The following is a 55681-nucleotide window of genomic DNA, read 5'->3' on the forward strand; positions in this document are numbered from 1 at the left end:
TCTGGCAGCAATGCTAACCCGCGTCTGATTCCTCACGGCAGGCCAGCCTTTGCCTCACGGGAGTCATAGTGTCTAGGGCTAGCGCGAGGCAACTGGCCGAAAACAGACCGCCGCTGCCGCGGGCGCTGCCGGCCTGACAGCAGCGGTATTCGCCACGACGGCGACAGCTTTAGTTTTCCGGTACCGTCACCATCCAGCCGAGACCGAAGCGGTCCACCACCATGCCGAAGCCCTTGCTCCAGAAGGTGGCTTGCCACGGCATCATCACCTGTCCGCCGTCGGCTAGCGCATTGAAATATTTTTCGGCCGATGCCGCATCGTCGGCTGTCAGCGACAGGTTGAAGCCGTTCATCGGGCCGGCATTGGGGTCGCAGTGGCCGTCGGACGCCATCCAGACCGTCGAACCGAGCTTAACGCTCGCGTGCATGATCTTGTCCTCCATGCCGGGGCGCAACTGTCCCTGTGCGTCGGGCGGTGCTTCCTTGTAGCGCATCAGGAACACCACCTCCGCGCCGAGTTTCTCGCCGTAGTACTTGAGCGCTTCTTCGCAACGGCCGTTGAAAAAAACGTAAGGCTGGACATACATGATCGTCTCCCGGAGTTTTGGGTCAGCGGAACGCGGCGCTGCGAACCTCCAGACGTGCACAGGTTGAGGTGCGGGCGGGCGTGCAGACGATTGTAGTCGTCCGTTGCAGCAGCAATTGTGACTTTGTGCCGGAAGAGCGGCGGGTTCGACGTGGCCCCGATAAAACGCGGCCAGAGGCGAGTCAGAGGCGAGTCAGAGGCGAGTCAGAGGCGAGTCAGAGGCGAGTCAGAGGCGAGTCAGAGGCGAGTCAGAGGCGACCCGGAAGCGACCCGGAAACGACCCAGAAACGACCCAGAAACGGCGCGCGGCCCTGAACCGGAAGGCTCAGGGCCGCGCGCTTGAACAGAGGAGACGGGTTTAACGCAGCGCTTCGATCAGCTTTTCCAGCTTGACGGCGTCCGCGGCGAACGCGCGAATGCCTTCGGCGAGTTTTTCCGTCGCCATCGCTTCGTCGTTGACGAGGAAACGGAACGACGATTCGTCGACCGGCACGCGTTCGATGTCCGCGCCCGTGGCGATCTCCGGCGACAGCTTGCGCTCCACTTTCTCGGTGCTCTCCTGCAGCTTTTGCAGCAGATCCGGACTGATGGTCAGCAGATCGCAGCCGGCCAGTTCGAGAATCTGACTCGTCGTGCGAAAGCTCGCGCCCATCACCTCGGTTTTGTAACCGAACTTCTTGTAGTACGCGTAGATGCCGCGCACCGATTTGACGCCCGGATCGTTGGCGCCGCCGTCTTTCGCTTCGTCCCAGGCGCTGCCGGCGTTCTTCTTGTACCAGTCGTAAATGCGGCCGACGAACGGCGAAATCAGCTGCGCGCCCGCTTCGGCACAGGCGGCCGCCTGCGCGAGCGAGAACAGCAGCGTCATGTTGCAGCGGATGCCTTCTTTCTGCAGCACTTCGGCCGCGCGGATGCCTTCCCACGTGGAGGCCAGCTTGATCAGCACGCGCTCGCGCTCGATGCCGTGGTCTTTGTACAGCGCGATTAGTTCACGGCCCTTGGCGATCGAGCCTTCGACGTCGAACGACAGGCGCGCGTCCACTTCGGTCGACACGCGGCCCGGGATGATCTGGAGGATCTCGGTGCCGAATGCGATCAGCAACTGGTCGATGATCACGCCGACCGGCTTCGACGCGTGCGCTTTCACGGTTTTTTCGAGCAGCGGACGGTAATCGTCCTTCTGCACGGCCTTGAGAATCAGCGACGGATTGGTGGTCGCGTCCTGCGGCTTGTACTGGGCGAGTTGCTGGAAGTCGCCGGTATCGGCAACGACGGTGGTGTATTGCTTGAGCTGGTCGAGTGCGGTTGTCATGTTCGAGCCTTCAGGGCGTACGTGCGCCGTGGTTCAGGAGAAATGAGGTCGCCGCCGGACAAAAAGTACAACCAGTCCGGCGGCCGGGGGTCACGCTGCAGCATTTACCCGCCATGTTGCCGGGAAACGCTGCCGGATACTTCTATTCTATGGCGGATCGCCTGATGCGGCATTGACACTTGCCCCGGCGATCCGTTCACGCGGATTTCAGGCCCCGTTTTTCCGGCGCCGCATTGTCACGGACGCCGTCAGACGCGGCGCGCGTTCAGCACCAGTTGCGTCAGCACGCCCGCAACCAGTCCCCAGAATGCCGAGCCGATCGACAGCAGGGTGAGGCCCGAGGCTGTCACCATGAACGTCACCAGCGCCGCTTCGCGCTGTTTGAGGTCTTGCATCGCGTTGGCAAGGCCGCTCATGATCGAGCCGAACAGCGCCAGCGCGGCGACGGAGACGACCAGCGCCTTCGGCAAGGCCGCGAACAGCGCGGCGATGGTCGCACCGAAAATCCCGGCGATCAGATAGAAAATGCCGCACCAGACCGCGGCGGTGTAACGCTTGCCGCGGTTTTCGTGCGCTTCGGGGCCGGTGCAGATCGCCGCCGTGATCGCCGCAAGATTGATGCCGTGCGAGCCGAACGGAGCGAGCAACAGCGAGATGATGCCGGTCGTCGAAATCAGCGGTGCGGACGGCGTCGTGTAGCCGTCGCCGCGCAGCACCGCGATGCCCGGCACGTTCTGCGACGCCATCGCGACGACAAACAGCGGAATGCCGATGCTGATGCTCGCGGCCACCGAGAACGCCGGCATGGTGAACACCGGGTGCGCGAGCGCGACATGAAAGCGGCTGAAGTCGAGCAGGCCGAGCCCGCCGGCGGCGATCGTGCCGACGCTCAGCGTCGTGACGATCGCGTAGCGCGGCACGAGGCGTTTGACGATCAGATAGGTGAAGAACATCGTCAGCACGAGCGCGGTCTGGAACTGCGCGGCGCGGAAAATCTCGATGCCGATTTCGAACAGAATGCCCGCCAGCAACGCCGAGGCGATGCCTGCCGGGATTTTTTTCATCAGCGTATCGAACCAGCCGGTCAGGCCGACCACGGTCAGCAGCAACGCGCAGACGATAAACGCGCCGATCGCCTCCGCGTAAGCCACATGCGGCAGCGACGACACCAGCAGCGCCGCGCCCGGCGTCGACCATGCGATTACGATCGGCGCGCGAAAACGCAGCGAGAGGCCGATCGTGCCGACGGCCATGCCGATCGACAACGCCCAGATCCACGACGAAATCTGCGCATCGGTCAGATGCGCGGCCTGGCCCGCCTGGAACATCAGCACCAGCGAACTGGTGTAGCCGGTCATCATCGCGACGAAGCCGGCGACGACGGCTGACAGCGAGGTGTCGGCGAACGGTCTGAGACGTCCGGGCGATGCGGTGGCAGCGGAAAATTCGGGCGATGAAGACGGACTCATGCAGATACTTTCTTGTAGTTGGCGTTAGAACGTGAACGGATTATTTGCTCAGCATGCGCATTGCCGTTTCGAGGCCGGCAAGCGTGAGCGGATACATGCGGTGGCCGAGCACTTCGCGGATTGCGCTGACCGACTGCCGGTACGGCCACAGGGCCTCCGGCTCCGGGTTCAGCCACGCATAATGCGGAAAATGATCCGCCAGCCGCCGCAGCCACACGGCGCCGGCTTCGGGATTGTTGTATTCGACCGAGCCGCCCGGCTGCAGCACTTCGTATGGACTCATCGTCGCATCGCCGACGAAGATCAGCTTGTAATCCGGCGTGAACTTGTGCAGCACGTCCCACGTGGGCATGCGCTCGGCGTGGCGGCGGCGATTGTTCTTCCACAGGAAGTCGTACACGCAGTTGTGGAAGTAATAGAACTCGAGGTGCTTGAACTCGGCCTTGGCCGCCGAAAACAGCTCTTCGGTGCGTTTGATGTGATCGTCCATCGAGCCGCCCACGTCGAGCAGCATCAATACCTTCACCTTGTTGTGCCGCTCAGGCACCATCTTCAGATCGAGCCAGCCGGCGTTTGCAGCGGTGCTGCGGATCGTGTCGGGCAGATCGAGTTCTTCGGCGGCGCCTTCGCGCGCAAAACGGCGCAAGCGGCGTAGCGCGATCTTGATGTTGCGTGTGCCGATTTCGACCTGATCGTCATAATCGCGGTAGGCGCGCGCTTCCCACACCTTGACCGCCGTGCGATTGCCCGCCGCATCGCCGCCGATGCGCACGCCCTCCGGGTTGTAGCCGCCGTTGCCGAACGGCGACGTGCCGCCCGTGCCGATCCATTTATTGCCGCCTTCGTGGCGCTCTTTCTGTTCGTCGAACAGTTCCTTGAGGCGCTCCATCAGCTTGTCGAGACCGCCCATCGCTTCGATCTGCGCTTTTTCTTCGGGCGACAGATCGCGTTGCAGCTTCTTCTTCAGCCAGTCGAGCGGGACGTCGAAGGCAAGCTCCGAGGTTTGCGCGACGCCGTTGAAATACGCGCCGAACGCCTGGTCGAATTTGTCGAAGTATTGCTCGTCCTTGACCAGCGTGATGCGCGCGAGATAGTAGAAGTCGTCGAGCGACGGCGCGATCACGTTGGCTTTCAGCGCTTCGAGCAGCGTCAGATATTCCTTCACCGACACCGGCAGTTTGGCCGCGCGCAGCGAATAAAAGAAGTCGATCAGCATGCTGTTTCCTCTGCGGCGGCTGGGGGGCGGCGGTACTGCGTGCTCAGCCACGTCGTGACGACGGCAATAGCGGTATTAACGGTATTAACGGTGTTAGCGGTTGTTGCGGTTCATGAAGATCAGCCGCTCGAACAGGCTTACGTCCTGTTCGTTTTTCAGAAGCGCGCCATGCAGCGGCGGAATGATCTGTTTCTGATCGGTGGAGCGCAGCGCCTCGGACGGAATGTCTTCGGCGAGCAGCAGTTTCAGCCAGTCGAGCAGTTCCGACGTGGACGGTTTCTTCTTCAGTCCCGACACGTTGCGCAATTCGAAGAAGCTCTGCATGGCCGCGGCGAGCAGTTCCTTTTTGATGCCGGGATAATGCACTTCGACGATCTGCTGCATCGTTGCCGGATCGGGGAACTTGATGTAATGGAAGAAGCAGCGGCGCAGGAACGCGTCGGGCAGCTCCTTCTCGTTGTTCGACGTGATGATGACGAGCGGGCGCTGTTTGGCGCGAATCAGCTCGTGCGTCTCGTACACGTAGAACTCCATGCGGTCGAGTTCGCGCAGCAGGTCGTTCGGGAATTCGATGTCGGCCTTGTCGATCTCGTCGATCAGCAGCACCGTTTGCTGGTCCGACTCGAACGCCTGCCACAGCACGCCCTTGACGATGTAGTTGCTGATGTCCTTCACGCGCTCGTCGCCGAGCTGCGAATCGCGCAGACGCGACACCGCGTCGTATTCGTACAGACCCTGCTGCGCCTTGGTGGTGGACTTGATGTGCCACTGCAGGAGCGGCATGTCGAGCGCGGCGGCGACCTCTTCGGCCAGCATGGTTTTGCCGGTGCCGGGTTCGCCCTTGATCAGCAACGGGCGTTTCAGCGTCATCGCGGCGTTGACCGCGAGCTTGAGGTCGTCGGTGGCGACGTATTGCGATGAGCCTTCGAAACGCATGGCGAGATGCTCTTTTTGGGAAAAAAACCCAGTATAAGTCAGAAGGCCTGTTGGGCTGAACGGCGCCCGCGTAGGGTGTCACCCGCGGTGTCATCCACGGTGCCGGACGCCGGCGGGCGGTGGCCGGGCGGCTCTCGGGCGGCCGGCGGGTGGCCGGCGGGTGGTGGCGGCATGGCCCGCGGCGCGCCTTTCGCGCGCTGACGCGGCTGCAGCCGGTCCGCCGCGGGCGGCAGGTTTGGCGCCCGCGCAGCAAAGCGGCCCCGGGCGCGGGTTCGTGGCAGCCGGATGCGCCGCCGCCCCGCGCGGTGGACGTTCGGCGCGGCGTCGCGGTACAATTAGCCCGATTTTTTTGGCCTGCGTGGCTACCCTATAAGAATGACGGCGCGGGCCGTTGCCTTTTTTGGCGCCCGTTTCCCCTCAAGCCAGGTTACATGCTATGAATAAATTCGTCGGCAAACACGTCGTGATCGCAGCGCTGTCGGTGCTCGCGGGCTATGCGGCCAGTGCGCAGGCAGCGGATGTCGTCGGCAACGCGAAGGCGGGCCAAGGCAAGGTCGCGATGTGTATTGGCTGCCACGGCATCCCTGAATACCGCACGGCTTACCCTGAGGTCTACCGCGTGCCGATGCTCGGCGGCCAGAATCAGGCGTATCTCGAGAACGCGCTGCACGGCTACAAGAAGGGCGACCGCCATTTCGAAACGATGCACGCGATCACCGTGTCGCTGTCGGATCAGGACATCGCCGATATCTCTGCCTACTACGCAGCGCAAAATTCCTCTTCGAAGAACAATCCCGACAAGTGATCGGCGTCGGTCACTCGGTTATTTATATTCGCGGGATAGGAGAATTCATGAATAAGCCCCAACAGGCACTCCACACGGTGTTCAAGGCTGCATGCGCGTCGGCGGCAGTGATCGGTCTGGTTGCAGCGAACGTCGCGCACGCCGCCGACGCCGGCAACGGCAAGGTGCTGGCCGACAGCCACAATTGCGCGGCTTGCCACGGCGTCAACCTGAACAAGCCGGTGAGCCCGGAATATCCGAAGCTCGCCGGTCAGCACGCCGACTATATCTACTGGGCGCTGCGCCAGTATCAGATGGGCAACGGCAATCCGCACCTCGGTCGCAACAACGCGATCATGCAGGCGCAGGTGCAAAGCCTGTCGCCAGGCGACATGAAGGACATCGCGGCTTATGTCGAATCGCTGGACGGCGATCTGGTGCAGAAGAAGTAAGCGCGCTGCGCTCTTGCCGAGCTCGCTTTTTTTCGCACCATTCCTGATTGAACGACACCCTGCTTCGGCGGGGTGTCGTGCTTTTGGCGCCGCGATTTGCGTTATTGCGTGACGCGCCGACCGCCGTGGTCCGGCCGCGCCGTGGCCGCTCAGTCCCGCGTGGCGCGCCGTTCGATACGCTGCAAATACGCGTCCGTATCCGGCGGGGTGCCGGTGCGCTGCGCTTCCCAGATGGTTTCGCCGAGGCAGTCCATGATCGCGTGTTGCGCCTCATGGGTCGAGCCGAGGCGCGCGGCGAGGCGCTCGTGCGCGGCACGAATGCCGGGCGGCTGGTCGATCGAGAGTTGCTCGGTGATCGCCAGATGCATCGACAGATGCAGGAACGGGTTGGTCTGTCCGCGTTCGGGCGAGTAGTCCTGGGTTGCCGCGCCTTCGCTATCGGCCAGATCGGCGTGGTACTCGGGATGCTCGACGATCCAGTCGGCGGCGATCGCTTCGAGCGGCGTCAGAATCTCGCCTTGACGCTGCTTGCGCCAGGTGTCGGTGAAAAAGAGGCGAACTTCGTCGCGGCTGGGATTGAACATCGTGGGGCCGGTGCGTTGAGGTCGATGCGGGGGTGCAGGGCGTCATTTTACGCCGGGGCTGGAGCGCTTGCTGACCGTGCTGCAGGCACCCCAAGCAACCCAAGCACCCCTGGACGGCAATGCTGCCGGAGGGGGCGCGACCGAGGCGCGTGTTCGCTTCGTCGCTGCGCCGCGTTCAAAGATCCGGCGGCGGCGTCTTCGGGCGGAACTCGCACAGCGGCTCGATCACGCAATGCCAGCATTCCGGCCGGCGCGCCTTGCATACGTAGCGTCCGTGCAGGATCAGCCAGTGATGCGCATCCTGCTTGAATTCGGCCGGCGTGAATTTCTCCAGCGCCACCTCGACTGCGCGCACATCTTTTCCCGGCGCCAGCCCGGTTCGATTGGCAACCCGAAAGATATGGGTATCGACGGCGATGGTCGAATGGCCGAACGCGGTGTTCAGGATCACGCTCGCCGTTTTTCGGCCGACGCCGGGCAGACTCTCGAGCGCTTCGCGATCTTCCGGCACTTCGCCGCCGTACTGGTCGAGCAGGATGCGGCAAGTCGCGATAACGTTCCTGGCCTTGGTCCGATAGAGGCCGATGGTCTTGATGTAGTCCGCGACACCTGCTTCGCCGAGGTTGAAAACCTGCTGCGGCGTGTTCGCGACGGGGAACATCTTGCGCATCGCTTTGTTCACCGACACGTCGGTGGCCTGCGCCGACAGCAGCACGGCAATCAGCAGTTCGAACGGTGTGGTGTACTCGAGTTCGGTGGTGGGGTGCGGATTGAGACTCTGAAGCGTCTCGTAGATGGCGCGGCGTTTGTTCGCGTTCATGCGGAGCGTGAGGGTGAGGTGCGGTTAGCGCTTCGTGGAGTGAGTGTCGGTGTCGTCGTCCGCCGCGAGTCCGAGACGGAGGCGGCGCGCCTCGGCAGCGTCGATCTGCGCCTGCACGTCGGCACTGACATGCTCGGTGTTCAGCGGACCTTGTCCTTTGGCTGCCAGCTCTTCTTTCTTCTTGCGCGCACGCTCGAGCGCGGCCTGGATGATCGCGCGTTTTTTCGCTTCAGCGTCGTCCGCGGCCGGCGCGGCGGGCGCGGTGGGTGACGCTCCAGCCGAGGCTTCAGCGCCTTGCACAGGCGCGCCACTCGCGGCTCGCCGCGCTGCAGCACGCGCTTCGGCGGCTTCGCGTTCGCGCGCAAGACGCGTTTCGCGCCGGTCGTGGCGTTCACGCGCGGCGTCGGCCTGGGCCTGGCTCCACGCGTTCCAGCCGGTTGCTTCGCCGGTGACGGGCGGCATCGCGATGCAGTCGACCGGACAGGGCGGCACGCACAGGTCGCAACCGGTGCAGAGCTCCGCGATCACCGTATGCATCTGTTTCGGTGCGCCAACAATTGCATCGACTGGACAAGCCTGCATGCACAACGTGCAGCCGATGCAAAGTTGCTCGTCGATAACCGCCAAAGGACGCGGCCGTTCAACGCCATTGGCGGAATTGAGCGGAATCACCGGCTTGCCGAGCAGCGCGGCGAGGCGCGCGACGCCTTCGGCGCCGCCTGGCGGGCATTGGTTGTAATTGGCCTCGCCGCTGGCGACGGCTTCGGCATACGGACGGCACGCCGGATAGCCGCACTTCGTGCATTGCGTCTGGGGCAGCAGATCTTCGATGCGATCTGCGAGTGTTATGGAATCGGTCACGGTCACGACATTGGGGCTTGCTTCGCGGCCGCGCGGCGCCGAGGGCGGCCTCGGGGAAAGCACGCGGCAGGCTGGGCAACACAAAAGCGCGGCGAAAGCGCGCAAAAACCTGCCGATGCAGGCGAATACGCGCAAGCGCTCGCTCACGCTGGGCTTGAACTAAATAGCACATTATCGCCGATTTCCCCAATTGCGATCCGCAATCCATGTGCCATAATCGAAGCGCTTTTTCGAAAGACCGCAGAAGGGTGTCCCCCAACCATGGCGCGCCCGTTCAACGCTGTCGGTGCAAGGCCCGAGGAGAGGCCGGCGGCGCGATCCGGATAACGCGGCTCACGAAGACGATGCCACCATGAATCAGCCGAAAATCAAAAGAGATCCTGAAGGCACGCGGCGCCGCATTCTGCTTGCGGCGGCCGAAGAGTTTGCAAATGGAGGGTTGTTCGGCGCGCGCGTCGATCAAATCGCCCGCCGCGCGGAAACGAATGAACGCATGCTCTACTACTACTTCGGTAGCAAGGAGCAGCTTTTCACTGCCGTACTCGAGCACGCATTCAGCGCGCTCAATGAAGCGGAGCGCACGCTCGAACTGAACGGCGTCGCGCCGGTCGAGGCCATCACACGCCTCGCGCATTTTGTTTGGGATTACTACCGCGATCATCCCGAGTTGCTGCGTCTCGTCAATAACGAGAATCTGCATGAGGCACGCTACATGCAGAAGTCGACCCGCATCCGCGAAATGATCTCGCCGATTGTCGCGACGCTCGGCGGCATTCTCGAGCGCGGCCAGCGCGCGGGGTTGTTTCGCACTAACGTCGACCCGCTGCGCTTTTATGTGACGCTGTCCGGCATGGGCTACTACATCGTGTCGAACCGCTTCACGCTCGAAGCGACGCTCGGCCGCGATTTCAGCACCGCAAGCGAACGCAGCGAACTCGTGCAGATGAATATGGAGTTGCTGCTCGCGTATCTGTTGCGGCGTTAGGGCGCATCGCACGCGCCAAGAAACCTCAGAAACTTCAGAGGCGCGAGAAGCGTAAGACGTTCCAGAAACGGCAACGGCCTCCGAAGAGGCCGTTGTTCTATCTGTCTGCGTGACTGTGTGACGCTCAGGCTTCGACTTTTTCCTTCGTCACCTTCGGCGCCTTGTTGTGCTCGAGGATGAAGTCGCGCAGCTGCGGATAGATGATGGTGCGCCAGCGGCGGCCCGAGAAAATGCCGTAGTGGCCGCATTTCTCCGCTGTGAGGTGACGCTTGTCCTGCTCCGGAATTCCGCTGCACAACCCGTGCGCGGCGAAAGTCTGACCGTCGCCGGAGATATCGTCCAGCTCGCCTTCAATGGTGAGAAGCGCGGTCTTCCTGATGTCCTGTGGACGCACACGCTCGCCGGCGACGTCCCACGTGCCTTCGGCAAGACGGAACTCCTGGAACACCATGCGGATCGTGTCCAGGTAATAGTCCGCGGCCATATCGAGCACCGCGTTGTACTCGTCGTAGAAGCGGCGATGCGCTTCGGCGTCGTCTTCGTCGCCACGCAACAGGCTTTGGTAGAAGTCCCAGTGCGACGCCGCGTGCCGCTCCGGATTCATCGCGACAAAGCCGGTGTGTTGCAGGAAGCCCGGATAAACCTTGCGGCCCACGCCCGGATAGTTCGGCGGCACCGTGAAGATCACGTTGTTCTCGAACCATTCGTACGAGTGCTGCGTAGCCAGCGAGTTGACCGAAGTCGGGCTCTTGCGCGCGTCGATCGGGCCGCCCATCATCGTCATGGTGCGCGGCGTGTCTTCGCCGCGGCTCGCCATCAATGAGATGGCGGCGAGCACCGGCACGGTCGGCTGGCACACCGAGATCACGTGCAGATTCCTCGCTCCGATGTGACGGATGAATTCCTGGATGTAGGCGATGTAGTCGTCGAGGTGAAACTCGCCTTCTTCGAGCGGCACCATGCGCGCATCGATCCAGTCGGTCAGGTAGACCTTGTGGTCTTGCAGCAACGTTCGCACGGTATCGCGCAGCAGCGTGGCGTGGTGTCCGGACAACGGTGCGCACACCAGCACGATCGGCTCGTCTTTCAATTGGATAACGGCGTCGCTGTCGTCCGCGAAACGCTTGAAGCGCATCAGGCGGCAAAACGGCTTTTCGATGATCGTTTGTTCGATGATCGGGATGTTATGGCCGTCTTTGACGATTTGATGAAGGTTGAACTCGGGCTTCTCGTAGTCTTTGCCGAGCCGGTAGAGCAGTTCGTAACCGGCCGACAGGCGCGTGGCGCCCGGCACGTAGGCGAGAGGGCTGGCCGGATTCGCGAACGACTTCGACGCAGCCTGAGCCCAGGCGGTAAGGGGGCTTAACATCGCCCGCTGGAATTCGTGAAATTGGTAGAGCATGGGTGCTCCGTACTTAAGCGGTTCGCATGGGGCTTCGCAAACACGCTGTGGCGTTGCGGCAGGCCGTATTGGTTGTTTGTTGGCGCATTGATTTTCGGCCGACGGTCGGGGTGATCATATCGAACAAAGCGTATTTGTGCAATGCAGCAATTTGCGCGCGACGGACGCTCAAACTGTCATTAGATCATGCTACTGGCGATGCTGCCGCGCCGCTATCAGGGCTTGCCGCAGCCTTAAGTTGTGCCTCTCCGATGCCGTTATGAGGTGGCTGGCCGGTGGCCTCGGCCATTTTCTGCTCGTGCTTCATCAGGTTCAAACCGGTGTGCACCAGCGCCACATGCGAAAACGCCTGCGGGAAATTGCCGACGAGGCGCTTCGCGGTGGGATCGTATTCTTCAGACAGCAAACCGACGTCGTTGCACAGCGCGAGCAGCCGTTCGTACATCGTATGGGCCTCATCGATGCGGCCTTGCAGCGCGAGGTTGTCCACCATCCAGAACGAGCACGCGAGGAAGGTGCCTTCTCCGGGCGGCAGGCCGTCGTCGTATTCCGTGGTGCGGTAGCGCATCACGAAGCCGTCACGCATCAGATCTTTTTCGATCGCCGCCACCGTGCCTTTGATGCGCGGATCGTCCGGCGGCAGGAAGCCGACCAGCGGCATCAGCAACACGCTCGCATCGAGCTGGTCGCTGCCGTAGAACTGCGAAAACGCGTTGAGCGCCGGATTCCAGCTGTTCGCGCACACCTCTGCGTGGATTTTCGCGCGGGTCGCGCGCCAATCGTCGAGCGGGCCGTCCAGCTTGAACTTTTCCGCCGACTGGATCGCGCGGTCGAAGGCGACCCACGCCATCACCTTCGAGAAGGTGAAATGCTGTGGTCCGCCGCGCGTTTCCCAGATGCCTTCGTCCGGTTCGAGCCAGATCGTGTCGAGGTGGCGGAGCAGCGCGCGTTGCACGTTCCACGCGGTGTCGTCCGCCTGCAGGCCGCCCACGCGCGCCAGATGCAGCGCGTTCATCACCTCGCCGTAAACGTCCAGTTGCCGCTGGCCGACCGCGTTGTTGCCGATCCGCACCGGTCTCGCGTCCTGATAGCCCGGCAGCCAGTCGATTTCGAACTCGGGCAGACGCCGTTCGCCGGCGATGCCGTACATGATCTGCAACTGATCCGGCGCGCCGGCCATCACGCGGCCGAGCCAGGTGCGCCACGCGCGCGCTTCGTCGTAATAGCCGCCGCGCATCATCGCCAGCAGTGTGATGGTGGCGTCGCGCAGCCAGCAGTAGCGGTAGTCCCAGTTGCGCGCGCCGCCGAGCTGTTCCGGCAGCGAGGTGGTGGGCGCGGCGACGATGCCGCCGGTCGGTTCGTAGGCGAGCGCCTTCAGCGTGATCAGCGAGCGGCGGATCGGCTCGGCCCACTTGCCCCCGACGGTGCAGCGCGACGACCATTCGAGCCAGTGATTCTCGGTGCGCGCGAGCGCCGTGTGCGGATCGCGCCCGGGCGGAATGCGCAGATGCGAGGCGGCGTAAGCCAGCGAAAACGGCACCCGCTCGCCTGCGGTGACGGTGAATTCGGCGACGGTCTTCATGTTCTCGCCGCGCAGTTCGACCGGCGTGCGCAGTACCGCGGTGTCCGGGCCGGCGATCGCCTTGATGCCGCTGTCGTGCTTCAGGCGGTCGACCCACGGAATCGAAAAGCCGTAATCGAAGCGCAGCACGAGTTCCATCCGCATGCGCACGGCGCCGCGTTTGCCCACCACGATCCGAACCATCTCCGACCAGCCGTTGCCCGGCGGCATGAAATCGATCAGCGTGACCGCGCCCTCGGGCGTATCGAAATCGGTTTCGAGGATCAGGGTTTCGCCGCGATAACGGCGCGTGATCGTCGGCGGCGTGTCGCAGACCGGCGCAATCAGCCAGCGGCCGTTGTCGGGCGTGCCGAGCAGGGCGGCGAAGCAGGCGCCGGAGTCAAAGCGCGGCCAGCAGAGCCAGTCGACGGAACCTTCGCGGGAGACGAGCGCAGCCGTGTGGCCGTCGCCGATGAGTGCATAGTCTTCGATGAGTGCGGGCATGGGGAGCGTGTCTCTAGTGCGCGCGGCCATGGCCGCTGCGCTTGGTGCCGTTGTTACTACCGGACTCGCGCGATGCGCTTTGGGTCAGCGCGCAATGAGGCAAAACGCGAGTTGGTAAATTGTCAAATCACTGCCTACAATCGGACTTCAACCTGCTGCGCCACGCCTTCCGCCTGGCGCATCGGTCTTGCCCCTAGCGCGTGCAGACGCCGTCTCGGAGGACAAAAGCCATGCTGAACCCGTCGAAATCCGATTGCATCACGATTCTCTCGGCCGCCAGCGAACTTGCCGACGATTCGATGTTGCCGCTCGACCCTAGCCGCCTCGGCCTGTCCCGCAACGGGATGCTGGCCGCCGCGGCCTTCCTGAGCGAACGGGCCTGCTTCCGCCATTACCGCGAACGTGACGGCCATTATGCCGTCGGCGCGCTGTCGCTGCAGGGGCGCCTGCGGCTCGAGCAGCTGTCGAACGGCTGACTATCCCGGAGGCGCGGGCTTCGGCCTCGCGCAGTTCGTCCGCGCAGTTTGCCCGCAGTTTGCCGCCAGGCGTTACAGCCAGGCTCCTCGTCACGGCAACCGTCACCGCGCGTGCCGTTCGTTTCGCTTCCTTCGCTTCTTTCCTATACCCGGCCGCGCTCATGCGGACCGGTCGCCGGGCTCGCACGCTCCCGGCCGTTCATCCCTCGCTGCCGTCTGCCGCCGCTCAGAAGTGCGACGACCCCACGCCGAAGAGTCCAATGATGCCGATGATGATCAGATAGAGCGCGACGATGTAGTTCAACAGGCGCGGCATGACGAGAATCAGAATGCCGGCGATCAACGAAACGAGCGGGCCCAGGCTGAGTGTGACGTTCATGAAGACTCCGTGGTGTGAGACTCGATTGAGAAAACGACCTGTGAGGCGGGAACGATTGCTGCTCGTGCACACCGATAACCGGTAGCCGGATTGGCTGCATGATCCGGTGCAACGCTTTTATACTTGCGTCGACAACTACAGTGCTCGACCGACGGCGCGGCAGACCAGAGACACATTACAACCGATTCAACCCAATAACCGATGTCCAGGAGGTCGTATGCTTCGTGGTGCCCCGGCCGCGGTGCGCGCCGTTTCAAGCTCTGCTTCGCCGTTACCGTCAACGGCAGGATTCGCCGGGCGGCCGGCTCCTTTGCGCTCCGCCCGCTCGATAATAAAAGGTTTCGTGCTCATGGTCTCGATTGTTGCGTCGCATGCGTTTGCGCAGGATGCCGGTCCGGCTCCCGCCGACGGCGTCTATGACCTGCTGGTCGGCACTTATACGGGCAGCAAGAGCGAAGGACTCTACGTCTATCGCTTCGACACGAAGACCGGCGAGGCGACCCGCGTATCGGTCGCGCAGACGGTCAACCCGTCGTATCTGGTGGTCAGCCGTGACCGCCGCTTCGTGTACGCGGTCAACGAATTGCCCGGCGACAACGGCCCGGCGACGCAGCGCGGCGGCATCAGCGCATTCCGCTTCGACGCCGCGAGCGGCCAGCTGAGCTTCCTCAACAAGGTCTCGTCGGACGGCAATGATCCGTGCTATCTGAGCCTGTCGCCGGACGGCAAGTATCTGCTGAGCGCGAACTACTCGGTGGCCGCCGACCCTGGCGGCAGCTTCGCGGTGTTCCCGTTGCAGGCGGACGGCCAGGTCGGAGCCTCGGTGCTCACGGTGCATCACGAAGGCGGCGGTCCGGTGAAGGGCCGCCAGGACAACTCGCACGTGCATTCGACGGTGTTCTCGCCGGACGGCCGTTACCTGTTCGCGCAGGATCTCGGCGCCGACAAGCTGTACTCGTACCGCTACACACCCGACGGCAGCCGCGGCCTGTTCGGCCCGACCGACTCGCGCTACACCCAGGAGAAGGCCGGCACCGGCCCGCGCCATCTGGTGTTCGGCGTCGACGGCAAGCATGCGTACCTGGCGAGCGAGCTTAACGCTACGGTCAGCGCTTTCGAGTACAACGACGGCAAGCTTGCGCAAGTGCAGACGTTGCCGCTGACGGAGCCGGGCTTCAAGGGCGCGGTGGGTGCCGCGGCGATCCATCTGTCGCCGGATGGGCGTTTTCTGTATGCCTCCAATCGCGGCGATGCGAACGAGATCGTGATCTTCTCGGTCGACCCGGGCAACGGCCGCCTGAAGAAGATCGGGCATCAGTCGAGCCTCGGCAAGTCGCCGCGTGAATTCGCGATCGACCCGACCGGCAACTGGCTGATCGTCGGCAATCAGAACAGCGACACCGTGTACGTGTTCAGGCGCGATCAGCAGACCGGTTTGCTCGAGGCGAATCCGAAGCGCTTCGACATCGGCTCGCCGGTGGATTTCAAGCTGGTTTCGCCGTCGTGAGGATTGGGTGACGCGTGTGATGTGAAGACACGCGTTGAATAAAAAACGGGCCGCTCGTAGCGGCCCGTTTTTTATGGCTGGCTTTGCTGCGGCTATTCAGCCGGTCCCGGTGCGAGCACTTCGCGGCTGCCGTTGATGCCCATTGCCGACACCAGGCCCGCTGTCTCCATCTGCTCGACGAGGCGCGCCGCGCGGTTGTAGCCGATGCGCAATTGCCGCTGCACCGACGAGATCGACGCGCGCCGCGTGCGCACCACGAAGGCGACGGCTTCGTCGTAGAGCGGATCGGCTTCGGCGTCCGGCGTTTCGCCGAACAGGTCCTGCGCCGCGCCGCCTTCGGTGGCCGGGCCGTCGAGAATGCCTTCCTCGTATTGCGGCTCGCCGAACTGCTTCAGATACTCGACGATCCGATGCACTTCCTCGTCGGCGACGAACGCGCCGTGCACACGCTGCGGGTAACCCGTGCCCGGCGGCAGGAACAGCATGTCGCCCTGGCCGAGCAGCGATTCCGCGCCCATCTGATCGAGAATCGTGCGCGAGTCGATCTTCGACGACACCTGGAACGCAACCCGCGTCGGAATGTTTGCCTTGATGAGGCCGGTGATCACGTCCACTGACGGCCGCTGCGTCGCGAGAATCAGGTGGATGCCGGCGGCGCGGGCCTTTTGCGCGAGCCGCGCGATCAGCTCCTCGATCTTCTTGCCCGCAACCATCATCAGGTCGGCCAGCTCGTCGATCACCACCACGATGAGCGGCAGGGGCGCGAGCGGCTCGGGCGCTTCGGGCGTGAGCGAGAACGGATTGCCGAGCTTCTTGCCCGTGGCTTCGGTGTCGCGGATTTTCTGGTTGAAACCGGCCAGATTGCGCACGCCGACCGCCGACATCAGGCGGTAGCGTTTTTCCATTTCGCCGACACACCAGTTCAACGCGTTGGCCGCCAGCTTCATATCGGTGACGACCGGCGCGAGCAGGTGCGGAATGCCTTCGTAGACCGACAGCTCCAGCATCTTCGGATCGATCATGATCAGGCGCACTTCGTCGGGCGTCGCCTTGAAGAGCAGCGAGCAGATCATCGCGTTGATCGCGACCGACTTGCCCGAACCGGTCGTGCCCGCGACCAGCATGTGCGGCGCCTTCGCCAGATCGGCGACTACCGGATGGCCGGTGATGTCCTTGCCCATCGCCAGCGTCAGCTGCGAATGCGAGTTCTGGTAGACGTTCGCTTCGAGAATTTCGGACAACCGGATCGTCTGGCGCTTCGCGTTCGGCAACTCGAGGCCCATGCAGGTCTTGCCCGGAATCGTCTCGACTACGCGGATCGACGTGAGGCCGAGGCCGCGCGACAGGTCCTTCATCAAGCCGACGATCTGGCTGCCGCGCACGCCGAGCGCCGGCTCGATTTCGAAGCGGGTAATGACCGGGCCGGCCGAGTGGCCGACCACCGTCACGGGCACTTTGAATTCCTGCAGGCGCTGCTCGATCAGGAGCCCGGTCTCGATGAGCTTTTCTTCGGAGACCGGTTCGACATCGGTGTCGGCACACGCGAGCAAATCGAGCGTGGGCAATTCGACCATCGACGCGGCGGGCGCGCGGAACTCGAAACCGTTGGTCGGGCTGTGGCCGCGCAGCGGCGCACGCGGGACTGCGGATTCGGCGGACTCGGCGGGCTCGGCAGATTCGGCGGATTCGGCGGATTCGGCGGATTCGGCGGGCTCGGCTGTCGGTTCGGCCGCCGGTTCGGCGATGAACGGCGCTGACGATGGCGCGGTTGACGCGATTGGCGCGGTCGTCGAATCGCCGGTCCGCTCCTCGGCGAAATCGTCAGTTGCTGCCGGTTCGGCTTGCGCCGCGAAGCCAGGGAAGCGGACGACGTTCGACGCGCGCGGTGCGCTTTGCGGCGATGCGGCAGCAGCCGCGTCCGATGTTTCCGGCATATCCGACAGGGCGGGGGAGTCCATCGGGTCGGCTTCGATTTGCGCTGCCGCTTCGCTCGCGTTCACGACGTGCAGCGATGGCATGGTGTGATGCGTGGCTGCGGTATCGCTCGACGCGGTGGCGCTGCTCACGCGTTGCGCACCCGCGGACCAAGCCGCGCCCAGCGGCGCGACGGCATCGATCCTGGTTTCCCAGGGCACCAGGGTTTTATCGATGACGACATCGGCGATCGGCGCCGCCGCGATGGCAGGTGCTTGCGTCTGGATCGGCTCGTTCCGCTCGATATGCGCTGCCGGGGTGCTTGCGCTGCCCGGAGCTCCGATCTGCGGCGAAGCGGCAGACGTAGGCTGTCCTGCGTGTGCTGCGTTTGCAGCATCCTCGGCTGCGGCGGTAGCAACATTCGACGTTGTCACTGGCGAAGGCGCAGCCGACTGATGTAACGTTCGCGCGGGTTCAGCATGCGCGTTTGCGTTGCTTTCGGTTTGCACCGCGCTCGGCGCCGAGTTGTTTTCTACGGGGGGCGGTGCTTCTGTCTGCGCGTCGGACGCATAGGGTTCAGCCGCAAAGGCCTGAGCCGGCGCGACGGCGGTGACCGGTGCCGCAGTGAAGGCTTCGACAGGAGCAAACGCGGGAGCCGGCGAAACCGTCGTCACCGTCGCCGTTTCCACACCGGTGCTGCGCGCGAGACTTACACCGGCGAGATCGGTCCAGCGCGCGGCGTTTTCCTCGATGCTGCGAAGGGTTTCCTGCACGCTGGCGGGCGGCGTGACCGGCTGCGTCGTCGCCATCGGCCGCGTGTAACTGGGCGCCGGCGAGCTGAGCGGAGCCGGACGGCGCACAACCGGTGTCGCGGCGAGGTTCGCCCGCGGGGTGGCCGCGAACGTTTGCCCGGCGGACGTGGGCCGGCTGCCTGAAGACACGGCGCTTGCAGCGCCTGGCAGCGCGGACGGACGGTTCACCCCGGAAGTGGAACTTGCAGCCGCATTCGCTGCGGTCCCTGAAACTGTTCGCGCGGCATTCATCGCTTGCGACGCGTGTTCCGCAACGGCCGGCGCGACTGCTGCGCCGGCCAGGCCTGCCGCACCTGCGCCCATGCCGATGGAACCCGCCGGCCGTTGCTCCCCGGCCGGGCGCCGGCCCATCTGCGAGCCGCCATCGCGAGCTGGGGCCGCGCGCGATCCCGCTCCCGATGCCGTCGAGGATGCCGGGCCGCGGGGCGCCGCTGCCGGATCGCGCAACCATCCGGCCGGCGCAACCGGCTCGGCGGGCATCCACGCCGCGGTCCTGTCCTGGTTCAGCGCTTGTCTCGTTACCGGCGCCTGGTGCGGCGGCGTTCCGGACGACGTCCGCGCTGCCGGCTCGGCTTGCTGTGTCTGGCTGCGCGGCTTCACACCGCCGGCGCGCCAGGTCGCCCCGGCGCCGTGCGCCGTTGCGTCCTTGCCTGCCGAAGCCACACCCGTCACGCCCGTCACACCCGCTGCCCCCGTCGCAGCCGTGCCGCGCCCGCTCGCCGGCGGCCGCCAGACGGTCGGGCGTGCATAACGTCCGGTGCGTCCGTTATTTTTGGGCGCCATCGTATTGGCGGACGGCGAAACGTGCGACGGCAAACCGTCATCGACGCTGCGATGGCGGCGCGCTTCCTCGTCGCGTTTGGCGAGGCCGCGCGACAGGCCGAGGCCGAACGCGCCGTCGGCCCATACCGCGACGTCGCGCCAGCGGAAGTCGAGCAGCCAGGGCAAGCTGATCGCCAGCAGCGCGAGCGCCGCGAGCGGCGTGCCGATATGGCCGAGCAGATGACCGAAGCCAGCCGCCAGCGCACGTCCGGCACCATTGACGCCCACCGCGCCGATCAGCGACGCCTCCAGCGTGCAGCTCGCCACCATCACGCAGACAAAGCCGAGCCAAAGGCGGATCGTGCCGGGGCCGCGCAAACCCGCGCCGCCCGGCAGCGCCGACTTCACGAGGCGCCACAAAAGAGGAATGAACCAGATGGCCGACCCGCCGAACCAGCCGAAAACTACCGTGTGCATGCTAGACATCAACGAATGACGGACGCGTAAAAACGCAATCCGTCGAGTTTAAACCGGCGAAGCCCGATGCTTCGAAGGCAGACGCAAGTTTGCTTGCGTCCAGTGGGAAAGCAGGCCGGCGCGCGGCCTGCCGTCGATGAAAAACAACGGCTGCCGCGACAACCGGTGCGCGTCACGCGGACAGCAGCGGCGGCAAGCAGGCCGCCGTACCGTCCGGACCGCATGGCCCAGACCGCATGGTCCAGACCGCATGGCCCAGACCGAATGGTCCAGTCATTTTGCGCTGCGGTCGAACGTCAGCGTGTCGCCGTTATCGAGCACCAGCTGCATCTGCTGCGGCTCGCGCATTTGCACGCCGGTACGGTCGATGTGCGCGAGCGCGTTGAGATACGCGCCTTCGATCTGTCCGCCCGGCGTCATGCACGCCATGCGCGTGCCGCCCAGCGTGCCGAAGCTCAGCTTGCCGTCTTTCAGCGTGTACGAGCCCATGTAGCGGTTGCAGCCGGAAAAGCCGCTGGCGTGGCGCTGGCCTTTGTCAGTGGACAGCACGAGCGTGATCGGTGCGCCCTGAGCCGCAGGCGGAACCGCGCGCGCCGTGCCGTCGGCCTGCTTCCAGCCCGAGAGCACCCAGCCGGTGTCGTCGAGCAGTTGCGTCGCGGCCGGGTTGAACGGGTCGGGCGGCGCGGCTTCCGAGTCGGGATGTTTCGGCATCGCGCAGGCGCTGCACAGCGCAGCCACGCTCAACGCGGCGACGGCGGTGCGCGCATGAGCACGCAGGCAAGTACGCAGCCAGATACGCAGATAAGCACGCAGATAAGCACGCAGCGGCGGACCGGCCGGCGTGACAGCACGGCGGCTGGTCGCTGCATGGGCCGCGCGCGGCGCAGGCGGCGCGACTTGCGACGTGGCCCGGGACGCTGCGGACAACGTGGACGACGGCGTTGCAGGCTGCGCTGCCGTCGACGGCGCACAACACGTTGCGATGAAGCGCGCAACACGTCGCGCGGAGGAGCTTTGGAGCATGGCGTCGTTCCTCTTCAAACTGGCGAAGGCGTAAGGGTAACGCACTAAGCTCGCCGCACGCGAGCGCAACGGCGTGCCGAGGGCGCCGCAGCGCTGTCGCGCGCCTTGCGCGCAGACTGCGCTGCGGCCGGCGAGCGAGGCGCGGCGAGGGATGATGTCGGGGTGTTTATCGGGGTGTGCATCGGGGTGCGCATGTTAACATCGTGTTCCACTCAATCCCACCCTCATCCGACTTTTATCTGGAGACCCCATGCAGATCGGCCAACGGATCGGCACACCGCTTTCTGAATCCGCCACGCGCGTTATGCTGCTCGGCGCCGGCGAGCTCGGCAAGGAAGTGATCATCGCGCTGCAACGGCTGGGCGTCGAAGTGATCGCAGTCGACCGTTACCCGAACGCGCCGGGCCACCAGGTCGCGCACCGCTCGCACGTGATCGACATGACCGACCGCGCCGCGTTGCGCGCGCTGGTCGAACAGGAACGCCCGCATCTGATCGTCCCCGAGATCGAAGCGATCGCCACCGACGCGCTCGCCGCGATCGAAACCGACGGTCTCGCCGAAGTGATCCCGACCGCGCGCGCCACGCAACTGACGATGAACCGCGAAGGCATCCGGCGTCTCGCCGCCGAAGACCTCGGCCTGCCGACCTCGCCGTACGCGTTCGCCGATTCGCTCGACGAACTGCGCGCGGGCATCGCCAAGGTCGGCTACCCGTGTGTGGTGAAGCCGGTGATGTCGTCGTCGGGCAAGGGGCAGTCGGTGCTGAAGAGCGACGCCGACGTCGAACCCGCCTGGCAATACGCGATGGCCGGCGGCCGTGTGAATCATGGCCGCGTGATCGTCGAAGGTTTTATCGACTTCGAATACGAAATTACCCAGCTGACCGTGCGCGCGATCGATCCGGCGAGCGGCGAAGTCGACACCTATTTCTGCGATCCGATCGGCCACGTGCAAGTGGCGGGCGACTACGTCGAGTCGTGGCAGCCGCAGCCGATGAGCCCGCTCGCGCTCGAACGCTCGCGCGAAGTGGCGCACAAAGTGACTGCGGCATTGGGCGGCAGGGGCCTGTTCGGCGTGGAACTTTTTGTACGCGGCGATGACGTATGGTTCTCGGAAGTCAGCCCGCGTCCGCACGATACGGGTCTCGTCACGCTGTGCTCGCAGCGCTTTTCGGAGTTCGAGTTGCATGCGCGCGCGATCCTCGGTTTGCCGGTGGATATTTCGCTGCGCGCGCCGGGGGCGTCGGCGGTGATTTACGGCGGTCTGGACGAAGCAGGCATTGCTTTCGAAGGTGTCGCGGCGGCGTTGGCGGTGCCGAATGCGGATCTGCGCCTCTTCGGCAAGCCGGAGAGTTTCGTCAAGCGTCGCATGGGCGTGGCGCTCGCCACCGGCGAGAACATCGACGAAGCGCGCTCGCGGGCGAAGCAGGCTGCGGCGGCGGTGCATCCGGTTTCCGCGAAGTAACGCGTGCCGAAGCGCGCCGGACCGTATCGACATGCAATGAAGTAGCCCGCGCGCTTTGCAAACCCGCAGCGCGCGAATCCTGAATTGTTGAAGTAGAGGTAGGTATGGTCCTGGAATCCCGCAAGAATACGCGGCGTGGGACGTTTGGCCGGCTTGGCGCACTCGGCGTACTGCTCGCGCTGTGTGCCGGGATGACCGGGTGCGGCCTCGCTGCCGCGCCGTGCCGGGTCGCCTCGGCGGGTTTGAAGATCGTGCCGCTGGTCGGTCACGTCGCCGCTGCGCCGACCGATGCGTGCGCCGACGTGATCGATCCATAAGGCGAGTCCCATCGGCGATTCATCAGCGATTCAGCAGCGGGCCGTGGGCGGCCCGGAAGCGCTCCGCCAGCGTGCCGCCCATGCATGATGCGCAACAACAATCGAGGCGTCCGATGAAGAAATGGCTTGTTGCAGTAACCGCGGCGGTGAGTTTCGCGGCGCTGTACGGCAACGCATGGGCCGCGCCATTGCGGCTCGCCGAGATTCAGACCCAAAACCGGCAAACGCAGAAATACACCTGCGCGACCGGCAAGATCCTGCAAGTGACGTACTGGAACGCGGCGAACGGCCAGAGCTTCGCACTCGTGCCGGTGAAGGGCCAGCAACTGCTCTTCGTCAACACCATGTCGGCCTCCGGCGCGAAGTATCAGGCCGGCAGCTACACGTGGTGGACCAAAGGCCCGCGCGCCGACCTGTACGACGCAGTGGACGGCGAAAACGCGCCGCCTGTGCTGTCCGACTGCATCACTCTCAATCGCTGAGCATGACGTGGCGGCTTCTTTACCGTGCCGCCGCTTGCCTCTCGTCTGACCTTCTGCATCGCGGTATCGCCCGCCTGCGCACATCTTTTCCGTTCGAGTAGTAAGCTGTCCGGCATGGCATTCGCTATATCCGACCGTGCCCCGCTGTGCTCCGCTGTGCCCTGCAGACCATGCCGCACTTTGCCGGCGCGGCGGCCGTCTTCGATCGTCCGTTCCCGGACCTCAACGCGCGGGCTGATGGCCCGCGTCGTTTCGTCAAGCGAGACCCTCCATGAAAGCATCGGACCTGTTCGTCAAATCGCTGGAAGCCGAAGGTGTCGAGTATGTGTTCGGTATCCCCGGTGAAGAAAATCTCGATCTGCTCGAATCGCTGCGCCGCTCGAAAATCCGTCTGATCCTCACGCGTCACGAGCAGGCGGCCGGTTTCATGGCCGCCACTTATGGGCGCCTCACCGGACGCACCGGTGTGTGTCTCGCCACCCTCGGGCCCGGCGCGACCAATTTCGTGACCGCCGCCGCGTACGCGCAACTGGGCGGCATGCCGATGCTGATGGTGACCGGGCAAAAGCCGATCAAGTCGAGCAAGCAGGGGCATTTCCAGATCGTCGACGTGGTGCGGATGATGGAGCCGCTCACCAAATACACGCGGCAGATCGTGTCGATCGCCAACATTCCGGCGGCGGTGCGCGAGGCGGTCCGCCAGGCCGAGGAAGAGCGGCCCGGCGCCACGCATCTGGAGTTGCCCGAAGACGTCGCGCACGAAGAGGGCGACGGCAAGCCGATTCCGAAGAGCTACAGCCGCCGTCCGGTCGCCGAGGAAAAAGCGGTCGCGCGCGCGGTCGAGGCGATCACCAACGCGAAGCACCCGTTGCTGATGATCGGCGCGGGCGGCAATCGCAAGACCACCACGCGGATGCTGCGCGAATTCGTCGACCAGATTGGCATTCCGTTCTTCACGACGCAGATGGGCAAGGGCGTGATCGACGAATCGCATCCGATGTGGCTCGGCAACGCCACGCTCTCGGACGGCGACTTCGTGCATCGCGCGATCGACCACGCGGACTGCATCATCAACGTCGGCCACGACGTGATCGAGAAGCCGCCGTTCTTCATGCGCAGCGGCGAAGCGGGTGAGAAGACCGTGATTCATGTGAACTTCCTGGGTGCGGAAGTCGATACGGTGTATTTCCCGCAAATCGAAGTGGTCGGCGATATCGCCAACGCGGTGTGGCAGCTGAAGGAAAGTCTCAAGGAGCGTAAGGAGCATTGGGATTTCACGCGCTTCAAGGAGATCAAGCAGCACTTCGAAGAACACCTGGTGAAGGGCCAGCACGACGACCGCTTTCCGATGTATCCGGTGCGGATCGTCAACGACGTCTACGAGACCACGCCGGTGGACGGCATCGTGTGTCTGGACAATGGCATGTACAAGATCTGGTTCGCGCGCTACTACCGCGCGCACGAACCGAATTCGCTGCTGCTCGACAATGCGCTGGCTTCGATGGGCGCCGGTTTGCCTTCGGCGATCGCGACCAGGATCGTGCATCCGGATCGCAAGGTGATGGCCGTCTGCGGCGACGGCGGCTTCATGATGAATTCGCAGGAGCTCGAGACGGCGGTGCGCCTCAAGCTCGATCTGGTGATCCTGATTCTGCGCGACGACGCGTTCGGCATGATCCGCTGGAAGCAGGAGAACATGAATTTCCCCGACTACGGCATGACGCTGCGCAACCCCGATTTCGTCGCGTATGCGCAGAGTTATGGGGCGATCGGGCATCGGGTCGAGTCGGCGGCGGACTTCGCGCCGTTGCTGCGCGAATGTTTCGCGACACCCGGTGTGCACGTCATCGACGTGCCGATCGATTACTCGGACAACGAGCGCGTGCTCAATCGCGAGATCAAGCGGCTGAGCGCGCAACTGTAAGTGGCACGCACGCGGCAGACGGGCAGCGCGGGTCAGCGCTGTAAGCGTAGCAGGCGTAGTACGCGGACCCGAGGTGGCAGGGCATGGCCCTTGCTGGCTGCATCGCTGCTGACCATGCATCGGATCAAGGAGAACGCGTCATGTTGCAGAAGACTTACCCGTACTACCTCGCCAACGAAGCGGTGGCCGCCAACACCGATCTCGAAGTCACCGACAAATTCAGCGGCGAAGTGGCGACTCGCGTCGCGATGGCCGACGCGGCCGCCATCGACAAGGCGATCGGTTATGCCGTCGACGCGTTGCCCGGCTTGCGCGCGTTTCCACCCTTCAAGCGCCAGGCCGTGCTGGAACACTGTGTGAAGCGCTTTCGCGAGCGTTACGACGAACTGGCGCTCGCGCTCTGTATCGAAGCCGGCAAGCCGATCAACGACTCGAAAGGCGAAGTCACGCGGCTAATCGATACGTTCAAGGTGGCGGCCGAAGAGTCGGTGCGCATTGACGGCGAGATCGTCAATCTGGAGATTTCACCGCGCGCGAAGGGCTATCACGGCTATGTGAAGCGCGTGCCGATCGGTCCGTGCTCGTTCATATCGCCGTTCAATTTCCCGTTGAATCTGACCGCGCATAAGGTTGCGCCGGCGATCGCCGCGGGCGTGCCGTTCGTGCTGAAACCCGCGAGCCGCACGCCGGTCGGCGCGCTGATCATGGGCGAGATTCTGGCGGAAACGGACTTGCCGAAAGGCGCATTCTCGATCCTTCCCGCGCATCGGGATGGCGCGGATCTGTTCACAACCGACGAGCGTTTCAAGCTGCTGTCGTTCACCGGTTCGCCGGCGGTCGGCTGGGAGCTGAAGAAGAAGGCCGGCAAGAAGAAGGTGATTCTGGAGCTGGGCGGCAACGCGGCGGCGATCGTCGACGGCGATCAGGGCGGCAAGCTTGATTACGTGGTCGACCGGCTTGCGTTCGGCGCGTTCTACCAGTCGGGGCAGAGTTGCATCGGCGTGCAGCGGATACTGGTGCATGCAAAGGTTTACGACGCGCTGCGCGAAAAACTGATCGCGAAGACGAAGTCGCTGGTGATGGGCGATCCGAAAGACGAAAAGACCTTTGTCGGGCCGATGATCTCCGAGTCGGAATCCAGGCGCCTTGCCGGCTGGATGGAAAGCGCGGTGCAGGCGGGCGCGAAAATCGTCGCGGGCGGCAAGGTCGAGGGCGCGATGTTCGAGGCGACGCTGCTCGAGGGCGTGAAGCGCGACACCGATCTGTATCGCAAGGAAGCCTTTGGGCCAGTGGCGATGCTGGAGCGTTTCGACGATTTCGACGCGGCGCTGGCTACTGTCAACGACAGCGACTTCGGCCTGCAAGCCGGCGTGTTCACCGACTCGCTCGCGCATGCGCATCGCGCGTGGGACGTGCTCGAAGTGGGCGGCGTGGTGATCAACGACGTGCCGTCGTTCCGGGTCGACAACATGCCGTATGGCGGCGTGAAGGATTCGGGGCTGGGGCGCGAGGGCGTGCGCTACGCGATCGAGGATATGACCGAGATACGGTTGATGGTGATGCGCGAGACGTGGTGACGGGTGAGGCGGTGCGCGGCGGCGATGTCTTTAGCGCGCGGGGCCTGCGGACGCGGTTTGTGCGCCGGAATCCACCCCCGAGCCGGTTGCTGGCGTCGGGCGGCAGGGCGGGCGCGGCATAGCTGCTGTCACGCAGCTGTCGTCTGCACGAACTACGCTGCCAGCGAGGCGCCCCCGTGCCGGGTTGCGATCCGCCAAAGCCTGCCCGGACGGCCGGTTGATCGGGGCGCCCCGGCGGCTTTCGCCGGCGTAGGCAGAAAGCCGGCACATGCGCCATGAGTGTTTTTGCTGAAGTGCTACAATACCGGCCTTTCCGGCGGGTGTTTCCGCCGGCCGGAGCCGGCCGCATTTTTTCCCGCAATACCGACGGGTCCCGTGCGGAACGCCGTGGCTCCGCCTTCATCCTGATGCCCTCTGCGGTTCCGACCGCTGCCGCGCGCACGCGCCAAGCGCATTTTTAGCGAAAGCCACCATGTCCGACACAGCCGTCACGCCCAGCACTGAGACTTTTGATCAATTCGGTCTCGCGCCCGACATCCTGAAAGCCGTCAAAGAATCGGGCTACACCACGCCTACGCCGATCCAGGCGCAGGCGATTCCCGTCGTGCTGGCCGGGCGTGACGTCATGGGCGCCGCGCAAACCGGCACCGGCAAGACGGCCAGCTTCTCGCTGCCGATCATCCAGCGCTTGCTGCCGCAGGCCAGCACGAGCGCGTCGCCCGCCCGCCATCCGGTGCGCGCGCTGATCCTCACGCCGACCCGCGAACTGGCTGACCAGGTCGCCGCGAACGTGCAGGCGTATGCCAGGCACACGGCGCTGCGCAGCGCCGTGGTGTTCGGCGGCGTCGATATGAATCCGCAATCCGAGCAACTTCGCCGCGGCGTCGAAATCCTGATCGCCACGCCAGGCCGTTTGCTCGATCACGTGCAACAGAAAACCGCCAACCTCGGCCAGGTGCAGATCCTCGTGCTCGACGAAGCTGACCGGATGCTCGACATGGGCTTCCTGCCCGATCTGCAGCGCATCCTGAACCTGCTGCCGAAGGAGCGTCAGACGCTGCTGTTTTCGGCCACGTTCTCGGGCGAAATCAAGAAGCTCGCGGCCACTTATCTGCGCAATCCGCAGACGATCGAAGTCGCGCGCAGCAATTCGACTGCGACCAATGTGACGCAGATCGTTTATGAAGTCGCCGAAGGCGACAAGACCGGCGCGGTGGTGCAACTGATTCGTGAACGCGGCCTCAAGCAGGTGATCGTGTTCTGTAACAGCAAGATTGGCGCAAGCCGTCTGGCGCGTAGTCTGGAGCGCGATGGCGTGGTCGCTACTGCGATTCACGGCGACCGCACGCAGAATGAGCGCATGCAGGCTTTGGACGCTTTCAAGCGTGGCGAGATCGAGGCGCTGGTCGCTACTGACGTGGCGGCGCGTGGGTTGGATATTGTCGAGCTGCCTGCTGTTATCAATTTCGATCTGCCGTTCAATGCGGAAGATTATGTGCACCGGATCGGGCGCACCGGGCGTGCTGGCGCTTCCGGCGATGCTTTGTCGTTGTGCAGCCCGAATGAGCGTAAGCAGCTCGCCGATATCGAGAAGCTGATCAAGCGGCCGCTGGATGTGCAACGCTTGACTGTCGATACGCCGGTGCGGCATCACCATGAAGAGCGGGCGCCGCGGCGTGAGCGCGAAGGGCGCGATGAGCGGCCGGGGCGCCGCCGTTCCGGGGCCGCTTCTTCGGCTTCGTTCGATCGGCCGCATCATCATCGCGCTCAGCCTGTGGATGATTTCTTCCTCAAGCCGTATGAGCCGTCGCCTTCTTCCGTTCGGAAAGTCGAAGAGGCTGCCGCGTCTGCGGCTCCGCAGAAGTCGTCGTCCAAGCAGCCGTTGGCTGCACTGTTGGGTGGGTTTGGGATGCCGAGAAAGTCTTCTTCCTGATTTTTTATCTGCTTTTTGGCCTAAGCGGGATCCTCGCGCCGGCACGGTAGTGGCACATCTGGAATCCGTGTTCTATTTTCCCGTTTTGCGCACACCCATTCGCTGTGCCCATGCCGACGTTGCGGCAGCATAAAAGCCTTCTAGCGTCGCGTGCCCGGCGCTCCCTGACCCTAGTCCCAGATGCCGTGCGGCTGCGCTGAGCGCTTCAAGCGGTTTTTCAGCATCTAGCGCGGTTGCGCCGTTTTGCTTGCTGAGCTTTTCACCCTGGTCGTTCGTGACGACCGGCACATGCAGGTACTCGGGCGTCGGCACGCCGAGGCAGCGCTGCAAGTAAATCTGCCGCGCCGTCGAATCCATCAGGTCCGCGCCTCGTACGATGTGCGTCATGCCCGCGTCGGCGTCGTCCACCACCACCGCCAGTTGATACGCCCACTGGCCGTCCGCTCGCTTCAACACGAAATCACCGACCTCGGTGGCCAGATTCTGTGTCTGCGTGCCCTGCCAACGGTCTTCGAATGCAATCACCGCAGCGTCGCCGTCCGGCACGCGCAAACGCCATGCGCGCGCAGGTTTGCCATGCAGGCCGTTGCGGCACGTGCCGGGGTACGCGAGTGTGGTGTTGCGCGCGTGCGCATGCAATAACGAATCGGCAATCTCCTTGCGCGTGCAGCCGCATGGGTAGATCAAGCCGGTAGCCTTCAGCTGCTCCAATGTTTCCTGATACCGTGCGATGCGCCGGCTTTGCCAGACCGGCGGCTCGTCGGAGTGCATGCCGAAACGCTCGAGCGTGGCGAGTATGTCTTCGGCGGCGCCTGGAACAGTGCGCGGAGCGTCGATGTCTTCGATGCGCACGAGCCATGCGCCGCCATGCGCACGCGCGTCCAGCCAGCTTGCGAGCGCGCTTGCCAGCGAGCCGAAATGCAACGGCCCCGTGGGAGATGGCGCAAAGCGTCCGCGATAAGCCATGGGTTTGACGGGTGGATTATTGCGCGCAAGGGCGTGCGTTGATCACGCGGCGCGCGCAGCCTTACTGTCCGGATGGCATTCCGGACATGTCTTGCCCGCCACATACAACGGCGATTGCTGCGCTTCCGGTGTCACCACCGCGCGGCAGCCGAAGCATTGCACGGTCGCGGTCGGTTCCAGTTGCGGATTGAGCGCGGTGCGATAGTCGAACACGAAGCAGTCGCCGTGGTAATGCGCGCCGCCCACTTCCTCGAAATACTTCAGGATGCCGCCTTCGAGCTGATACACGTTCCCGATGCCGACTTCCTTCATATGGATCGCGGCCTTCTCGCAACGAATCCCGCCAGTGCAGAAGGACACGACCGTCTTGCCCTCGAGGTCGGCACGGTTTTGCTCGATGACCTCGGGAAACTCGCTGAATTTCGTAATGCGGTAGTCGAGCGCGTCGTCGAAGGTGCCGACGTCCACTTCGAACGCGTTGCGCGTGTCGAGCATCACGACCGGCCGGCCTTCGTCGTCGTGGCCGCGGTCGAGCCAGGTTTTCAGCGTGGGTGCGTCGACGAACGGCGCGCGGCCGAGCTCCGGCCGGATCGCCGGCTTTTTCATCGTGATGATCTCGCGCTTGAGCTTGACCAGCATGCGGCGAAACGGCTGCTTTTCCGACAGGCTTTCCTTGAATTGCAGATTCGCGAACTTGCCCTCGAACAGCGGATCGTGGCGGATGTAGTCGATAAACGCGTCCGCGGCGCCGCGCATGCCGGCGACGAACAGATTAATGCCTTCCGGCGCCAGCAGCACGGTGCCGCGCAAGCCGAGCGCGTTGCAGCGCTCGGTGACGAAAGGCCGCCATGCGGCTGTGTTTTCGATAGTCGCGAAGTGATACGCGGCGAGATTGACGATGCTCATGTTTGTCCAGCGGTAAAAAGCGGCCAGCGGCGTGAGAACGGCGCGTATTGAGCCGCCGTGTGGCACGGCCACGTCGAAAGGGCGAAACCCGTATTATCCCTCAAGCCGGCGCTTCGACCGACTCGGCCGAACGGCCAGGCTGTTGCGGCAGCGCAAATCGCGCACGATTTTGGGCCGAGTTGGCGCCCGACGTACGCCTTCGAGCGATCGAGGCGCACAGATTGCGCGCGTCGTTCAAACCCGTTGTTCAAACCGTTCCCCGCCGCCGGGCGCCGGCGCGCGGTGCTCACGCATTTAGCCCCTGGGCCGAACGGCTAACGCGCGGGTTTGGCCTGAAAACTCCAGTAGGGTGGAGTTACAATGTCGCCCATGTCAGATCCTCGCTTCGTTCATCTCCGCGTTCACTCCGAATTCTCGATTGCCGATGGCATCGTGCGCCTCGACGACATCGTCAAGGCCGCCGCCAAAGACGGTCAGGGCGCGCTCGCCCTCACCGATCTCGGCAACGCGTTCGGCCTCGTCCGTTTCTACAAGGAAGCCCGTGGCAAAGGGGTCAAACCCATTGCCGGCTGTGACGTCTGGATCACCAATCCGGACGACCGCGAAAAGCCCTCGCGCCTGCTGCTGCTGGTCAAAGACCGCCGTGGCTATCTGAATCTGTGCGAGCTGCTCAGCAAGGCTTCGCTCACGAACCAGTATCGCGGCCGCGCGGAAGTCGAAGCTGGCTGGCTCGAAACCGGTCTGGGTGAAGGCCTGCTCGCGTTGTCCGGCGCACAGCAGGGCGACGTCGGTCTGGCGTTGGCCGCCGGTAACGAAGAAGCGGCAAAGCGCAACGCGCTGCACTGGGCGAAGGTGTTTCCGAACGGCTTCTATATCGAGTTGCAACGCTGCGGCCAGCCGGGCGGCGAGCAGTACGTGCAGCAGGCGGTGGCGCTCGCGGCGTCGCTGAAACTGCCGGTGGCCGCCACGCACCCGATGCAGTTCATGACGCCGGACGATTTCACCGCGCACGAAGCGCGCGTGTGTATTTCCGAAGGCGACATTCTGGCGAATCCGCGCCGCTCGAAACGCTTTACAGCCGAGCAGCATTTCCGCACGCAGGAAGAGATGACCGCGCTGTTCGCGGACATTCCGTCGGCGCTCGCCAATACCGTCGAAATCGCCAGGCGCTGCAACCTGACGCTCGAACTCGGCAAGCCGAAGCTGCCGCTGTTCCCGACGCCCGACGGCATGTCGCTAGACGACTACCTCGTGCATCTGTCGAAGGAAGGCCTGGAGAAGCGGCTCGAGCAGCTGTACCCGGATCAGGCGGAACGCGACGCGCAGCGCGAAACGTACTACAAACGCCTCGAATTCGAGTGCGGCACGATCGTCAAGATGGGCTTTCCGGGCTACTTCCTGATCGTTGCGGACTTCATCAACTGGGCGAAGAACAATGGTGTGCCGGTCGGTCCGGGCCGGGGTTCGGGCGCGGGTTCGCTGGTCGCGTATGCGCTCGGCGTGACCGACCTCGATCCGCTGCGCTACAACCTGCTGTTCGAACGGTTCCTGAATCCGGAGCGGGTCTCGATGCCCGACTTCGACATCGACTTCTGCCAGCACGGCCGCGATCGCGTGATTCAGTACGTGAAGGACAAGTACGGTGCGGACGCCGTGTCGCAGATCGCCACGTTCGGCACGATGGCGGCGAAGGCTGCGGTGCGCGACATCGGCCGCGTGCTCGATCTGGGCTATATGTTCACAGACGGCATCGCCAAGCTGATTCCGTTCAAGCCGGGCAAGCACGTCACTATCGCCGACGCGATGAAGGAAGAGCCGCTCTTGCAGGAGCGCTTCGACAACGAAGACGAAGTGCACCAGTTGCTCGAACTCGCGCAGCGCGTGGAAGGCTTGACGCGTAACGTCGGCATGCACGCGGGCGGTGTGCTGATCGCGCCAGGCAAGCTGACCGATTTCTGCCCGCTTTACACCCAGGGCGACGAGAGCGGCGTCGTGAGCCAGTACGACAAGGACGACGTCGAAGCCGTCGGCCTGGTGAAGTTCGACTTTCTGGGCCTGACCACGCTAACGATTCTCGACTGGGCCGAGCGCTATATCCGCCGCCTCGATCCGTCGAAGAAAGACTGGTCGCTCGCGCAAGTGCCGCTCGACGATCCGGCGTCGTTCTCGATCCTGAAGAAAGCGAATACGGTCGCCGTGTTCCAGCTGGAAAGCCGCGGCATGCAGGGCATGCTGAAAGACGCCCAGCCTGACCGCTTCGAGGACATCATCGCGCTGGTGGCGTTGTATCGTCCGGGTCCGATGGACCTGATTCCGAGCTTCTGCGCGCGTAAGCACGGCCGCGAAATGGTCGAGTATCCCGATCCGCGCGTCGAGCCCATCCTGAAAGAGACCTACGGCATCATGGTCTATCAGGAGCAGGTGATGCAGATGGCGCAGATCATCGGCTGCTACTCGCTCGGCGGCGCAGACTTGCTGCGTCGCGCGATGGGTAAGAAGAAGGCCGAGGAAATGGCCGAGCACCGCGCGTTGTTCCGCGAAGGTGCCGCGAAAAACGGCCTGAGTGCCGAGAAGGCCGACGAAATCTTCGACTTGATGGAGAAGTTCGCGGGCTACGGCTTCAACAAGTCGCACGCGGCTGCCTATGCGCTGCTCGCGTACCACACCGCATGGCTGAAGGCGCACCATCCGGCCGAATTCATGGCAGCCAATATGTCGCTCGCCATGGACGACACGGACAAGGTCAAGATTCTGTTCGAAGACTGCCTCACGAACGGGATGAAGGTGTTGCCGCCAGACGTCAACCAGTCGGCGTACCGTTTCGAACCGGTCGCGGAAGCGGACGGCAAGCGCTCGAAAACGATCCGTTACGGTCTCGGCGCGATCAAGGGCAGCGGCCAGAACGCGATCGAAGAAATCCTGCGCGCGCGCGAAGAAGGTCCGTTCATCGACATCTTCGATTTCTGCAATCGGATCGACCGCCGGATCGTCAATCGCCGGACGGTGGAAGCATTGATCCGCGCCGGCGCCTTCGACACGTTGCATGCGAATCGCGCGCAGCTGATCGCATCGGTGTCGCTGGCGATGGAAGCCGCCGAGCAGGCGAGCGCCAACGCCATGCAGGCGGGTCTATTCGACATGGGCGACGCGCCGTCGCAAGGTCATGAACTGGTCGACGAACCGGAATGGCCGGAAAAGAAGAAGTTGCAGGAAGAGAAGGCCGCGCTCGGCTTCTACCTGTCGGGCCATCTGTTCGATGCGTACAAGGACGAAGTGCGCCGTTTCGTGCGTCAGAAAATCGGCGATCTGAAGGAAGGGCGCGACAAGCTGGTGGCGGGCGTGATCGCGTCGCTGCGCACGCAGATGACCCAGCGCGGCAAGATGCTGATCGCGCTGCTCGACGACGGCACCGGTCAATGCGAAGTGACCGTCTTCAACGAGACCTTTGAAGCGCACAAGCCGCTGTTCAAGGAGGACGAACTGCTGGTCGTGCAGGGCCAGGCGCGTAATGACGCGTTCACGGGCGGCATCCGCTTCACCGTCGACACGGTGATGGACCTCGGCCGCGCGCGTTGCCGTTACGCGGAAGCCGTCAAGGTGCAGATGAACGGCAATGCGGACGCATCGGCGTTGCGGCGTGTGCTCGAAGCGCATAGCGCGGGCAAGGACGAGCCGCAAGCAGCCGCGGCGCCCGCTGCGTCAGCGCGGGGCGGCGGTGGAGGCGGTGGCCGGAACGGCGGCGGCTATGGCGGCGGTGATGGCCGCCAACGCCAGGCTGTCCAGATCCCGAACGGGCTTGCTGTGCAAGTGGTCTATCGCAGTGAGAATGCGCAAGGGGAAATGCGTCTGGGCGACGCATGGCGCGTGAAACCTACCGACGAACTGCTGGCTGCATTGCGCGGCGAGTTCGCGGGAAGTTCGATCGAAATCGTCTATTGATGCCGGGCGGGCGGAGTCGCCCGCGCCTTGTCCCCCAGTCGCGCCAGCTTCAAAAACCGGTAGTACACCGTTTCCGCATTGAACACCGCGATCATGAATCCGGCGCGGCCGTCGAGAAACCCGCGCCGCAAGATGTAAGTCCGCACGAACGCCCACAGGCCGCGACCCACGGCCTTGCCGAAACTGCCGCGCTTGCCTGCTGCGTGACGCTGCTGCGCGCCTGCCGTCGAATACGTGTCGAGCTTGCGTAATACGCCCTCGAAGTCTTCGTACGAGTAGTGCATCAGCTTGCCGGCCAGGCGCTGCGCCGGCGTGTCGAACACCAGGCGCTCGTGCACGAGGTCGTCGGAAAAACGCGCCGCGCCGAGCTTGAACAGACGCGGAATCCAGTCCGGATACCAGCCGCTGTGACGAATCCAGTGGCCGCAGAAGCTCGACAGGCGATCCACCGCGTAGACCTCGGCGGTGGGCGCGGCAAGTGCCGCGCGGATTGCCGCGGCAAGTTCCGGCGAGACGATTTCGTCGGCGTCGATCGAGAGTACCCAGGTGGTGGTCAACTGATCGAGCGCGCGGTTTTTTTGCGGACCGAAGCCGGGCCAGTCGGTTTGTTCGAGGACGCGGGCGCCGTGCGCGCGGGCGATCTCGGCCGTGCCATCGGTGCTGCCGCCGTCGATCACGACAATCTGATCGGCGAAGGCCACGGCTTGCAGGCATTCGGCCAGCCGAGCCGCCGCGTTTTTGGTGATGATGGCGACGCCGAGGGTGGTTTCTTGCATACCTGAATTGCGTGGTGGGTGCAGGGTGATGGAATAGGTCGCGCAAGTATACACAGCACGGTGTACGGCGCGGCGCGTGCGGCCGGACACGTCCGCACGCCGACAGCGGCCCTGTACCATCCGGCCGGTTCATCACCGCCGGCCGCGCGATCCCTAACCGTTTACAATGCCGTATTTGATTTTTCGCGTGGCGGACATTCCGTCCGGCGCGCGGATGCCGTTCCGCATTCCCAGAGGACTCCTTGAGCGCGAAGCCAACGTTAAGCAAACCCATCGGTTCAGGTGAGGCGTCGTCGCCCGTCGTCGTCATGCGGCGCTTGTGGCCGTATATCAAGCCGCTGCTGTGGGTGATGATCGGCGCGATCGTCGCGATGGCCGTGAGCGCCGGCACCGACGCGGCGATTCCCGCGCTGCTCAAGCCGCTTCTGGACAAAGGCTTCGGCGCGCATGCCAGCGACAGCGCCAAATGGTTTGTGCCGGCCGCCGTGATCGGCCTTGCGCTGATTCGCGGGGTGTCGCAATACGCGTCCGGCTATCTGCTTGCCTACGTGTCGAACAAGATCCTGCTCGAACTGCGGCTGAAGATGTTCGACCGGATGATCCACTCGAGCGTGGCGTTTTTCCAGCGCGAAACCGCGAGCACGGTGATCAATGCGATCGTCTTCGAAGTGAACCAGATTCTCAACGTGCTGCTGAGCGTGCTGGTCACGCTGGTGCGCGATTCGCTGACCGTGTTGTTCCTGCTCGGCTATCTGTTCTACCTGAACTGGCGTCTGACGCTGATCGTCGCGGTGCTGCTGCCGGGGATCGGCTGGCTGGTCGGCAAGATCAACCGCCGTCTGCGGCGGCTGAACCGCGAACATCAACTGCTGACCAACGAGCTGTCGTACATCGTCGAAGAGACGGTGGGCGGCTACAAGGTCGTCAAGGTGCACAACGGCGAGCAGTATGAGACCGACCGCTTCACGTCGATGAGCCGGCGTTTGCGCGGCTACTCGATGCGCATGACGGTCTCCGGCGGCCTCGCGCAGCCGTTGACGCAATTCCTCGCGTCGATTGCGCTCGCGGTGGTGATTACGATCGCGGTGGTGCAGTCGTCGTCGGATCAGACCACCGTCGGCGGCTTTGTCGCATTCGTCACGTCGATGCTGCTGATCATCTCGCCGCTGAAGCATCTGATGGACGTGAACCAGCCGCTGCAACGCGGCATGACGGCGGCCGAGCTGATCTTCGGCCTGATCGACGAGCCGTCCGAGCCGGCCGGCGGCGGCAAGCCGCTCGATCGCGCATCGGGCGAAGTCGAATTCCGCGACGTGTCGTTCATGTACGGCAGCAACGCCACGCACAAGCGCCACACGCTCGACCACGTGTCATTCAAGGTGGCGCCGGGCGAAATGGTCGCGCTGGCCGGTCCGTCAGGCAGCGGCAAGACCACGCTGGTGAATCTGCTGCCGCGCTTTTTCGATCCGACCGGCGGCGAGATTCTGATCGACGGCGTCGCGCTGCCGGAATATGGTCTGCACGCGCTGCGCAGCCAGATCGCGATGGTGAGCCAGGACGTGGTGCTGTTCAACGACACGGTGGCGAACAATGTCGCCTATGGCCAGAAGGCCGATCCGGACAAGGTCAAGGCGGCGCTGCGCGCGGCCAACCTGTGGGATACCGTCGAGGCCATGCCGAACGGCATCGAAACGCTGATCGGCGACAACGGCATGATGCTGTCGGGCGGTCAGCGGCAACGTCTGGCGATCGCCCGCGCTATCTACAAAGACGCGCCGATCCTGATCCTTGACGAAGCGACGTCCGCGCTCGACTCCGAATCCGAGCGCCACGTGCAGGCCGCGCTGGAAACGCTGATGAAGGGCCGCACGACGCTCGTGATCGCGCACCGTCTATCGACGATCGAGCGCGCGAACCGGATTCTGGTGATGGAAGCAGGGCATATCGTGGAGCGCGGCAGTCATCGCGAGCTGCTGGCGCAAAACGGGCTGTACGCGCATTTGCACCGCATCCAGTTCCAGCAGGACGCGGCATAAGAGCCGCAAGACGTGCGGCGCGTTTTCTCTCGTGTCTGCACGATGCTGTGCGCCGTTCGGACCGGCAACACATATGACCCGGATGCGCCTGTCCGCCGCCTCCCTTTGTTTGACCGGGCGCTCACGCGCGGTCGCCTGAATGATGAAAATCGGACTCTCAAGTAATGCGCTGAAACACAGCGGCGGTCTCGAGCGCTATGCCATGGACCTCGTGCGCGGCTTTTCCGTGAAGGGCATCCAGCCGGCGTTTTTCGCCCGCCGCTTCGATATGTCGGTGCCCGAAAGCCGCATGGTCGAGCCGCATCGTATCAATGTGTCGCTCCTGCCGGGCAAGCTGCGTGACCGCTGGTTTTCGTGGCGCTTGCGTCGGGCGCGCCGGGCAGCGCACGTCGACGTGATGATTGGGTGCAACCGGGTCGATTCGTCGGAAATCGCGATCTGCGGCGGCACGCATCTCGGGTTTTTGCGCACTACCGGGCGAGATCAACGGCGTTCCGACCGTTGGCAGATCGCGCTCGAGCGCCGTCAGTACGAGCGGGCAAGTGTGATCGTCGCGCACTCAAAGCTGATGCATGATGAACTGCGTGAGTTGTATGGCATCGACGATGCAAAGATTCTCATGCTCTATCCGCCGGTCGACAGCGCGCGCTTCACCCAGGTCGACAGCGCGCGGCGCGCTACCCTGCGGCGCAAGTTCGGCTTCGCGGATCACGAGATCGTACTGCTGTTTCCGTCGAGCAGTCACGAGCGCAAGGGTTTGCCGCTGATCGAAGCTGCCTTGAGCGATACGGACTTACCGGTGGTGCTCGCCGTCGCGGGACGTCCGCCGACTCGTACTTCCGGGCGGATCCGCTATATCGGCTATATAAAAGAAATCGAGGATGCCTATCGGGCCGCCGATTTCACGATTCTTGCCTCGAAATATGAGCCGTTCGGGCTGGTGGGTGTCGAATCAGTGATGTGCGGCACGCCGGTGATTTTCCCGTCGAGCATCGGTTGTTGTGATGCGATCGCGGAGCACGCGAAGTTTGTTTTCGCCCCGGACGATGTCGCCGATCTGCGCGCGACGCTCGAACGCGCGGTGCGGCAGCGGCTTGCCGACCCGGCGCCGCGCGAGTCCACGCGCAACGCGGTGCTCTATGACGCGCGGGTCGCCGGTCACGTGGACGCACTGTTGGAGCTGGCAACGCGCATTTACGATCGTAAGTGAGACCGGCTCGCGCGCTGCCTGAGGGTGGCCGGGGCGTTGCTTGCAACCCCGGCTGTTGTGGCCGGCAGATTCCTGCCGGTTTCGAATGGCGTTAGCCCTTCACATAAGCCGTTGCCGCTTTTTCACCTCCAGCACGCGCCGGTAGACGGCTTCCGTGCCCTCGATGAAATGCTGGTCGCTGAATTGGGCTTCCGCCCGCAGTCGCGCCAGCCTGCCCATTTCCGCGACCTCCGAGCGCCGCGCGACGATGTCCGCGAGCCGCGCGGACAATGGCGCAGGCGCTTGAGGTTCGACGATCCACCCGTCGACACCGTCGGTGATGTTCTCCGGCAATCCCGCATACCTTGAGACGATCACGGGCTTTGCCGTGGCCATCATTTCCCGGCACGCGAAGGAGACGGTTTCGATGGCGTACGAAAGGACAAATCCGAGATCGAATGCGGCGATATGGGTGCGTACGTCATGCAGGAGACCAGCCACTGTGATCGCGTTACGCATATTGAGCGCATCGATGATGGCCCATTGTTCGGGGGTGGGTTCCGGACCGACCACTATGAGGTGAACCTGTTCGCGCAGCGGCAACGGCAGGGCCGCGGCCGCGGCGACCATGTCCATAGTCCCCTTGTACCATTCGAAGCCCGTGACGGTTCCAATGATCAGTTTGCCGGCGTTTTCGTCCCCCACGATTTCGCGGCGTCGCTTCTGCATCGTTTCTGCATCGGGAGGAGAAAAGCGAGACGTGTCGATGCCATTCTTAACGACGGTGACGCCGCGCTCGCGATAGGGCGTCTCGCGCATCATGGAAGCAGTGAAATCGGAAACGGCAATCACGTGGTGCGTAGCCAGACGGGCGCGGATGATGTTAGCCAGCCCTTTGCCGACGGCGATCGAATTGTGTTTCGTGAAGATGATCCGCGGCTTTCTTCGCCCGAGGCCGGCGGTCGCGATCATCACCAGCCGATGGTCCGCGGATCCGTTGACATGGACGACGTCGATCCGTTCGCGCGTGATCAGTACCCGCAGGCGCCGTGCCGACCTCCACATGTTCCCGAGCTGATTGATTTTGCTGGGGAAGTCCATGGGAATCAGATTCACATCCGCCAACGGCCGAGCCTGCGCAAATAGGGTGCTGGTGGATGGCGTTGCCATATAGATGGAATGGCGCTGAGCCAAGGCCTTTGCTATCGCGACCAGATAAGTCACGTGACCGCCGCCCCGTCCGGAATGGAAGTTTGTTAGTAATATTTTCATTGTTTCGAAAGCGCTGGCTTACACGCTGTTGGCCGAGTTTGCCGTTAGGCCAGCGGCGATGTCTGTCTTTTCGGGGTGCCTGGAACCTTCGAGAACGCTATCGATAGCCTCTCTTACTTCGTCGATCGAAGCTGGCCGTCCCCCATCACCCACCGAGGTTGATAAGCCCTGCACGCTAATGCCGAAATGGCGCCGCGATGTCGCCGTGAAAATCATGACGGTGGGCTTTTGCAGGGCACTGGCGAGATGAACGAACCCGGTGTCCGTGCCAACGACGAGAGCCGACATGTCGATGTGCTGCGCGACCTGTTCCACGGTTAGACGGGGCAACACAATGGCGCCCGGGATGCCTTCCGCTATCGCGATCGCGTCCTTATGCTCCGACTCGGAGCCCCACGGCAGCAAGGGCGTGATGCCCTGGTTCCTGAGAGGCTGGCCGATGGCGTGCCAATGGGCAATGGGCCACTTCTTTTCGTCACTCGATGTGGCGTGGAAAAACAGCGCAAATGGTGCGTGCTTCGCTGCTTCGGGCATGATGCCCGCCGGGGGAACGCGCAGGCCGAAGTGCGGCAGGCCGTCGATCGAATAGCCGAAGGTCTGACTGACGGTGGCCCGCAGTCCGTCCCACGCATTCAGATCGCCTCGTGGCGCGAAGCGCTGGTTATAGGCGAAGGCGGCACCGCTCTCGCCAAGATCGGCATTGCTATAGCCATAGCGGCGGCGCGAGCGGGCGAGAAACGCGATGATCGCGCTTTTGTAGACGCCGTGCACGTCGATAACGGCGTCGTATTTTTCACGGCGTAGTTCGCTAATCGAAGCCGCAATGGCTTTCAGGTCATCGAGGCTGCGCCGCTTCTTGAAACTGCGCAGTGGCGCGCACAGCACGCGATCGATACCCGGGTTCCAGCGAAGTATATCGGAGAATGCTGCGTCCGCAGCCCAGTCCACTTTGATTCCGGGGAACGCTCGATGGAGATCCGATACGATGGGTTGACCGTGAACGATATCACCAAGTGAAGTGACCTTGACAATTAGAATTCTGTTCATCAGAGCAGTTGTATGGCATTTCGGGGCGGCTTGTCCGGTTGGAATAGACGTTGCCGTATCTCGGATAAGAACGCTTCGGAAGTGGCGTATAACATCGCGCATTGGGATGGCCGGCGCTTCAGGAGAGAATCAGCTTGACCCGTGTGAGCGGCAGGTCCGATCGGAGTAATCCCTAACCGCGCGATTATACCGGAACCCCGTATAGGACTGCATTTTGCCCGGCATGTCCGGCACGGCCGGAGGCTGTGTGAAAACGCCCTGATCGCCTAAACCGAATCAACGCATTCAACTGAGGTGGGCGGATGAAGCGATTCATAGAAGGCGAAGATCGCAAGCAGGTCACTCTGCTTCCAGAATGCCTTGATGACTTCATCGACGACGATAACCCAGTCAGGATAATAGAAGCATTTGTCGAAGGCTTCGAACTGGGGCCACTCGGCTTTGACGGCGCCACGTCTTCGGTTACGGGGCGCCTGACCTATCATCCAGCAGTGTTGCTGAAGATCTACTACAAGGGCGATTCAGGCCTGGGGCGGGCCCGGTGGCCACCCGCGACGAGGGCTCCGGCTCGGCGTATTTCGCCGTCAGCTTTTTCGCTTCTGCAGCTTGATCCACAGCGCCGGTGCGTAGACCGCGGGGCAGGTGTTGTAGAGAAACATGCGGATCCGCAGGCCCAGCTTCACATTGCGTGTGCCCGTCAGCAACGCCATGCGTTCCGATATGCCGCGCGCATTGAACATCGCGTGGATGAACTGCTCACGCGCGATTTTGGGCGCGAGGGCTGCGCGCATCCGGTCTCCGAGGCCGACGATATCCGCATCCTGCTGCAACTGCGCCGCTTCCACGAGTGCGAAGCCATTGCCCTGGCGCATGCGAGCAACCATTTCGGCCGTGGTTCGATAGCGGCGCTTGCCCGAAAGACCGCCGCGCCGATACCGCACCAGCGGTTCGCGCACGCTCAGCGCGCCGCCCGAGACAATGGCGCGAAACGTCATGATCTGGTCCTCAGCTGCGGAGCCGGCCATCATTGGGCCGAAGCGCTCGAACAGCCGGCGCGACCACGTGTGCGCCGCGCCCACCAGCCACGGCTTGTTCGCGACCCAATCGTCGAAGTCCCGATAGGTGCCCAGTTCGGTCGGGGCCATGCGTTCATGCACCTGGCCAGTTTCGTCCATGTCCGCGAGGTCAGTCGCGATCAGATCGGGGCGCCGGTCATGCGCAAGCCAGTACTCGACAACCCTCTCGCAACGATTGGGTGCGGACATGTCGTCGCCGGCGGCAACGAACAACAATTCGCCGCGCGCCATCGATCCCAGGCGTGACAGATGCGCGCTGATCCCTTCGTTGGCGGTGTTCCGGCGCGTGATCACATGATGCGGACCGCTGTATTCGCGTGTTGCTGCTTCGATTGCAACGTAGGTGCCGTCACTGGAGGCATCGTCGGAAATGATGATCTCGAGCGGCGTGTACGTTTGTGCGAGCACGCTGCTCACCGCATCGGCGATGACCCTTTCCTGGTTGTAAGCGATCAGCAGCACCGAAACTAATGGCTTGCCTGGCGCAGGGGAGGGGCTGTTCGGAACGTTGTGGCTCATGGTGCGGGTTGGCGCGACAACTCGCGTTTGCGTGAGTCGATGATCGCTAGAAACGTGGCGCTCAGCAGGGCGAGTAAGGCCGTGACCATCACGGGGACCAGGACGTCGATGGTGAGTCCGAAGACAATGGTGCTGGAGGCGACGGCGAGCCCGGAATACGCGGCGGCGCGGATCACCGGATCGGCTGAGTGCCGGTGATGCCAGAAGTAAGCTGACAGGCCGACATAAAACAGCGCGAGGCACAGCGCGCCGATCACGCCCATTTCAGCGATCGTCGAGAAGAAATCGCTGTGCGCGCGTTCGTTGACGATCTCGCCTTTTGCCTCGCCGTGCTTCGACATGTCGTCGAGGGCGTTGACCAGCTTCCCTTTGCCGACACCATACGCGGGATGTTCGGTGAACAGCCGCCAGGACGCCTGCCATAGCTGAAGACGCAAGCCGACAGACGTGTTTTCGTCACCGCGGCGCAACTGCGCCAGGTCCGCGGTTGCCTGTTCAACCCGGGTCATGACGCGTGCAGTTGAAAGCAACGCGGCGCTGCAAACCATGATCACAAGCACTGCGATCAGCAAACGCTTCTTTTGCGCGAACCAGTGGTACTGGTAACTGAGCAGGACCACGAAGACGGGAATGGCGAGCCAACCCCCGCGCGTGCCGGACAGGTACGACGCGTAGCCGCCGCTGAACAGCGCCAGCAACTTCAGTGTCAGCGCCCGCCAGTCGCGGGCGTCGTCCCAGCCGAGCGTAAACACCGACAGGAAGGCCAGCAGCAGCGCAGTGTCGCCGAACGGAATCGCGTTCGTGTAGTAGTTGTCGAGACGGCTGACATCGGTCCAGCCGCCCTTCAGCTGATCGACGAGTGCCCAGATCCCCACGGCGACGGCGCCTGCTGCGCACCCCCAGCCGATCATGCGCAGATTGCGTGACGGGAACTGGCGCAGCAGCAGGAACAACGGCAGCGCGAACAGGAAGCGCGACAGTGCGTCGAACTGGCGTGGCATCCAGTAGTGCATGAACAGTTGCTGGACGGCGATGGCGACGACCAGCGCCAGCATGCCGGTCGTGTACCAGCGATAGGTTCGCAACGCAGCGAAATAACCGGGCGTACGCCGGTTGGCGACGGCTGCGCCCAGCGCGAGGGCGACCAGCGCGAAGAAACAGTAACCGGTGCCACCACGCCACACGAGGTTCACGGCGGGGGCAAGAAATAGCAGTGCGGTGCTGAACCAGATCAGACTGGGGGCAAAAATCATAGGCCGAAAATTCGTGTGAACATTACCGTTCCGGTCTGTCGATGCCAAGATCGGAGGTTCAGTGCGCTAATTTTAAGACAGGAAGGCGACCGCGATTATAACCGTGTGACAACGCCGATTACGCCAACTGGCCGTTAGTGTAATGCACGCTAAAGTTCGCTCCGGTGGGGCTGTGTGTTTCGTGAACCGTGGACGGCCTGTCCGCCCGGTTGCTGCATCTGTCTAAGGCGCATTTCCTGCCGCGCGGCTTGACGGCTCCTGCTTTTTTTCATTGCCGTACGCCGGCAGCCTGTCCAGTAGGGGCAGCCTCGCACCTAGACGCCGCCGGTCACCAACGGCAACACCGTCAAATCCGGATGCGTGCCGTCGACGATGCTGCGTCCCACATGCACACCTTCGTACAACGCCGCCTCCTTGCCGATGAAGCTCTCTTCGCCGTCGGCATGAAACGGGATCGTATGCCCGGGGATAGCCGGATCGGCGCCCGGATGGCAGACGTAGCCGACATACGTGTAACGGTTGTCGGCTACGGCTGACGGGTGTGCTTCATCGGGCGGGTTTTTGAGAAACGGCGCCACGTGAATCTCAAAACCCTCGTACTCCACCATCTGCCAGGGTGCGGATTCATCGGACATGGCCGCCTCCGTTTATGTCGCACGCTTCTCAAAAAAGTCTAGGTGATTTGAACGCAAAACGCGCTCAAAGACGCATGCGGCAAAACCACTATGGCTTGATTGCGCCGAGCTGCCTGAGCAGCGTCAGATTGTCTTCGAGGTGCCAGTTTCCGGCGATGCGGCCATCTTTCACGCGATAAAGATCGAAAGCCTGGAAGCCGACGGTCTGACCGTTGCCTTTGAGGTTCTGGAACTGGCCAGTGAAGTGTCCGTAGAAATGCAGATGGAACGACGCGCGGCCGGCACGATCGCGGTGCTTTTCGCCGACTTCGAGGCGACCGCAAGAGGGTGGAGAACCGGCAAGCGCGCTCGCCGATCGCGATGCCGGCGAGCGCGGCGACACGCCCAGATATCCATACCCAACTTCGGCCAACGCTGGCCGACTTGCGTCGCGGGCCGGCGCCGTCATATAGAATGACGCGCTTTGCCCGTACATCACCGTCCATGTGGTTCAAAAATCTTCAGCTTCACCGTCTTCCCGCTCCGTGGTCCGTCACCCCTGAACAAATAGAGAAGTGGCTGGCGCCGCACGCGTTCGCGCCAGGCAACAGCGTCGAGATGCAAAGCCACGGCTGGGCGTCGCCGCGCGATAACGATTCGCTCGTCTATTCGCTGAACCGCCAGATGTTGCTGGTGTTTCGCGCGGAAAAGAAACTACTGCCCGCTTCGGTCGTCACTCAGGTGACCAAGGCGCGTGCTGTCGAACTCGAAGAGCAGCAGGGCTTCAAGCCCGGCCGCAAACAGATGCGCGAACTCAAGGAGCAGGTCACCGACGAACTGCTGCCGCGCGCGTTCAGCATTCGCCGCGACACGCGCGTGTGGATCGATGCCGCGAACGGCTGGCTGGTGATCGACGCGGCTTCGCAAGCAGTCGCCGACGAGGTGCGCGGTCTGCTGGTCAAATCGATCGATCAACTGCCGCTCGGCACGGTGCGCGTCGCTCAATCGCCGGTCGCGGCGATGACCGACTGGCTGCTCTCCGGCGAGGGCCCCGCGGGTTTCACGCTCGACCAGGACACCGAGTTGCGCTCGGCCGCGCAAGGCAACGCGACGGTGCGTTACGTCGGTCATGCGTTGGATGCCGAAGACATGCGCCGTCATATCGAAGCCGGCAAGCAATGCATGCGGCTCGCGATGACGTGGAAAGATCGCGTGTCGTTCGTGCTGACGCCGTCGCTGACGATCAAACGCGTCGCGCCGCTCGACGTCCTCAAGGAAGCGAGCGACCCCACCGCGCAAAACGACGACGAGCGCTTCGATTCCGACGTCACGCTGATGACCGCCGAACTCGACCGCATGCTGGCCGATCTGCTCGACGCGTTGGGTGGCGAGCAGGGCGAGGCGGTGCCGCAAGCCGCAGCTGCCTGAGCTTTCTTGAGCTTTCTTGTTCTGCTGTATGCCGGCGCGTTGGGCAATCCAGCGCGCCTCTCCGCGCTCAGCGGGACCGCTGAGCGCGGAGAGGCCGCTGGCGCGGTGCGCGAGTGAGACAGACTTGATGCGGGCCCGTCGCGGGGCCGTGCATAACTTCCGCTTCGCGGGGGAAATCGCAAGCGCTTCAATGGCTTGCAGAGTTTGCCGGATAGTTATGCACAGATTTGCGAACATTTTCTGTGGACAAGTCCACGACCACTTTTTGTTTGCCCGCGCAGCAGGCAAACAAACAAACGCCCCACGTCATTCCCCAACCGCCAGCGCGCGCCTGCGCCGCCGCAGCGCCGCGCCAATCGACACCGCCGCGCCGATGCCGCCCATCGCCAGCGACAGCGCCACGATCAGCCAGCCGGTCTGCGCCCGTCCGGAGAACACGCCGACCAGCAAACCGGCGAGCGGCTGCGTCATGTTGTTCAACAGGATGATGACGCCGATGGTTTTGCCGTAGTCCTGCGGCGGGATGATTTTTTGCCGCGCGCTGCGGATGTAGACGTTGAACATCTTGTCGAAGCCGACGATCAGCAGGAAGCCGAGCGCATAGCCGCGATGGTCCGCACTCGCACCGGCGATCAGGCCGCCCGCACAGATCGCGACGAAGGCGACCCGGCCCAGCATCTGCGCGGGCCACGAGGTGCGTGCGATCGTCAGGAGGATCAGCACTGTGGCCACCGCGCCGGCGGTTTGCAGCCCGGCGTAGTAGCGGCTCGATTGCGCGTGAATACCGGTCACCATGGCGGCGGATGTCGCGAGCGTCACGCCGATCACCAGGTTTTCGGCGGCGGCGAGCAGCACGACTTTCTTCAGGCCCGGCAGAAGCAGCACATGCCGCAGCGCGGTGCGCAGCGGCCGCGTCCAGTGGCCGGGTTCGATGCGCGGCGGAGCGCCGGCGCTAAAACCGCTCGTGCGTTGCCACAGCAAAAGGGCGCCGTCGGCGAGCAGAAACAGCGCGCCGGTGGCGCCGACCACCCATTCCCAGCGCCACAGCCCGAGCAGCAGCGCGGCCAGCATCGGGCCGAGGACGAACCCGAGCTGATCGGCCAATTGCGAGTAAGCCAGCACGCGCTGAAACTGCTGCGTGCTGAAGATCTGCGGCAGCATCACTTCGCGGGCGACCAGGCCCTGGCTCGTCAGCACGCCGCACAACGCGGATAGCGTGATCAGCCAGCCGATTCCGCCGAACAGCGCATAAGCCAGCACGCCGCCGAAACACACCAGCGCGCGCACGGTCTGACTCACGCGCATCAGCTTGAGCGGCGAGATGCGGTCGCACAACGCGCCGAAGAACGGAAACACCAGATAGCGCGGCAGCGTTTCGATAAAGAACGCGACGCCGGACCACGAGACCTTGTGCGTCGTCTGGAACACGACGAGCGGCACGAGAAACAGCAGGATCTGATCGGCGAGGCGCGCGACAAACAGCGAGCAGAAGAAAGCCTGATGGTTGACGCGCACCGTTCATATCCCGCCGTTTATGGGTCGACGACGATCCTATCAAAGAACGCGGTCTTGCGGCCGGGCGCGCCGCTTACTTCATGTCTCGCATGCCTTGCTGAATCTGTTCCGGCGTCAGATCGCGCGTATGTGTCGCGAGCGACCAGTTGTGGCCGAACGGATCCTGGATCTGGCCATAGCGGTCGCCCCAGAACATGTCGCTGACGGGCATCGTGACGGTCGCGCCCGCGTCGACGGCCTGCTTGAAGCTGGCGTCGACATCTTCGACGTAGAGATGAATCGTGACCGGCGAGCCACCCAGCGTTTTCGGACCGACGGCGCGATGCTCAGGCCATTCGTCGGTCAGCATCAGCGTGGAGTCGCCGATTTTCAGCGAGGCGTGCATGACCTTGCCGTCCGGGCCCGGCAGGCGGACTTGTTCGACAGCATTGAACGCCTTGGTGTAGAACGCGATGGCATCCGCGGCGTTGGCGCAAATCAGATAGGGGGTGAGCGAGTGCATCCCTTCCGGGATCGGTTTGACGGGGCTGGACATGACGGCGACTCCTTGAAGTAACAGGTTCGAGAGTTGAAAGCCCCGCTGCGCGAGCCGGGTCTTCAACGTTACGACGACTGAGGCGCGGTTGGATCGACACCCCGGAAAAAATATTTTCGGGCGCGGGCGTCAGCGTTCGCTTCAATGCACTCAATCCGCGCCTGATCCATGCTTAACCCGTGCGCAGCCTTTGCGTCCAACTCTTGCACCCAACCCTTGCACCCAACCCTTGCTCGACCTCGTTAGCCGGCCGGGTTGTCGTCGTCAGGCGGCGTCGCTGCGCCGCTGGCGGGCGCGCCGAGGATACTGATCTGGAACGTCGGGGTTGCCGCCAGCGATTGCAGCGCGGCGTCTTCCACAATGTGTTCGAACAGCGGCAGAATCACCGAGCCGCCGATCACCGCGCGCCGGCTATTGTCGGCCGGACGTAAGCCCCACACGTCCTGATAGACGACCGGGACCGCGACGCCGTTGCGGGTGGTGTTGCCGATGTACAGCATCACATGGCCGCCGATGTAGATCAGCGTACGCATCGGTTCGCCGTGCTGCGCAAGATAGTCGAGCCGTTGCGCCGGCGTCGACGCCGACAGATCGACCATGCGCCCGGCGCTCATCTGCGTCGACGAATGGCGCGGCAGCCACACGCCGAACGCCGCGAAGATGCTCTGGAGATCCGACGAACAGTCGTTGTAGAGCCCGCTATTGCCCCAGCCGTACGGTCGCCCGATCAGCGTTTTCATCAGCATCGCCAGATGACGCGGCGTGGCGGCGAGCGGTAGCGGGGCGATTTGCGCTTCGTCGAGCTGGGCGGTGCGGATAGTCGCATGGCCGTCCACATCGCGAGCTGGGACCAGGAGCTGACGGGAGGCGGGCTGGTCCGCATTACCGATTGCGGTCGTGATTGCGTTCCTGATTGCGGTCGCGTTGGCGTTCTTGCCGGCGGGCCGCCTGGCGTTTTCAGGCGCGAGCGGCAGCAGCGTACCGGCCGGCGCAGCGAAGCGGAACACGCCGTGGCTGTCTCGCACGGGCGCCGAGGCCACCGTCACCGCGCCCAGCGACCTGCCGGTGGCCGCGCGCCAGGTGTCGACAAAGGTGTCATCGGTCATGCCGACGCCGTCGCTGCGCACCCAGCCCTGCACGTCGGGCGTCTGCACGTAGGCCCACGCGCCGTCGACGCTCGTACCCAGCACATACAGCGGCGAGCCCGGACGCACCGCCGAGATTTGCAGGTTGTCGAACGGATAGCCTTCGCCGGCCAGGCGATGGTCGTAGAACGACGGGTCCATGGTCGGCAGCTCGCGCGCCATCAGATTACCCGTGGCGATCGCGCGGCGCTCAGGCCGATAGGCGGGCGCCTGCTCGAACTGGCCGACGTTCATGTTGTGCGCGATCGCGTCGATCCACGCCTTGTCGTGCGGCCGGAAATTCTCGCCGTAGCCGAGCTCGGCGTCGGTCTTGCCCATGTTGTCGTATTTGGCGATCCGGCGTTGCTGCAACGCGGCAATGTCGGCGCCTTGCTGGCGATAGACCCGCATGCTCACAAAAGCGGAATTCCACGGCGACGGCGCGTTCGTGCCGGTGCCGAAGTAGCGCGCGTAGAGCGCCTTGAAATGCGCGTGCTGATCGGCGGGACTCAGGAACGGCTGGTCGTAACCGGGACTGTCCGGTTCGAGCCAGTGATCGACGTTCTGGTCGTAATTGGCGATCGGGAACAGCGTGACGGTGTCGGCTGGCGCGTGCGCTTCGCGCGTCGGCGCGGGATTGCTGCAGGCGGCGAGGGCGGTGCACAGCGCGACGCCGTAGAGGGCGCGCAGCAGGTTGGCAGGGACGGTCCGCCGTGTGGCGCGCCAGGCGGCCGGGAACAGGGTTGCAAGGCGGGAGGTGACGGCAGCAGGCATGGGTTCGACGGGAATGGTCAAAAAAGGGGGCCGGGGGTTCGATGATACGGTGTCGCGCGGCGTGCGTTCCGATACACTCGCTTTCACATTCGACCGATAGCCTCGAATTGTTTATCGAGGCCGCATCATCAGGAGATCACTCATGCGAACCAGCGCACGCAATCAATTCGCCGGCGAAGTGGCCGAAGTCAAACACGGTGCAGTGAACGACGAAGTCATGCTGCGCACTCAGGACGGTCTCGAGATCGTGGCGATCATCACGCACGGCAGCGCGGCTTCGCTCGGACTCGCGGCAGGCCAACCGGCGTTCGCGCTGGTCAAGGCATCATCGGTGATCGTGGTGGTCGACGTGGCGAAGAGCCAGGTGTCGGCACGCAATTGCATCGCCGGTACGGTGTCGGCGGTGACGAAGGGCGCGGTGAATTCGGAAGTGACGATCACCGCGGGCGGCGCGCAGATCGCCGCGATCATCACCAACGAAAGCGTCGACCGCCTCGGTCTCGCGAACGGCAAACCGGCAACGGCGATCTTCAAGGCGTCGAGCGTGATCATCGGCGTCGATCAATGATCGAAGCAGCGCTCGCGGCGGCGAAGCGTGAGTGAAGCGCGACTGAAGCTTGACTGAAGCGCGAGCGAAGCGTGACGGTTTCGGTCCATGCAACGCCTGAAACAGACAGGGCGGAAAGAGACCGGCATGCGTGGCGGCTCGAGCCGTGAATGAAATGACGGCTTGCTTTACACTGCACGCCTGCTTGTTCCTCTTTCCGCTTTCACCACGGACACCGTCATGTTCGAAGTTTCCTCCGCCTCGCATCTGCCCAAAGCCGCGCAATACGAAGAACTGGTTGCCCAGGCGCGCGCGCTTCTCGCCGACGAAACCGACTGGGTCGCCAATGCCGCGAACTTTTCGGCGCTCGTGTTTCATTCGTTGAGCGATCTGAACTGGGCCGGGTTTTACTTCCACGACGGCCGCGAACTCGTGGTCGGGCCGTTTCAGGGCAAACCTGCCTGCGTGCGCATCGCGCTCGGCAAGGGTGTGTGCGGCACGGCCGCGCAGACTCGCCAGACACAAGTCGTGCGCGACGTGCATGAATTTCCCGGCCATATCGCTTGCGATTGCGCATCGCAAGCGGAAATCGTCGTGCCGCTCGTCGCACCGGACGGCACGCTGATCGGCGTGTGGGACGTCGATAGCCCGATCGTCGAACGCTTCGACCAGGAAGATGCCAGGGGAATGGAAGCGCTGTGCGCGGTGTTCATCGAAGCCGCGTTGCCGCGCGCGCCGTCGGCGTCTTAAGAAGCGCGGCTAGCAGGACCGACGGCACGCCCGCGCCACTGCGGGCCTCGTGCCGATATAGCGCACTCTCCACGCGCTCGAAGCGGCGCCTGACCGCACTATCCTCACTGGTTTGGGAGTCGATCCACCACGATAATGTCCGGCCAGGAAAGCCGTTATCATACGCACGGTTGCATGGAGGATCGCACCACCCTGTCGGCCGCGCCGTCTTTGCCGTCCGCGTCAGGAACGCTTCAATTCGTTTCCCATACTCAGGAAAATCAAAGGCCGGCGCGATGCAAGATCCCTCCTACGCCGAAACGCGCACGCGCGATGCCGCGCTTTTGGCGGCGCCATACGGCATGTTTATCTGCACCGCGGACGGCACGTTCGACAGTGTCAACGCCGCTTTCGAACGGCTGACGGGTTTTGCCGCCGAAGAACTGGTTGGCCTTCGCACCCTCGAGTCACTGCACGATCCCGCCGAACTTGCCAGGCGCCGCGCCGAATGGCCGGCGCTAGCCGCCGTAACCTCGCGCTACGAAGGCGAATGGACCTGCATACGGCGCAACAACACGCCCGTCCGCGTGGTTCTTGCACTGGCGCCACTGGTTGCCGAACCGGACCTTCCCGGCGATGTGGCGCCGCGCTATGTCGGCATCGCCATCGACATGACGCGTTATGCGCAGTCCGAGGCGCGACTGTGGTACGTCGCGCATCACGACGGCGTGACGCGTCTGCCCAATCAGACGCTATTCACCGAACGCCTCGATCTGACAATCGCGCGCTGTCAGCGAACCAGCAGCGGTTTTACGCTGCTGATCGCCGAACTCGACCATCTGCGCAAACTGCGCGACGCGCTCGGTTTGCACGCGGCCGAGCTGGTGTTGCAGATCGTCGGCGAACGGTTGCGCGGTCTGTTTCCCAACGACGGTACGATCGCCTCGATCGGCGGCACGCAATTCGCGCTGCTGATCACCGAAAGCGGCGCGGCCGCCGATGCATTCGCCGCGGAAGCACTCGCCCGCATTGCCGAATCGATCGACTATGCAGGCACCGCGCTGAACATCACCGCGAGCATCGGCATCGTCGCTTATCCGGACGATGGCGGCGACGCGCCGACGCTGATGCGTCGCGCGGGCGTGGCGTTGTCGGCGGCTTCGGCGGTGAGCGGCAATGCGGTGCGGCGTTTTTCCGCCGCGCTCGAAGGCCAGGCGGCGCGCCGCTTCGAACTGGAGACGATGCTGCGCGACGCGCTCGAGCGTCAGCAGTTGCATCTCGTGTATCAACCTCAAGTGACGCTCGCAACCGGCTGCATCGCGCAAGTGGAGACCTTGCTGCGCTGGAACCATCCGCAGCGTGGTTTGATCAGTCCGGTCGAATTCGTGCCGGTCGCGGAGGAGGCAGGCCTGATCGAGCGCATTGGCGAATGGGTGATCCGCACCGCGTGCCGGGATGCGGGCAAATTGCTGCGGCTCACCGGCACCTTGCCGCGGGTGGCGGTGAACGTGTCGCCGCAGCAGTTCCAGCGGCACAACCTGTTCTCGACGATTCGCGAGGCGCTGGAAGAAGCCGCGCTCGACCCTTCGTATCTGGAAGTGGAAATCACCGAAGGTGTGCTGCTTGACGACACCGAGCAGGCATTGCAAACGCTGCATGCGTTGCGTGAATTGGGCGTTGAAGTCGCGGTGGACGACTTTGGCACGGGCTATTCGAGTCTCGCGTACCTAACGCGCTTTCCGCTGAATCGCCTGAAAATCGACCGCTCGTTTGTGATGCGCATGACCACCGATCCGCAATGCGCGGCGCTGGTGGGCGCGATCATCGCGATGGCGCATGCGTTGAAACTGCGGGTGACTGCCGAAGGCGTCGAGACGGCCGAGCAGGCCGCGCAGCTGGAGGCGCTCGGTTGCGACGAAGCGCAGGGGTTCTGGTTCTCGCGCCCGGTTACGGCCGCGGCGCTGGGCAGTCTGCTGGAGCCGTTGGGTGCGGGTTGAGGAAAACGGGGCGGCCATGCCGGTTACATCAACATCGTCAGTCAAACGAATCAGCGAACAGCGCATCTTGATCTATGGGCTTGCGGCACTTGCAGCCCAATGCCTTGTGCTTGCGATCTCGGGCTTTCGATATTACGCGCTCGCCGACCGATCAGCCCCAATGGTCGGAGCTGATTTCGTAATCTTTTGGTCCGCAGCGCGCGTCGCACTCGAACATGGAGCGGCGGCCGCGTTCTCGGCGCATTGGATGCGTCCCATTGAGTCGGCGCTATGGCCGCATGAGTCGTTTGCGCCATGGCCGTACCCGCCGACATTCCTGCTCGTCGTCCTCCCGCTTGGATTGTTGTCATTTGGCCTCGCGCTCATCGTATTTCTCGCAATCGGCATTGCCGCATACGGCGCGACAATAGCGAGGATTGCTCACAAGATCAGCCGAAGCGCATTCATAGCGATGATCGCATTTCCAGGTGTCGCCGTCGCGATCATTACCGGTCAAAATTCGCTCCTCACGACGGCTATCGCCGGCGGCGCGCTCGCGCTGCTCTCATCAAGTCCGATACTCGCCGGCGCGTGCATTGCCGCGCTCACCATCAAGCCGCAATTCGGCATTCTGTTTCCCGTCGCGTTGATTTGTGGGCGGGAGTGGAAAGCACTGGCATCGGCGGGTGTATGCAGCATTGCGTTTGTTGGTATTAGCGCGCTGGCATTAGGTCGCGAGGCGTGGATCGCGTTTGCTTCATTCCTGCCAGAATTCAACAGGATTGCCATCGAACACGGTCACGAATTGTGGAGTGGAATGCCGACCCTATTCGCGGTCGGAAGGTTCGCAGGGCTTTCCGTACGGGTGGCATATATTATCCACGCCGTCGTGGCGGTGCCGGCTGCGGTCGCGATGGCTTATCTATGGGTCAAGGGCGCCAGGTTAGAACTGCGCGCTGCGGCCTTGGTGGTCACGACGCTGCTCGTTCAACCGTATTTTATGTATTACGATCTTGCGTGGCTCGCGTTGCCGATCGTGTTTCTTCTCCGGGATGCCGAAACAGTCGCATTGGGCCGCGCCGAGTCGATTGCGCTCGCGGCGGCTTGGATGATGCCGGCGGTGGGGTTTTTCGCGTCACGGTTCGATATTCATCTCCAATTGGCGCCCGCCATTCTAGTCGGGTTGCTCGCGATCATCTTGCGTCGCCATTTCTCCGGCACGAGGTGAGATGCGATTTCTTTGCCACATGAAATCGCCCCAACCTGCAAACGCTTAAGCCGCGAGTGCAGGCAGCAAACACAAACCGCGTTCGGACCTTGGAAGCTAAGGCGGTTACGATTCCCACCGGCCCTTTTGCATGGCCTCTTCCAACATGCCAAGTGTGAAGGATCGCCCACCTAGCGTTTCGCGTGCCTCCGTGCTGAACGGTGACTTAACTACCGCGGCAAGAAAAGAGCCGATGTTCATTTGACGTACCGGCTATCCGTATGATGATAACCGTCAAAGAATATCGCGCAGCCGCCGCATAGACAATGCGGCTTACCAATGCTGACGTTCCTCGCCCGTCCTTTGTCACGCCGAATGCATGCCTAGCATGGCTGCAATTGCCTATCCACTGGCCGCTCCGGGTAGATGGCTGGCTCTCCGTCGCCGTCGCACGCCAGCCGTCGGCATTGGCCGCATCGTTTACCGATAGCATCCGACCGGCCCGCACTGACACTCACGTTCCGTAACCAGTCGCTTGGCCCAAGGCGCTCTGAGCCGATGGTGTTGCCTGGTTCAGGACGGGGCAGCGGAACGCAGTGGCGAAGAAGTGGCGAGCGCTACCTCGCGAACCCGCGCTAATGCTGAAAGGACAATTTCCTGCGAGTCATCCGCACGGAACCCGCGGCGCTGGCGGCGCGCAACATGGCACCCGGCTTTTCTTCATAGTTCGATAGACGAAACGCTGAGGGCCTCGACGCCGACATCGCGGCAATGTGTGCGCCGATGCTGCATTGACCGCGCGGAGGACGGCCAGATTGAACGCGAGAGGTTTGTGCGCCGGCGTTGATCCAGCCGGGACGCAACGCGGTATAGTGGCTGAAACAATCGTGCCGGGGGTTCCTCTAGGGGATCAAGATGGGCACGCTCTTTTACTACGTGAGCGCCGCGATGGTTGGCGGCGGTTTCGGGACAAGCGGAATATTCGGGCAGGTATTTCTCTGGAGTGGCCTAATTCTGATCGCCGCATCATTCGTGTTCAAGGAAGAGGACTGACCTTGCCAGCGCATTCCGATCGGCAGAAGCGGAGGCAGCGAAGCTTGCGAACGAAAGGGATGACGCTATCAAACAGATGCAGGAGATACCAGGGCAGTTATCCGATGCAAAACAACAAGACGAACAGAAGGCACAAACAATTACAAAGCTTAATGTTCAGCTCAAGAAGTTGACGGATGCCGTTCAATCGAGCAAGGCCGCGGTCGCCCTCGGCCTGGGAATGGTGTCGGGCGCCGACCGCTGGGCGACGACCGCTGGGCGACGACCGCAATCCCGGCTAGACACTATGACTCCCGTGAGGCAAAGGCTGGCCTGCCGTGAGGAATCAGACGCGGGTTAGCATTGCTGCCAGAGCCGCACGGTGCGGACAGGGCCGCACCCGGCGATTTCCGGCACGGAGACCAGCATGGAACACGATAGCACGCTGTATGTCGGTCTCGATGTACACAAGGAATCGATCACGGTCGCGTATGCGCGCGGTTCGGGTGAAGTCGAACTGCTGGGCAAGACCGGCACGACGCAGGCGGATGTCGATCGCCTGTGCAGGCGCCTGCAGTCCAAGGCGCAGCACATCCGCGTTGTCTACGAGGCCGGTCCATGCGGTTATGGGCTTTACCGTCAGCTCGTGCAGAAGGGATTCGGATGCATGGTGTGCGCCCCATCGCTGATTCCGAAAAAGCC

The 55681-nt window shown here is 63.4% G+C and carries 44 protein-coding genes and 3 pseudogenes; 22 read left to right on the top strand and 25 right to left on the bottom strand.

Annotated features, from left to right (window positions below; translation table 11 throughout):
* Window positions 1–169: 169 nt before the first annotated feature.
* The 5 genes from AC3WLT_RS30775 to AC3WLT_RS30795 all read right to left on the bottom strand — a co-directional run bounded on the left by AC3WLT_RS30775 (window position 170) and on the right by AC3WLT_RS30795 (window position 5518).
* On the bottom strand, window positions 170–586 hold the full coding sequence (locus AC3WLT_RS30775) for a VOC family protein (RefSeq protein ID WP_492595419.1): 417 nt from the start codon (window positions 584–586) through the stop codon (window positions 170–172).
* Between the two features lie 357 nt (window positions 587–943).
* A complete protein-coding gene (gene tal / locus AC3WLT_RS30780; RefSeq protein WP_492595420.1) occupies window positions 944–1897 on the bottom strand; it encodes a transaldolase in 954 nt (317 codons plus the stop codon).
* Window positions 1898–2145: 248 nt separating this feature from the next.
* Window positions 2146–3366, bottom strand: a complete 1221-nt coding sequence (locus AC3WLT_RS30785) for a benzoate/H(+) symporter BenE family transporter (RefSeq protein WP_492595421.1) — start codon at window positions 3364–3366, stop codon at window positions 2146–2148.
* Window positions 3367–3406: 40 nt separating this feature from the next.
* Window positions 3407–4582, bottom strand: coding sequence for a vWA domain-containing protein (locus AC3WLT_RS30790; RefSeq protein WP_492595422.1), 1176 nt, complete (start codon window positions 4580–4582; stop codon window positions 3407–3409).
* A 93-nt stretch (window positions 4583–4675) separates the two neighbouring features.
* Window positions 4676–5518 carry an AAA family ATPase gene (locus AC3WLT_RS30795; protein WP_492595423.1) on the bottom strand — a complete coding sequence of 281 codons (843 nt, stop codon included), beginning with the start codon at window positions 5516–5518 and terminating at the stop codon, window positions 4676–4678.
* Window positions 5519–5954: 436 nt separating this feature from the next.
* On the opposite strand from AC3WLT_RS30795, the gene AC3WLT_RS30800 reads away from it, so the two are divergent.
* Both AC3WLT_RS30800 and AC3WLT_RS30805 read left to right on the top strand, forming a co-directional pair.
* Complete coding sequence (locus tag AC3WLT_RS30800; RefSeq protein WP_115104129.1) at window positions 5955–6323, top strand: c-type cytochrome; 369 nt, start codon at window positions 5955–5957, stop codon at window positions 6321–6323.
* Window positions 6324–6370: 47 nt separating this feature from the next.
* A complete protein-coding gene (locus tag AC3WLT_RS30805; RefSeq protein WP_492595424.1) occupies window positions 6371–6754 on the top strand; it encodes a c-type cytochrome in 384 nt (127 codons plus the stop codon).
* A gap of 149 nt (window positions 6755–6903) precedes the next feature.
* On the opposite strand, the gene AC3WLT_RS30810 is transcribed toward AC3WLT_RS30805, so the two are convergent.
* From AC3WLT_RS30810 to rsxB, 3 genes are all read right to left on the bottom strand, one after another.
* On the bottom strand, window positions 6904–7338 hold the full coding sequence (locus AC3WLT_RS30810) for a DUF1841 family protein (RefSeq protein ID WP_115104124.1): 435 nt from the start codon (window positions 7336–7338) through the stop codon (window positions 6904–6906).
* Window positions 7339–7513: 175 nt separating this feature from the next.
* Complete coding sequence (nth, locus tag AC3WLT_RS30815) at window positions 7514–8158, bottom strand: endonuclease III (protein ID WP_492595425.1); 645 nt, start codon at window positions 8156–8158, stop codon at window positions 7514–7516.
* 24 nt (window positions 8159–8182) lie between these two features.
* Window positions 8183–9025 carry an electron transport complex subunit RsxB gene (gene rsxB, locus AC3WLT_RS30820; RefSeq protein ID WP_492595426.1) on the bottom strand — a complete coding sequence of 281 codons (843 nt, stop codon included), beginning with the start codon at window positions 9023–9025 and terminating at the stop codon, window positions 8183–8185.
* Window positions 9026–9371: 346 nt separating this feature from the next.
* On the opposite strand from rsxB, the gene AC3WLT_RS30825 reads away from it, so the two are divergent.
* Entirely contained in the window at window positions 9372–10004 is a 633-nt protein-coding gene (locus tag AC3WLT_RS30825) for a TetR/AcrR family transcriptional regulator (RefSeq protein WP_492595427.1), read from the top strand.
* Window positions 10005–10128: 124 nt separating this feature from the next.
* Here the strand turns inward: AC3WLT_RS30825 and AC3WLT_RS30830 are convergent, their stop codons facing one another.
* Together AC3WLT_RS30830 and AC3WLT_RS30835 are read right to left on the bottom strand one after the other, a co-directional pair.
* Window positions 10129–11406, bottom strand: coding sequence for a polyhydroxyalkanoate depolymerase (locus tag AC3WLT_RS30830; RefSeq protein ID WP_492595428.1), 1278 nt, complete (start codon window positions 11404–11406; stop codon window positions 10129–10131).
* A gap of 184 nt (window positions 11407–11590) precedes the next feature.
* Window positions 11591–13471, bottom strand: a complete 1881-nt coding sequence (locus AC3WLT_RS30835) for a glycoside hydrolase family 15 protein (RefSeq protein WP_492595429.1) — start codon at window positions 13469–13471, stop codon at window positions 11591–11593.
* A gap of 230 nt (window positions 13472–13701) precedes the next feature.
* On the opposite strand from AC3WLT_RS30835, the gene AC3WLT_RS30840 reads away from it, so the two are divergent.
* Complete coding sequence (locus tag AC3WLT_RS30840; RefSeq protein WP_492595430.1) at window positions 13702–13947, top strand: hypothetical protein; 246 nt, start codon at window positions 13702–13704, stop codon at window positions 13945–13947.
* 226 nt (window positions 13948–14173) lie between these two features.
* On the opposite strand, the gene AC3WLT_RS30845 is transcribed toward AC3WLT_RS30840, so the two are convergent.
* Window positions 14174–14326: a DUF3096 domain-containing protein gene (locus AC3WLT_RS30845; protein ID WP_115104110.1), complete on the bottom strand. Its 153-nt coding sequence runs from the start codon at window positions 14324–14326 to the stop codon at window positions 14174–14176.
* A gap of 349 nt (window positions 14327–14675) precedes the next feature.
* On the opposite strand from AC3WLT_RS30845, the gene AC3WLT_RS30850 reads away from it, so the two are divergent.
* Window positions 14676–15833 carry a lactonase family protein gene (locus AC3WLT_RS30850; RefSeq protein WP_492595431.1) on the top strand — a complete coding sequence of 386 codons (1158 nt, stop codon included), beginning with the start codon at window positions 14676–14678 and terminating at the stop codon, window positions 15831–15833.
* Window positions 15834–15925: 92 nt separating this feature from the next.
* Here AC3WLT_RS30850 and AC3WLT_RS30855 read toward each other — a convergent pair whose 3' ends face one another.
* Together AC3WLT_RS30855 and AC3WLT_RS30860 are read right to left on the bottom strand one after the other, a co-directional pair.
* Complete coding sequence (locus tag AC3WLT_RS30855) at window positions 15926–19798, bottom strand: DNA translocase FtsK (protein ID WP_492595432.1); 3873 nt, start codon at window positions 19796–19798, stop codon at window positions 15926–15928.
* Between the two features lie 273 nt (window positions 19799–20071).
* Window positions 20072–20611 carry an META domain-containing protein gene (locus tag AC3WLT_RS30860; RefSeq protein ID WP_492595458.1) on the bottom strand — a complete coding sequence of 180 codons (540 nt, stop codon included), beginning with the start codon at window positions 20609–20611 and terminating at the stop codon, window positions 20072–20074.
* A 460-nt stretch (window positions 20612–21071) separates the two neighbouring features.
* Here AC3WLT_RS30860 and purT point away from each other — a divergent pair, with 460 nt between their 5' ends.
* The 6 genes from purT to AC3WLT_RS30890 all read left to right on the top strand — a co-directional run bounded on the left by purT (window position 21072) and on the right by AC3WLT_RS30890 (window position 28519).
* Window positions 21072–22286, top strand: coding sequence for a formate-dependent phosphoribosylglycinamide formyltransferase (gene purT / locus AC3WLT_RS30865; protein ID WP_492595433.1), 1215 nt, complete (start codon window positions 21072–21074; stop codon window positions 22284–22286).
* A gap of 104 nt (window positions 22287–22390) precedes the next feature.
* Window positions 22391–22603, top strand: coding sequence for a DUF6726 family protein (locus tag AC3WLT_RS30870; protein WP_492595434.1), 213 nt, complete (start codon window positions 22391–22393; stop codon window positions 22601–22603).
* A gap of 113 nt (window positions 22604–22716) precedes the next feature.
* Complete coding sequence (locus AC3WLT_RS30875; protein ID WP_492595435.1) at window positions 22717–23085, top strand: MliC family protein; 369 nt, start codon at window positions 22717–22719, stop codon at window positions 23083–23085.
* A gap of 271 nt (window positions 23086–23356) precedes the next feature.
* Window positions 23357–25009 carry an acetolactate synthase large subunit gene (locus AC3WLT_RS30880; RefSeq protein WP_492595436.1) on the top strand — a complete coding sequence of 551 codons (1653 nt, stop codon included), beginning with the start codon at window positions 23357–23359 and terminating at the stop codon, window positions 25007–25009.
* Window positions 25010–25149: 140 nt separating this feature from the next.
* Complete coding sequence (locus AC3WLT_RS30885) at window positions 25150–26586, top strand: aldehyde dehydrogenase family protein (RefSeq protein ID WP_492595437.1); 1437 nt, start codon at window positions 25150–25152, stop codon at window positions 26584–26586.
* A gap of 472 nt (window positions 26587–27058) precedes the next feature.
* Window positions 27059–28519 carry a DEAD/DEAH box helicase gene (locus tag AC3WLT_RS30890; protein ID WP_492595438.1) on the top strand — a complete coding sequence of 487 codons (1461 nt, stop codon included), beginning with the start codon at window positions 27059–27061 and terminating at the stop codon, window positions 28517–28519.
* A 72-nt stretch (window positions 28520–28591) separates the two neighbouring features.
* On the opposite strand, the gene gluQRS is transcribed toward AC3WLT_RS30890, so the two are convergent.
* Together gluQRS and AC3WLT_RS30900 are read right to left on the bottom strand one after the other, a co-directional pair.
* Window positions 28592–29485: a tRNA glutamyl-Q(34) synthetase GluQRS gene (gluQRS, locus tag AC3WLT_RS30895; RefSeq protein ID WP_492595439.1), complete on the bottom strand. Its 894-nt coding sequence runs from the start codon at window positions 29483–29485 to the stop codon at window positions 28592–28594.
* 42 nt (window positions 29486–29527) lie between these two features.
* Window positions 29528–30391 carry a sulfurtransferase gene (locus AC3WLT_RS30900; RefSeq protein ID WP_492595440.1) on the bottom strand — a complete coding sequence of 288 codons (864 nt, stop codon included), beginning with the start codon at window positions 30389–30391 and terminating at the stop codon, window positions 29528–29530.
* A 360-nt stretch (window positions 30392–30751) separates the two neighbouring features.
* On the opposite strand from AC3WLT_RS30900, the gene dnaE reads away from it, so the two are divergent.
* Entirely contained in the window at window positions 30752–34330 is a 3579-nt protein-coding gene (dnaE, locus tag AC3WLT_RS30905; protein ID WP_492595441.1) for a DNA polymerase III subunit alpha, read from the top strand.
* Here dnaE and AC3WLT_RS30910 read toward each other — a convergent pair.
* A complete protein-coding gene (locus AC3WLT_RS30910; protein ID WP_492595442.1) occupies window positions 34324–35106 on the bottom strand; it encodes a glycosyltransferase family 2 protein in 783 nt (260 codons plus the stop codon). The genes dnaE and AC3WLT_RS30910 overlap by 7 nt on opposite strands.
* A 242-nt stretch (window positions 35107–35348) precedes the next feature.
* On the opposite strand from AC3WLT_RS30910, the gene msbA reads away from it, so the two are divergent.
* Together msbA and AC3WLT_RS30920 are read left to right on the top strand one after the other, a co-directional pair.
* Window positions 35349–37142: a lipid A export permease/ATP-binding protein MsbA gene (gene msbA / locus AC3WLT_RS30915; protein WP_492595443.1), complete on the top strand. Its 1794-nt coding sequence runs from the start codon at window positions 35349–35351 to the stop codon at window positions 37140–37142.
* A 142-nt stretch (window positions 37143–37284) separates the two neighbouring features.
* Window positions 37285–38352 carry a glycosyltransferase family 4 protein gene (locus AC3WLT_RS30920; protein WP_492595459.1) on the top strand — a complete coding sequence of 356 codons (1068 nt, stop codon included), beginning with the start codon at window positions 37285–37287 and terminating at the stop codon, window positions 38350–38352.
* Window positions 38353–38451: 99 nt separating this feature from the next.
* Here the strand turns inward: AC3WLT_RS30920 and AC3WLT_RS30925 are convergent, their stop codons facing one another.
* A complete protein-coding gene (locus tag AC3WLT_RS30925; RefSeq protein ID WP_492595444.1) occupies window positions 38452–39555 on the bottom strand; it encodes a glycosyltransferase family 4 protein in 1104 nt (367 codons plus the stop codon).
* A 66-nt stretch (window positions 39556–39621) separates the two neighbouring features.
* Window positions 39622–40650 (bottom strand): lipopolysaccharide heptosyltransferase I, encoded by a 1029-nt coding sequence (gene waaC / locus AC3WLT_RS30930; RefSeq protein ID WP_492595445.1) that lies wholly within the window; start codon window positions 40648–40650, stop codon window positions 39622–39624.
* 302 nt (window positions 40651–40952) lie between these two features.
* Here waaC and AC3WLT_RS30935 point away from each other — a divergent pair.
* A pseudogene (locus tag AC3WLT_RS30935) lies at window positions 40953–41168 on the top strand (transposase); the annotation flags it as partial.
* A 66-nt stretch (window positions 41169–41234) separates the two neighbouring features.
* On the opposite strand, the gene AC3WLT_RS30940 reads toward AC3WLT_RS30935, so the two are convergent.
* The 4 genes and pseudogenes from AC3WLT_RS30940 to AC3WLT_RS30955 all read right to left on the bottom strand — a co-directional run.
* Window positions 41235–42245: a glycosyltransferase gene (locus tag AC3WLT_RS30940; RefSeq protein WP_492595446.1), complete on the bottom strand. Its 1011-nt coding sequence runs from the start codon at window positions 42243–42245 to the stop codon at window positions 41235–41237.
* A complete protein-coding gene (locus AC3WLT_RS30945) occupies window positions 42242–43498 on the bottom strand; it encodes an O-antigen ligase family protein (RefSeq protein ID WP_492595447.1) in 1257 nt (418 codons plus the stop codon). The genes AC3WLT_RS30940 and AC3WLT_RS30945 overlap by 4 nt, the downstream gene beginning before the upstream one ends.
* Window positions 43499–43812: 314 nt before the next feature.
* Window positions 43813–44133, bottom strand: coding sequence for a hypothetical protein (locus AC3WLT_RS30950; RefSeq protein ID WP_492595448.1), 321 nt, complete (start codon window positions 44131–44133; stop codon window positions 43813–43815).
* An 88-nt stretch (window positions 44134–44221) separates the two neighbouring features.
* A pseudogene (locus AC3WLT_RS30955) lies at window positions 44222–44410 on the bottom strand (ester cyclase); the annotation flags it as partial.
* A 206-nt stretch (window positions 44411–44616) separates the two neighbouring features.
* On the opposite strand from AC3WLT_RS30955, the gene AC3WLT_RS30960 reads away from it, so the two are divergent.
* Entirely contained in the window at window positions 44617–45540 is a 924-nt protein-coding gene (locus AC3WLT_RS30960; protein WP_492595449.1) for a recombination-associated protein RdgC, read from the top strand.
* A 306-nt stretch (window positions 45541–45846) separates the two neighbouring features.
* Here AC3WLT_RS30960 and AC3WLT_RS30965 read toward each other — a convergent pair whose 3' ends face one another.
* The 3 genes from AC3WLT_RS30965 to AC3WLT_RS30975 form a co-directional block, all read right to left on the bottom strand.
* Window positions 45847–47055 carry an MFS transporter gene (locus tag AC3WLT_RS30965; RefSeq protein ID WP_492595450.1) on the bottom strand — a complete coding sequence of 403 codons (1209 nt, stop codon included), beginning with the start codon at window positions 47053–47055 and terminating at the stop codon, window positions 45847–45849.
* Window positions 47056–47128: 73 nt separating this feature from the next.
* Window positions 47129–47590 carry a VOC family protein gene (locus AC3WLT_RS30970; RefSeq protein ID WP_492595451.1) on the bottom strand — a complete coding sequence of 154 codons (462 nt, stop codon included), beginning with the start codon at window positions 47588–47590 and terminating at the stop codon, window positions 47129–47131.
* 242 nt (window positions 47591–47832) lie between these two features.
* On the bottom strand, window positions 47833–49488 hold the full coding sequence (locus AC3WLT_RS30975; protein ID WP_492595452.1) for an SH3 domain-containing protein: 1656 nt from the start codon (window positions 49486–49488) through the stop codon (window positions 47833–47835).
* A gap of 142 nt (window positions 49489–49630) precedes the next feature.
* Between AC3WLT_RS30975 and AC3WLT_RS30980 the strand changes: the two genes are divergently transcribed.
* The 6 genes and pseudogenes from AC3WLT_RS30980 to AC3WLT_RS31005 form a co-directional block, all read left to right on the top strand.
* Window positions 49631–50056 (top strand): TOBE domain-containing protein, encoded by a 426-nt coding sequence (locus AC3WLT_RS30980; protein ID WP_492595453.1) that lies wholly within the window; start codon window positions 49631–49633, stop codon window positions 50054–50056.
* Between the two features lie 219 nt (window positions 50057–50275).
* Window positions 50276–50785 carry a GAF domain-containing protein gene (locus AC3WLT_RS30985; RefSeq protein ID WP_492595454.1) on the top strand — a complete coding sequence of 170 codons (510 nt, stop codon included), beginning with the start codon at window positions 50276–50278 and terminating at the stop codon, window positions 50783–50785.
* 275 nt (window positions 50786–51060) lie between these two features.
* Entirely contained in the window at window positions 51061–52761 is a 1701-nt protein-coding gene (locus AC3WLT_RS30990) for a putative bifunctional diguanylate cyclase/phosphodiesterase (RefSeq protein WP_492595455.1), read from the top strand.
* A 16-nt stretch (window positions 52762–52777) separates the two neighbouring features.
* The gene (locus AC3WLT_RS30995; RefSeq protein WP_492595456.1) at window positions 52778–53968 is read left to right on the top strand and encodes a glycosyltransferase family 87 protein; all 1191 of its coding nucleotides are present in this window, start codon (window positions 52778–52780) and stop codon (window positions 53966–53968) included.
* Window positions 53969–54862: 894 nt separating this feature from the next.
* Window positions 54863–55000: a hypothetical protein gene (locus AC3WLT_RS31000; RefSeq protein ID WP_492595457.1), complete on the top strand. Its 138-nt coding sequence runs from the start codon at window positions 54863–54865 to the stop codon at window positions 54998–55000.
* 406 nt (window positions 55001–55406) lie between these two features.
* Window positions 55407–55681: pseudogene (locus AC3WLT_RS31005) on the top strand (IS110 family transposase); the annotation flags it as partial.

It is taken from the genome of Paraburkholderia sp. FW306-2-2C-D06C (assembly GCF_058781505.1).

Coding starts and splice junctions, on each gene's coding strand:
- AC3WLT_RS30775 (WP_492595419.1), bottom strand. CDS start 586: ATGTATGTCCAGCCTTACGTTTTTTTCAACGGCCGTTGCGAAGAAGCG.
- tal (WP_492595420.1), bottom strand. CDS start 1,897: ATGACAACCGCACTCGACCAGCTCAAGCAATACACCACCGTCGTTGCC.
- AC3WLT_RS30785 (WP_492595421.1), bottom strand. CDS start 3,366: ATGAGTCCGTCTTCATCGCCCGAATTTTCCGCTGCCACCGCATCGCCC.
- AC3WLT_RS30790 (WP_492595422.1), bottom strand. CDS start 4,582: ATGCTGATCGACTTCTTTTATTCGCTGCGCGCGGCCAAACTGCCGGTG.
- AC3WLT_RS30795 (WP_492595423.1), bottom strand. CDS start 5,518: ATGCGTTTCGAAGGCTCATCGCAATACGTCGCCACCGACGACCTCAAG.
- AC3WLT_RS30800 (WP_115104129.1), top strand. CDS start 5,955: ATGAATAAATTCGTCGGCAAACACGTCGTGATCGCAGCGCTGTCGGTG.
- AC3WLT_RS30805 (WP_492595424.1), top strand. CDS start 6,371: ATGAATAAGCCCCAACAGGCACTCCACACGGTGTTCAAGGCTGCATGC.
- AC3WLT_RS30810 (WP_115104124.1), bottom strand. CDS start 7,338: ATGTTCAATCCCAGCCGCGACGAAGTTCGCCTCTTTTTCACCGACACC.
- nth (WP_492595425.1), bottom strand. CDS start 8,158: ATGAACGCGAACAAACGCCGCGCCATCTACGAGACGCTTCAGAGTCTC.
- AC3WLT_RS30825 (WP_492595427.1), top strand. CDS start 9,372: ATGAATCAGCCGAAAATCAAAAGAGATCCTGAAGGCACGCGGCGCCGC.
- AC3WLT_RS30830 (WP_492595428.1), bottom strand. CDS start 11,406: ATGCTCTACCAATTTCACGAATTCCAGCGGGCGATGTTAAGCCCCCTT.
- AC3WLT_RS30835 (WP_492595429.1), bottom strand. CDS start 13,471: ATGCCCGCACTCATCGAAGACTATGCACTCATCGGCGACGGCCACACG.
- AC3WLT_RS30840 (WP_492595430.1), top strand. CDS start 13,702: ATGCTGAACCCGTCGAAATCCGATTGCATCACGATTCTCTCGGCCGCC.
- AC3WLT_RS30845 (WP_115104110.1), bottom strand. CDS start 14,326: ATGAACGTCACACTCAGCCTGGGCCCGCTCGTTTCGTTGATCGCCGGC.
- AC3WLT_RS30850 (WP_492595431.1), top strand. CDS start 14,676: ATGGTCTCGATTGTTGCGTCGCATGCGTTTGCGCAGGATGCCGGTCCG.
- AC3WLT_RS30855 (WP_492595432.1), bottom strand. CDS start 19,798: ATGCACACGGTAGTTTTCGGCTGGTTCGGCGGGTCGGCCATCTGGTTC.
- purT (WP_492595433.1), top strand. CDS start 21,072: ATGCAGATCGGCCAACGGATCGGCACACCGCTTTCTGAATCCGCCACG.
- AC3WLT_RS30870 (WP_492595434.1), top strand. CDS start 22,391: ATGGTCCTGGAATCCCGCAAGAATACGCGGCGTGGGACGTTTGGCCGG.
- AC3WLT_RS30875 (WP_492595435.1), top strand. CDS start 22,717: ATGAAGAAATGGCTTGTTGCAGTAACCGCGGCGGTGAGTTTCGCGGCG.
- AC3WLT_RS30880 (WP_492595436.1), top strand. CDS start 23,357: ATGAAAGCATCGGACCTGTTCGTCAAATCGCTGGAAGCCGAAGGTGTC.
- AC3WLT_RS30885 (WP_492595437.1), top strand. CDS start 25,150: ATGTTGCAGAAGACTTACCCGTACTACCTCGCCAACGAAGCGGTGGCC.
- AC3WLT_RS30890 (WP_492595438.1), top strand. CDS start 27,059: ATGTCCGACACAGCCGTCACGCCCAGCACTGAGACTTTTGATCAATTC.
- gluQRS (WP_492595439.1), bottom strand. CDS start 29,485: ATGGCTTATCGCGGACGCTTTGCGCCATCTCCCACGGGGCCGTTGCAT.
- AC3WLT_RS30900 (WP_492595440.1), bottom strand. CDS start 30,391: ATGAGCATCGTCAATCTCGCCGCGTATCACTTCGCGACTATCGAAAAC.
- dnaE (WP_492595441.1), top strand. CDS start 30,752: ATGTCGCCCATGTCAGATCCTCGCTTCGTTCATCTCCGCGTTCACTCC.
- AC3WLT_RS30910 (WP_492595442.1), bottom strand. CDS start 35,106: ATGCAAGAAACCACCCTCGGCGTCGCCATCATCACCAAAAACGCGGCG.
- AC3WLT_RS30920 (WP_492595459.1), top strand. CDS start 37,285: ATGAAAATCGGACTCTCAAGTAATGCGCTGAAACACAGCGGCGGTCTC.
- waaC (WP_492595445.1), bottom strand. CDS start 40,650: ATGAACAGAATTCTAATTGTCAAGGTCACTTCACTTGGTGATATCGTT.
- AC3WLT_RS30940 (WP_492595446.1), bottom strand. CDS start 42,245: ATGAGCCACAACGTTCCGAACAGCCCCTCCCCTGCGCCAGGCAAGCCA.
- AC3WLT_RS30945 (WP_492595447.1), bottom strand. CDS start 43,498: ATGATTTTTGCCCCCAGTCTGATCTGGTTCAGCACCGCACTGCTATTT.
- AC3WLT_RS30950 (WP_492595448.1), bottom strand. CDS start 44,133: ATGTCCGATGAATCCGCACCCTGGCAGATGGTGGAGTACGAGGGTTTT.
- AC3WLT_RS30960 (WP_492595449.1), top strand. CDS start 44,617: ATGTGGTTCAAAAATCTTCAGCTTCACCGTCTTCCCGCTCCGTGGTCC.
- AC3WLT_RS30970 (WP_492595451.1), bottom strand. CDS start 47,590: ATGTCCAGCCCCGTCAAACCGATCCCGGAAGGGATGCACTCGCTCACC.
- AC3WLT_RS30975 (WP_492595452.1), bottom strand. CDS start 49,488: ATGCCTGCTGCCGTCACCTCCCGCCTTGCAACCCTGTTCCCGGCCGCC.
- AC3WLT_RS30980 (WP_492595453.1), top strand. CDS start 49,631: ATGCGAACCAGCGCACGCAATCAATTCGCCGGCGAAGTGGCCGAAGTC.
- AC3WLT_RS30985 (WP_492595454.1), top strand. CDS start 50,276: ATGTTCGAAGTTTCCTCCGCCTCGCATCTGCCCAAAGCCGCGCAATAC.
- AC3WLT_RS30990 (WP_492595455.1), top strand. CDS start 51,061: ATGCAAGATCCCTCCTACGCCGAAACGCGCACGCGCGATGCCGCGCTT.
- AC3WLT_RS30995 (WP_492595456.1), top strand. CDS start 52,778: ATGCCGGTTACATCAACATCGTCAGTCAAACGAATCAGCGAACAGCGC.
- AC3WLT_RS31000 (WP_492595457.1), top strand. CDS start 54,863: ATGGGCACGCTCTTTTACTACGTGAGCGCCGCGATGGTTGGCGGCGGT.